Here is a 57,671-nt window from a genome sequence, read left to right as displayed (position 1 = left end):
GGCAGTCACCACATATTTGGGATTGAACACATAGCCGACGGAAGCCGTGACCAACCGGCTGCCAACCGGCTCAATGGTTCGATACGAGACACTGAGCCGAGTCCGGTCATCACGCTGATAGCTCGTGCCGACCGCAACGTATCTGGCTCCGAGATCATACGGGTCCACCCAAGAATCGAGGTACACGGAATTCCGATCACCAACGTTCCACACCACATTCGATTCCAAAAAGCCGACGTTCTTGCCGAAATTGTCCCGTTCCGGCGTCGGGAAAATCGAGCCGGTGAGATTGATTGTCAGCCAGTCAACCTCATGTTCCAAACCCGGATAGCCGCGTTTGGTCTGGAACCGTTGCCGCCAGCCCAATTGCAAGACCTGAATATCGTCGAGTGTGTCCGGCTTGGAGTCCACCAATCGCCGGATCGCGTACAGGCGGGGATCGTAAATCGGCGAACTGGCAAGAGCCGCCCCTTTGATATTCATTGTCGGATCAAAGTATGGGTGCCACGGAGTGATGTCCCGCCAGGAGGATTCCGTCGCGTCGTCGTTCAATCGATCCAGTTGCGGCAGAAGCGTATGGCTGGTCGACGAGGCGGCGTAATAGTAATTCGCGCTGAAGACGTTCTTATGATAGATTCCCTGCACGTTAAACAGTTCGCTCTCGATGTCTGAATAGAGGCGAGAGAGCGGCAAGCTCGAACGAACCCCCAAGCCGCCGTAGGCCCGGCCCTCGGGGCTTCTGTTGGCCGTGTCGCTTGTGTAGTAGGCAAAGTCCGCGACCCCATAGGGAACCACTTTGAGCGGTCCCGCGTAAAAGGGCATGGACAATTCCTGCATCCAGTCAAAACGCCCCGTGTTGACGGAGGGTTCGATGGGCGGCGAGTTGACATCGACGCCAAACGGGAATTCCCGGGTTGGCTGGCGGTATGGCGACGAACGGGCGTAGCCCACGCTGCCCCAAGTGTGGTATGTCAGGGTGTCGAACAGGGAAATCCCCAGCAACTGCCCTTCTAACTTCGGCAGCCATTGGGTTTCGCTAACCCAATTTCGGATGTTCGGTTCGGTCAGCATGGTGACCGCCGCATTGCCGTTTTGATACTTCAGCCACAAGAAGGTTTCTTGGTTCGGTCCCTGGTTATAGTCGAAGTTGTAATACTGCTCGTAAAAGTTTCGATCACTCAGATAGGCGATCTGGCTTTGCAATGTCAGATCGCCGAATTCTTGCTGGTGCCGCCACAAAAACCGGCCCCGGAGGTCGGGGGGCGAAAAGTCCATGCCCCGCTCGCCGCCAATGATGTCCGTCCCCTTGTCGTGAATGATGTACCCCTTCACCAACGTCTGGAACGGGGCATCCATTCCCAAAAACGTGTCGCCAGAAAGGAGGTATCTGGTCCCCAGGCCGGGGCCGCGACGACCGAGATAATCCGTCAACAAATCCCACTTTTCGCCCGGCAGCTTTTTTAATCCGATCAGATCAAGCATGTCCCACGTCAGGTATGTTTGGAAGCCAAAGATACGGTCCTGACGGAACACAACGCCCTTGAACGGCCCCAAGGGGTCTTCCAAGTCGGTTTTGACTTTGGGAGCGTAAAAAACCGGAATGGGGCCGATCTTAGTGGTGACATCGGTTGCCTCCAGAATCTCCGGGTCTTCCTCGATCAGTTCACCGGTGAGCCGGTCCCGAAAAGGCGTGCCAATAATCGTGGTTTTTAGCTCGCGGGGCATCTTGTAGATCGATGCCATCGGCGTGGTGACCCGAAGTTCGGGATCGGAGGGAAGCCGGCTAGCATGAATCTCGGCGAGGATGGCCTGAAACTCGGACGACCCGAGCTGATAAATTTCCCGGCCTTTCATGTGCGCTTTGTTTGCATATCCGTCTTTGATGTACTCAAGGTCCGCTTCGATGGCGATGGCCTTGTGCCGCTCCACATCGTAGTAAACTCGCTCGGCCCGCAACGTCTTTGATTGCGTGGCCGGTTTTCCGGTCGCCGTTCCGTCGTCATCGCCGCCGTATCGGATCACCACATTGCCGGACATGTAGAACTCAAGGCCGGCGGAGTCGCTGCCGTCCGTGGAACCCATCGCATCGACGGCGCTTTTGGAATCCCCGCCCTTCCTCCAGATCACAATTCGATCAGCCTCGACCTGCAAGGCGCGGATTTGGCCGGTCGTGAATTTGGCCAGCAACTTGATGCCGCCGGTGACGACAGTGACACGTTCCTTGTCGATCAGCGTCATCCGCACTTCGTAAGGTTGCGTCGAACGCGGGGCGATCCAGATCGTGCGGGTTTCCGAAAGGGGAACCGGAATCACCGTGGTTCCGGTGATGAGCGGAGGGTCCAGGGCCGCCGGCGGCGGCAGTGTGTTTTTGGGTTGCACCCCGCCCGGAGCCGGCATTGGCGGCGGTTCCGCATCGCGCTTGATCGCCTGGACCGGGAGAACCAGCGTCTTTGCCGCGGGATCTTCAGCCGGTTTGGCAGCTTGGACGGTTCGACCACGTGCGAGCGATGCTTCTTTGAAGAGCGCATCGGAGGCCATCGATTTTTGCGTGACTTGATAGCCATAACGGCCGATGGCCGGGGTCGTGAATTCGACCATCGCGGCTTCAATCACCACCGCCGGTTGTTTGTCAACCGATCCGCCCGAGTGATTGATTAACACAGATTGCCCGTCGGCGGCCTTGGCAAAGACAACGACTTTGATCGGCTCACGGCGGTTCTTGGCGATTGAATCCCACCAAACAATGGCTTCGTCAGCGCGAATGCTGTTGCCGTCGTGGTCGAGGACGACAGCCCCGCGAAGCAGGAACGCCGTTTCCATGCCATCTTGCCAAGTGAAAATATCCTTGGCCATCATGGAGAACGGGGTTTTGGCGGGGGCGGTCCACTGGAGGCGGGTGATTTCGGCCCCGACGGCCACGGTCGGCATCCCCGCCCCGAGGGTGAGGAATGCCAGCGCCAGCCAGAGGTACGTTGAACGACCGCCCACGGAAACTCCAAGTTGATGCCGCCACCCAAAGGGATCTGCGGTCAGAATCTTTGGGTTGCGTGGGGCGGGGAATAACGGCCGGAGGAAATTACGTCAAGCCGGAACGGAAGGGGATTTGACCGGAAAACTGGCGGTTTGGGAAAGCAAAGTCACCGGGTAAAGAGATTTGTCAGAGTCAAAAATCGCGAAGTGAAACTGAACACATTGGACACACTAAAAAGAAAAAAGGGGCGGGGGTAAAATTGAACACATTGGACACCCCAAAACAAACGGGTTTCAGCCCTTTTCATGTGCTTTTGGCGGGTTTACACCCTGTTCGGAGGTGTTCAAAGGCCGAGAGCGTCGAGATCGTCCATCAGTTTGTCCAAATCGTCCTTGGCGGCGGCCGGACTGGCGGGTTGGCGTTTAGCCAACCCGACGGCGGTTCCAACGGCTTGGCGTCCGTCGGCGACCAGTTCACGATCCCGTTCGGCAATGGCCTGCGACACGGCGTCTTTTTCCTCGCCGCCGAACAACCGGGAAAGGTCGATTTTCAGGCCGCTAATCTCTCCCACCGGCGCCCCGGCGATGGCGGGAGTCTTATACTCGGGGAACATGATCGCTTGTTCAGGACATACCCGGCTGCACGCCGGGCAACCCTTCTTACAGTTGTCCTGGCTTTCGACCAAAATGCGATCTAGCCTGTCCACCCCATAGACGCCGAAGAGGCAAAAATCGAGGCATTCGAGGCAGTTGGTGCAGCGGCTATAGTCGATCACCGGATACCAGCGCCGGTTGGGGGGCGCGAGCAATTGTTCCGGAGTGAAAGCCGGGAGTTCGGGAACCTTGGGGGTGAGGCCAAAGCCTAGTTGAACCAACGGGGCGGCCGCCGCCGGCCGGGAGCGTTGGGCTTCGTCTCGACGATCACGGCATTCGGCCGCGATTCGGCGAACCTCGGCGAGATACGGTTCGGCGTTGTGCTTCTCCCGGAGGTCGATGCAATAAATGTGACGATCCGGAATGGCGGCCCCGGAGCCGATGCCTTCCGGCGGTTCGGTTTCCGTGTCGTCCTCGTCGCTGGCCGGTTTGATGAGCGATTCGCCCATTTTTCCAGGCACGCCCATCCGGTCGAGCAGCCAGAAGGCGGCGCGGGGAAAATGCCAGGAGAAAACCAGCAAATCCCCGGTGACGCCCTGAAGGTACAATCGCCCGGTGTGATCGGGGCCGAGATCATACAGATTGGGAACGATCGAGACATCCAAACCGGGTTCCAAAATCAACGCGGCGGCAACGCTTTCTTCAAGCGATCGTTTCGCCGGATGTTTTCCGGGGGCTTGGGAAAGAACCACGGTGAGTCGTTGACGGCTCATGGATGCGGGATACCTGGTGGGATTTCAGCAATCGATAGTGTAACTGAAAAACAAGCGGGGAACACGGTTATTCGTGCATTTGCCCTTTGAGAATACGCTGGGTTTGTTCCCAATTCGTGTTCAGATATTCCACATATTCCGAGGCGGTCATCGTACCGAGAGTTTCCCCGGTCATCGTGAACAGCCAGCCGTTTTCGTAAGCCGACACGTTGATGATTGATGGGTCTTTCAAGGCTTCCGAATTCACGGAAGTGATCGTTCCGGCGATGGGGGAGAACAAATCGGAAACGGCCTTCGATGTCTCGATGTTGCCGATTTGCTGCTTGTAGGCGACGCTGGCCCCCTCGGAAACGCACCAGTCGAGAAAGTAAACATCCTGCATCAGCCGCAGGGCGTAGGTTGAGAAGCCGAACCGGCTGACGCCATCGGCCTCCGGTCGGCACCACATGTGATTCCGGCAATAACGAAGCTCCGTGGGGAGACGGGCTTCGTATTTGCCCATGTCGAAAATCAGCGGATCGGCCATGTGTGGAATGTTCAACGGGCCGGGCGGGGTTGTCAGATCAAGTGTACCGTTCGCTCTTGAACTGGGAATCGAAAAAGATCGGCAACTGGCGGTCAATTTGCAAAAGACCCGGCCGGGTGACTTCCACCGAGTCCGATGTCGTCTTCAACCAGCCATCTTCCTCAAGTTTCCGAAACTGCGGTTCAAACTCTTTCAGGATGTTCACGGCAAATTTGGATTGGAAATACCCAAGATCCAACCGGCCGGTCTTGATCTGAAGAATCATCTCGCGGATCAGCGACTCGCGGGGGGTGACAGGCAGCGCACGGCCCAATGGAAGCTCGTTGCGATCAAGCTTTTCCAAATACTGTTCCCATTGATCGACGTTTTGCAGGTGGACTCCATTCACCTGACCGAACGAAGCGACCCCGGTGCCGAACATGTCGGCGCCGTGCCAGAGGGCGTCTCGGTAGACGAATTTGGTCTTTTCCTTGCTCTTCACCACCGTGTAAGCGCTGGAAATCGAATAGCCCGCTTTCACGAACTCGCTGAACGCATAATCCACCCAAGCCCGTTTCGTCGGCCAGTCAGCGACGGCCATTGTCGGCTCGTCATTGCCGAGAATTTTCAATTCTTTGGAGAAAACAGTGTTGTATGGCAATTCCATCTGGTAGATGGTAACACTATCCGGACCCATGGCGATGGTCTTTTCGACACACACCTTCCAGTTATCCCAGTCCTCGCCGACCATTCCGGCGATGAGATCAATATTGATCTGCGGGAAGCCCAAATCCCTGGCCCAGCCAAAGGCCCGGTGAATTTCTTCCTCCAAGTGCGCCCGGCCGTTGTACTTGAGAATCTCCGGCTTGAAGTTTTCCACCCCGAGACTAAGGCGGGAGACGCCCATTTCCCGCAGGGTTTCCAATTTGTGCTGTTGGAGCGTGCCGGGTTCGCACTCGAAAGTGACTTCTTCGGCTTGGTCCCACGGCATGATAGCGCGGAGGCGGGTCATCAATTCCCGAAGTTGAGCCGCGCTCAAGTAGCTCGGCGTTCCCCCGCCGAAATAGACGTAATGGAGGTGACGCCCACCGATCACCGGCAATTTGGAAAGTAGTTCGACTTCCTTGGTGAGCGCGTCGGTGTAAACTTCGATTTCTCTTGCGTTCTTGTCGGTGTAGACCCGAAAGTAGCAGAACTTACACCGCTTCCGACAGAACGGAATGTGCAGGTAAAGCCCAAGCGGCGTGCCGGGGACCGGAGCGCGGTTGAGCGCTTCGTTGGCGGCGGGTAAGTTGGTGGGTTTCCAAAAGGAAAATGGCGGGTAGTTGGCGATGAAGTAGTTGCCGAGACCGGTCTTTTCCTGATCCACGGCGGGTGCGGCGGCCATTGAATCGTTTCCCCCACGTCAAAAAGCGACTTTCGTATCCACTACTATACAGACGTATGCCTTCCTTCTTACAGACGTCCTGCCAAACCGCACATTCGCGGTATAATGGCGTTTTAGCCCGAAGTTTTTTGGCCTGACGGGGAACCGGATGTCCGAGCATTACATTTTCCAGATCGAAAAACTGACCAAGATGTATGGCGTCAAGAAGGTGTTGGAGGACATCCGCCTCTCCTTCCTGCCGGGGGCAAAGATCGGCGTCATCGGTTCCAACGGGGCCGGCAAAAGCACCCTGTTGAAGATCATGGCCCTTCAGGACAAGGACTTCATGGGGTCGGTGCGGGCCGAGAACGGCATCAGCATCGGCTATGTGCCGCAAGAACCGAAACTCACCGCCGGGAAGACGGTGCTGGAAAACATTGAGGAAGCGGTCGCCCCGATCCGCAATCTCGTGAAGCGACAGGAAGAAATTGGCGAAAAGATGGCCGAGGCCACGCCCGAAGAATTCGACAAACTCACGGACGAAATGGACCGTGTGCAGGCGAAGATTGACGCCGTGAACGCTTACGAAGTGGATCGGTTGCTCGAAATGGCGATGTCCGCCATGAAACTTCCTCCTTCGGATTCGATGGTCGAAGTCCTCTCCGGGGGGGAACGTCGCCGGGTCGCCTTGTGCAAGACGCTCCTGCAAAAACCGGACTTATTGCTGCTTGACGAACCGACCAACCACTTGGACGCCGATTCGGTGTTCTGGCTCGAACAGCACTTGAAAGAATACGAGGGGACCGTCGTTTCAGTGACGCACGACCGTTACTTCCTCGACAATGTCGCCGAGTGGATTCTGGAGTTGGATCGCGGCCGTGGCTACCCGTTCAAGGGCAATTACACGGCGTGGATGGAACAAAAACGTGCCCGCCTGGCCATTGAGGAAAAAGCCGAGTCGGCTCGTCAAAAATCGCTGGCCCGCGAACTGGAATGGGTGAAAACCTCTCCCAAGGGGCGGCTCGCCAAGAACAAAGCCCGGTTGACGGCCTATGAGAAGCTAGCCTCCCAAGAATACGAGGAACGCGACGACGAAATCGTCATGCAGATTCCTCCCGGCAATCCGTTGGGGAATCTGGTGGTACGGGCCGAGGGAGTGTCCAAGGCATTCGGCAACAATGTGTTGTTCACGGACATGACCTTTGATCTTCCTCGCGGGGGAATCATCGGCGTCATCGGGCCGAACGGGGCCGGGAAAACGACCCTCTTCCGCATGATCGTCGGCCAGGAAACTCCGGATGCGGGAACCTTGCGTGTCGGCGAGACGGTGCAAGTCGCTTATGTGGACCAGAACCGCGATGCTTTGAACGACAAGCTTTCGGTCTTTGAGGAAATCACCGGCGGGACGGATCACTTGATGCTCGGCAAGCGAAAAGTGTCGAGCCGGGGCTACGTTTCGCGGTTCAACTTCAAGGGAACGGATCAGCAACGCCGGGTCGGTGAACTTTCCGGTGGGGAACGCAACCGCGTTCACTTGGCGAAACTCCTCCGCAGCGGCGGGAACCTCTTATTGCTTGACGAACCGACGAATGACCTCGACGTGGATACGCTGCGTGCCCTTGAGGAAGCCATGATTAACTTCGGGGGTTGCGCGGTGGTCATCAGTCACGATCGCTGGTTCCTTGACCGGATTGCGACCCACATTCTGGCTTTTGAGCCGGACAACAAGGTTTTCTGGCACGAGGGGAACTACCAATCCTACGAAGAGAATCGCCGGGCCAGACTCGGCTCGGCGGCTGAACAGTCGTCGAAGGCGAAATATCGGAAACTTCATAACTGAGCGGAAACCACGACGCGGCTGGCGGAGTAACATCTTCATGATGCGATTGGTGAATGTGACGAAAACCTACAAGCAAGGCTCCCGGACTGTCAACGCAGTTCGCGGGGTGGACTTGACGGTTCCGTCGGGGGAGTTTCTCGCCATCATGGGGCCGTCCGGTTCCGGCAAGTCAACGTTGTTGCATTTGCTCGGCGCCTTGGACACGCCGACCACCGGGGATGTGATTTTTCAGGAGCATCACCTCCAGAAGATGACCGACCGGCAACGCTCCCTCCTTCGCCGCACCAAGATCGGGTTTGTGTTTCAGTTTTTCAATCTGCTCCCCACGCTCAAGGGCGTTGAAAACGTCGCCCTGCCGTTGTTGCTGGCGGGAACACGCCGAAAGACGGCTCTTGAGAAAGCCCGCGTTTCCTTGGACCGCGTGGGCATGGGACACCGGGCCGATCATTTCCCCGAGGAGATGTCCGGGGGGGAAATGCAGCGAATTGCCATCGCCCGCGCCTTGGTGACCGAGCCGACGGCTATTCTGTGCGACGAACCGACCGGCAACCTCGATTCAAAGACCAGCCGGGAAATCCTGCAATTGCTCCGAAGTCTTCCGGAAGAGGGGAAATGTTCCCTCGTGATGGTCACGCACGACCGCAAAGCGGCCGAATATGGTGACCGCCTTGTGTTTATCCAAGATGGTGTGATCGCCCACGAAGAGGATCTTCGCGGCGTCGGCGACCACCTCATTGCCGCCAGTGCGTGATTTCCTTTCTCTTTGCCGCATTCGCCCGAGCGTTCGCTTATGTTCCCTCTGTTTCGCGCGTTAGTTCTTCGTTACCTCTGGCAACGCTGGGATCGTGGTTTGCTGGTCGCCCTGAGCATTTCGCTTGGCGTGGCCACTCTCGTCTCGGCCCAGATGTTGAACAAGTGCGTCGAACTGGCGGCGATGGATTCCACCGTCCCGGCCGATGTGGCCGATTTATACATCACCAACGGCGAGATCGGCGTTCCGTGGTCGCTCGTCGAAGAAGTGAAAAAAGCGAACATTCCCGGCATCAAACGCGCGGAGCCATTCATCATTGAGCGCGTGATGCTGCCGGAAATCAACGGCCGCTCCGGCATCCTCTTCGGAACTTCCCTGACAGACCGCACCCCATCGGACGAGGCGGCAGCCGACAAACTCAAAATCTCGTTTCAACTGGTTAACAATCCGCTTGCCCTGATCGGCAAACCGGTCGCCCTGTCACGCCGGCTTTACGAGGATCGCAAGAAACTGGGCAAGGCCGACACCGACCCGGTGGAAGTGCGGTACACGAACAATGTGTTGAAGTTCAACCTCATCGCCGTGATTGATATTCCCAAGGATTCGCCCATTGCTCCGTTTGCGGATTCGTTGGTGGCGATGGATGTGAAACAGGCCACCGTCTTGCTTCGCCATACCGACTTGCCGAGGGCCGAAGACAACGACCGGGTGAGCCGGATCGACTTCTTCTTGGAACCGGGGGCCGACGTTCACCGCATCATGGATACCTTGCAACAAATTGCGGGGATTCGATCCACCGTGCGGACTCCGGAGGAGAATCGCAAATCCACCGAGGAAGTCATCGGCGGGATGAAGATCGTCCTCAATATGTGTTCGCTCGGCTCATTGATTGTCGGCCTGTTTCTGGTGTACAACGCCCTTTCGGTGACGGTGGCCGAACGACGACACGACATCGGCGTGATGCGTTCCCTCGGGGCGACTCGCACCCAGATTGCCAGCCTGTTTGCCATTGAGGCGATGACCCTCGGCCTCATCGGGGCCATTCCGGGCATTCCCTTGGGGGTGACGTTGGCGAATTTTGCCATCGACCAGTTTGGCGAAGAGTTTGCCTCCATCTTCCTCAACGGGGACACCGCCCGCCCGATGCTGGATCGGCGAACCGCCATTTTCGCCATCGTGGCCGGGATGATTACCTCCCTCTTGGCGGCCCTTGTTCCCGCGATGCAAGCCGCCTCGGATGAACCGGCCGATGCCGTTCGGCGCGCCCCCTCGAATACCGGGGGAATCATGCGTTGGGTTCACCGTCTGGCTTGTGTTGTTCTCATCGTGGCCGGCTTGTTTATGGTTGCTTACCGCGAACATCTGGCGACTCATCAAGGATCGCTCTTTGGCATGACGTTCGTTCTCACGGGGTTGTTTCTCGCCATGCCGATTCTGGTGGCCTGGATGGCCCGATTGCTCATTCCATTGTGCCGGGTGTTGCTGGGAGTCGAATCCCGATTGGCTGCCGACAATCTGTTGCGGGCGCCGGGCCGCACCGGCGTGGTGATCGGAGCCTTGGCCGCCGGGGTGAGCCTGATGTTTCAGACGGCCGGGGTGGGCAAGAGCCATGAGGTGCCGATCCGTCAGTGGCTTCGGCAGGTGATCCAGGCCGATGCCTATGTTTTCTGGGGCAATCTCGCCTCGGCCAACAGTTCGATGACGCCGATGGACCCGAAAATTGCCGATGACATTCGCAAGATCGAAGGAGTGGACCGGGTCGTCGGCCTGCGGTTTTATCGCCCGGAATTTCGCGGCACATTCGTGATGGTGATTGGCATTGATGCCGCCGATTACCGCCGCGCGCTACGGTTGAGAATGCCGGAGGGCTTGCCCAAACTGGAAAAATTCGAGGAACTGCCAACCGGCAATTTTGTGGTCGTGTCCGAGAATTTTGCCGAGAAGTGGAAAGTGAAAGAGGGAGACACCATCGCCATCCCCGGCCCGCATGGCCCGATTGATTTCATCATCAAAGGTGTGGGCAAAGATTATACTTGGAGCCAGGGAACCATCTTTATTGACCGAACCGTTTTCTCGCGGGTGTTTGAAGATCGGCTGGTAGACGCCTATCACGTTTTCTTCAAACTCGACCAAGATCGTGAAGCCACTTACGAACGAGTGCGAACCTATACGGACGAACACCAACTATTGGTCCAAAACCAAGCCTCCGTTCAACTGTATCTCGTCGGCGTGGTTGACCGGCTTTTCCGGGTGGCTTATTTGCAACAAGTGGTGGTGGGCATCGTTGCCGCCCTTGGCGTAGTGACGGCCCTTCTCATCTCCGTGCTTCAGCGTCGGCGGGAACTCGGCCTGTTGCGCGCTGTCGGGGCAACGCAATTGCAAATCATCAAATCGGTGATCGCGGAAGCCATGCTCATGGGCTTGCTCGGCACCGCTCTCGGCTTTGCGATGGGCTTGCCGATGGAATGGTATCTCTTGAACGTGGTGTTGCTGGAAGAATCCGGCTTCCGCTTCGACATGCTCATCCCGTGGGAACAAGCCCTTGGCATCGGAGCCGTGGCGATTGTCACTTCAACTCTCGCCGGGTTGATCCCGGCGATTCACGCCGTGAGACTTAACATCACCGAGGCGATTGCTTACGAGTAAGCAATTTCGGCCTTTTCAGCTTGCGTCCTGCGGCAGTTTGTCTGGTAACGACTACCGTGGGATGCCAGCGATCCGGGTCCGAATTATTTATCAACTGGCATCACCGTTTCAGAAAAAGATCATCGGCCACGAACGATTCGACCAGTTTGGCGAGCTTGTGGCCATCGGATTTTGATTGCTCGACGAGGCGTTTCAATTCGGCACGGTCGCCGAATGTCACTCCGCGACGAAGGGCATATGTTGCGAGCTTTTCAGTGAAGGCGGCGGCGAATTTGTCGGTGTCCTCAAGCATCAGCCGTTTCAACGCAACGGCATCGGCGAACTTTCGGCCATCGGGCAGTTCGCCACTCGGGTCAAGCCGGGGATCGGCCCCGGTCCCGTCACGCACCGTCTCCACGTCCCGCCAACGCCCAATCGCATCATAATTATCGAAAGCCAGGCCAAGCGGGTCGATACGACGGTGACAGCCCGCGCAATTCGCGTCGGACCGGTGCGATTCAAGTTTCTCTCGCACCGTTGTTTTGCGCGTGGCCGCCGCCGGGGTGGCGAGCGCGGGGACATTCGCAGGGGGTGGAGGCGGCGGTTTGCCGACAATTGATTCCAGCATCCAGACACCCCGGTGAACAGGCCGATGCCGGGTTCCGTCGGAGGTCAGGCTGAGAATCGAGGCTTGCGTCATTAGGCCGCCCCGGTGATGTTCGGGGCTTAGGGATACCCGTCGCATGGATTCCCCGGTCACGCCCGTGATGCCATAATGCGTTGCCAGACGTTCGTTGAGCATCGTCCAGTCGGAATCAAGGAATTCCCGAAGGCTGGCGTCACGGGTCAAAATCTCTCGAAAAAACCCGGTCGTCTCGGCAACCATGCTCTTTTCCAAGTATTCGTCGTACTCGGGGTAAAGCGTTTTGTCGGGGGCGAACATGCCCACCTTTCGCAATTGCAACCACTGACGCGGGAACGACTCGGCAAAGGCCGCCGCCCTCGGGTCGGCCAGCATTCGCCGGACTTCGGCGCGGCGAATCTCAGGCTGGCGTAGCTTGCCTTCACGAGCCAGGTCGAACAGCCGTTGATCGGGCATCGAACTCCACAAGAAGTACGACAACCGCGAAGCCAATTGCCAGTCGGTGATGCGGGGCGACGGGGCCGCCACCTCCCCTTCTTCGAGGTAGAGGAAGCTCTTTGAATTAAGCACGGCCAGCAGCGAAGTCTTGACGGCCGCCTCGAAATCGTCGCCCACTTTCCGGGCCGTCTCGACGAGCTTGACGAGACGATCCAACTCCGCCGGTCGCACCGGTCGCCGCCAAGCCCGCTCGGCAAAGCGGGCGATGATCTGACGGGCGTAAGCCAAGTCCTTCACCGCCGACTCGCCGCCGAAGAAGATTTGCCGGTAGGCAGGCGTCGGCCAGGAATCGACAACCGGGCCATCCCACTCGATGGAATCCAGCAACAGGAACGGGACAATCGGCTTGCCATCATCGTCGGTGAACTTGATCTGCCACGGGACGCGGGTTTGCAATCCGGTGAAGGCGTTCGGCACCTCGCTCGACCGCGACCGGCGATCCTCCGGATTCGGCCCCGGCACGGCATTCATGATGCGAACATTGTGATTCCCGACGGGCAAATGAGTGCGAAATTCGAGCGTGACCGGCTTGTCTTCCGGTGCCTCCACGTCTCGCTCGAACAGCAACCGACTGATTCCACTGTCGTACAATCGCAATCGCGGGGCACGTCCCCCGGCCGGGCGCAAGCCGCTGAGTTTGATACGGACGAGGTAATCGCCGGGGGTTTTGACTTGGAGTGTGTGATCGTCCAGCGCCCCGTTGTTGGGGACGATGTCCGCGCGAACCTTGTCGGCGATGCCTCGGGCCTGATACTCTTTCTCGTATTTTTTCCAACTCCCGCCGCGAAGATCGAACGCATTCCACCGGACAGTTTCCCGCTTTGGTTGCGGGCCGGTCGGGAGCGCTTCGTTCAACGCCGCTTCTGACAATGCAAGGTATTTTTCGACGTGAGCCGGAGAGAGCGTGAGGACCGCGCCGATCCGTTGGAAGCCGTGCCAATCCGGATCTTCTGGGAGACCAGTCGGGTCGGTCACGTCCACGGTGACACCGAGCAGTTCACAAATCGTGTTCGCGTACTCTTCGCGTGTGAGCCGACGAAACGCCACCTTCTCCGCACCCTGCCCCGCCGCCTCGGCCTCGGCAAGTCGGCCGACGACCCATTCGGACAGCCGGGCGACATCCTCGGCTGGCGGCCGCGGCTTGGCCTTCGGAGGCATATCACCGCTGTTGACGCGGCCCATGATCTCCTCCCACCGACCGGCCAATTTGGGAGAGCCGAAATCCGGCGCCAGATTATCAACGCGGAAGTCGCCCTTGGCCGTGGCTTCGCCATGACAGCTCACACAGTGCTTGGCGAGAAATGGTTTGACGAGTGTGTCAAAATCCTTGTCGGCCGCCATCGCAGGCGAGGCGAACACAACAGCGGTCAAACCACAAATGGAGAGGAGGCGGTTCACCAAAAAATCCTTTGTGCGTTCTATCGTTTCGGCATCGTTTTGCGGGCTTGCCGTTCAATGACCATCTTGTGCGTGTCAGCGCCAATCCAGACATCCGTGCAACGAGACGGATGGCCGGGCCTTTCGCCGGTGACGTTGACCAGCAACAAATCGCCGACGGCGAGATCACCGGCCGTCACTTGCCGGTCACCTTTCCAAAACCGCGTTTCCGGATTGAACCGGAGTTCGGCGCGGCCAATGTCAGGCGGTTGTTCCGGATCACCTTGATCGTTTTTCACGCCGGGGGGCTGACGAGCAGCGTAGATTTTCCCTGAATCGAGCAGTGATTCGACCCGCCACAAAGCGCCATTGGCAATGAGATGAGTGGATTCGTCAGTGACGAGACAGGCTTGGGTGAAAGCTCCGGCGGCATCCTGATACATGCTGAACCGGCAACGAGTTCCCACCGGGATGGCTGACAAATCGCACTCAGCGTTGAGATACCGAGTTTTTCCCTCGGGGATCAGTGAGAACTCAACCATCGTATCGGAGCGGTCAGCCCGAAACTGTCCCGTTCGGCGGGCAACATCGACAGACACGAGTTCGCCAAACACCTGATGCTCGGCATATACTGGCGGCGCCACCCCGGCTTTGAGTCGATACCACGGAAAATTCTCGTTGCCATAATCAGTGCGGAACGGGAACTGGCCGGGATATTCCTTCGGCGGCAACTCCATGAGTTCGGTCGGCAACGAGCGGGCGCCGTAGTGAAAAAGTTGTTCGCCAAACGGCTGGTCTTTCAGCGGCCAGCCCCCGGCAAACACCCGCAAGACCCGTCTCCTGCGGAAGCCCTCAAGCATGAAGTTGACTGTCACCCGCAACCGGACCCCGCCGCGGCCGTAGCCATCTTCCGTGTCACGTTGAACCTCGATGATTTTGCCCCGCTCATGATCCACCGGCGGGTTCCATGTGCGGAGTTCGTCGTTTGTGACGACAACATGCGGATCACGGCCAATGGCAAAATCCTTCAGCCACATCTTTTCAAACTCGGCCCGGTCCCCGCCGAACAGCGTGATGGTAAGTGTCCGGCCCTCAGTCCGGTCAACCCACCCGGCCAGACCGCGTGCCTTGAGAAAAACGGCATGTGTCTGCCGTTGTTTTTCAGTGACAAGCTTGTGTGTATCAACCCCGGCCCACACATCGGTGCAATGGCCAGGATCGGTTTTGGTGACGCCCGTGCGGTTGACAAGCAATTCGTCGCCGATCACAAGGTCGGCGAGTTTGGCACGTTTGCCCCCCTTCCAGACCCGCGTTGTGTCGCTGACCATCAGCGTTGTCTTGCCAAGATCGCTGGCGGCATGACGAGTGGCAAATAACTTGCCTTCGCCGGGTTTCGCCTCATCCAGCCGGTAAGTGATACCATCGGCCGTATCGGCAGTGAATTGATCCTTCCAGACGGCAAGCCGGGTGAAATTGCCTTGCGAATCCGGGTGCAGGAAGAATCGGCCGAATGTGCCAAGCGGCACGTCTCGGAGGTCGGCATCGGTGTTTAAGTGACGAATCGCCCCGTAAGGCGGCAGGATGAAATCCTTTAACTCGCCGGTGTCAGCCGTGCGAAACTGGCCGGTGCGGTGGACAAAGTCCGCAGTCACCAATTCGCCATCAATCCGGTGAGCCGATCCGGCTGGAGGGAACTCGCCGGGCTTGGGTTGAAACCAAGGCCGATTGGGGTTGGCCGAATCAGTACGGAACGGATATCGTGGGTCTGCCTTTGGGACATCGTCTGCAAAGAGGCGAGCAAACGGCAAGGCGAACACGACGGCAACGAGGAAAAGCCGGGTCACGCCAAAACCTCCGAGACCGGCCCGACACTGTCAACAAACTTCTCCGTTCGCACGTCCATTTTTTGCAACATCGTCAGCATCACATTGCTGAGGCGGGCCTTGTCATCCTTCGGCCTGCCGCAAAGAGATTGCCACTCGCCGTAGGTGAGCGAGTAGTTGGTTCCCTTCGGGAAGTTGTAGTCGATGTGCCGCCCGTGCTTGAGTCCCAATCCCCGGCCGCCGGCCAGCAAAATCGGCAGGTTGCTGTTCGCATGGCTGTGGCCATAACTCATGCCGCTGCCGAACAGAACCATTGTGCGATCAAGCAATGGTTCGCCACCATCTTGAACCTCGCGGAGCCGGTCAAGGAAACCGGCGAACATCCGCATGAGGAAGGCATCGCTTTTGGCGAGGCGGTCGAGAATCACCGGATCGCCGTTGTGGTGTGACAAGTTGTGCCGGGCCTGCGTGATGCCAATCTCCGGGATGGCGAGGCCGTTCCCCTCGCTCCCGTTCATGTAAGTCACCACGCGAGTCATGTCCGTTCGCAAAGCGAGAACGATCAAGTCGAACATCGTTCGCCAATATTCGCCCGCCTGGGCCTTGGACACGTCACGTTGGAACGGAGCGGCCAAGGATTTGTCCACCACCGGCTTCGGGACGTTCAGCCAGGCGTCAAGCCGGGCCGCTCGTTGTTCCACCTCACGGATCGAATGCAGATATTCATCCAGTTTGTTACGGTCGTCGGCGCCCAAGTCGCGACGAAGCGATTTGGCGTCATCGTGAACGGCGTCGAGGACGCTCCGTCGCTTGGCGAGGCGGGCACGCTGGGCTTCGGCCCCCCCCTTCTCCACCCCGAACAAACGGTCAAAGACATGCCGAGGATTATCCTCGGCCGGAAGCGGGATGCCATCTCGGGAGAAGGCCAGCGTCGTTGAATTGCCGGGCTGTCCGGTTCCGGAACTAATTGAGAGTTCAAGCGATGGAAACCGGGTGTGTGGCCCGGTGACTTCAGCCATCAGTTGGTCGCACGAGACGCTGTTCTCGTATTTGCGGGCGCCTTGGGCGTCGATCTTGGCCCCGGTAAGCCAAGTGTCGGCACAAACGTGGGCTTGCCCAAGCCCGTTCGGGTGGTGAAGCCCGCTGAACACGGTGAAGTCGTCACGGTGTTTCTCCAGCGGTTTCAGCGATGCCGACAGGGCATACTCGCGGCCGGGCTTGGTGACCTGCCAAGCCATGCCGTTAACGCCATTCGGGATGTAGACAAACACGCTGCGGCGCGGCCGGTCGGAGGCGGTCGGCGCGGCCCGCAGAGGGCTCATGGCATCCAACAGCGGCAACGCCACGGCGGCCCCGGCTCCGCGAAGGAAGTGGCGGCGGTCGAGGAGCCAGCGTTGGGAGAGAATATTGCTCATCGAATGGATCACCGGTGGGGGAGGTCTTTCACGAACCAATGGGGCGGGTTGAGAATCTGAACAAGTGAAAAACTCGGAGGGATCAGGCGTGTTGGCTGCGGAAAAACAGACGATTCACAACCGTTGTCATTGTATGGTGGCTCCCGAACATCCCCAAGATCGTCTGTCCTGATTTCGTTGCCACACTCAAAATGAAAACAGCCGAAGCGACAGTTCAAACAGATCGTGTCGTGTTGTTGTGCTTTTGGCTGGCGAAAAGAGCCAGAATCCGTCTTATTCCGATGTCCGGCGGACCAACGCGGCTTTGGCCTCGGCCGTTAGCAAGGCCCCTCGGAAACCGGTCGCCCAATGGGCAAGCAACGCATCGGCGGCCGGGGTGGCGGCCACTTCGGCCACTTCGACAGCGCGGATCGCCCGCAAGTCGGCGGGTGTTTTCTGATGCTCGGCCTCGACCAGCCGTTCCAGTCGGACAAGATGTTCCTGACTCTTGGGTCGGCGCATTTCTTCGCGGGCGATGGCTTGGGCGGCCGGCCCGTGAGTCGCCAGTTCACGGCTGGCGGCTTCCCGGCGGCGGTATTGGTCATGATCCAAGTCCGCAAACAACGCCTTCATCCGGGCGATGTCCGGGCCAATATCCGGGGAAATTTTTTCCTTTAACAATGGCAACGATCTGGCCGGGAACGCGGCCAGGAGTCGCACGGCCGCGAATGCCTCGTCACACTTGTTCCCGGCCATTGCCTCCCAAGCCCGGAGAACGGCGGCCTCGTCTGGCGGGCGAGTGTCGCCGGGCAATGCGTGCAGATTCCAAAGAAACACAGGAGCGCCGGGGACGCTTGTCGCAAGCGTCTTGCTATCCGGCGAGAACGCGACCGAATTCACTTCGTCCATCGCCAATGTCTGCCGCACTCCCGCCCCATGCAAATCCCATATGGCAAGCGTGTTTTTCTGTTGGCAAGCCATCAGGCGGCCATCGGGCGAGAAATGGCAGGCCCCTCCCTCTTTTTGAATTTTCGATTGGATGATCGGCTTGCCTGTCAATGTGGAAAAAACGAGCAAATAATTGGGCGGTTCGCCGCGCCGATCACCCGAATCCCTCCCACGGTCCTCGCCGACAACTGCCACGAATGCCCCGCCGGGGCCGATGGCGATCTGGCGAGACGAGTCGTTCCGCTCAAATTTTCTTAGTCGAACGCCCGCCGCCACATCCCACACTTCCAGTATTCCCGCATCAGAGTCATTTTCCGACAGCATGAAAGCAAGGAATTGATTCCACGACGCCACCAAACCACCCCACGCCCGTTGCCCCGCCCCCCTGCGGAGCACCCGATGCTCGCCGGTGGCGAAGTCGTGACGCACCAATTGATCTCCCTCGACATAAGCGGCGATACCCACTCCGTGGTCGGCGGCGAAGATTTTCTTCGCCTCACGGTCTTCGACAGCCTCTTTGACGATTGGCGTCATCGCCGCCCGAGCGCCATCGGCCCGGAACCGATGGTGGTTCTTGTCATCCCGGTAAATGAAGTGTTTTCCATCCCTGCCAATGGCCATTGGGACCATGCCAATGGTTGAAGCCGGCCGGATGAGTTTTGACTCACCAGTCTTCAAATCCCAATCCACCCAACCGCCCCATGTGTTCAACCGGCCAATGAGGCGGTTCGGGCCGCGGAATTCCAAATCAGTCGGCAAGTCCGGCGGGTCCGTATTAACCGGCAAGTCGGCGCCGGTGACGGCATCCATGATCGCCAGCGTGTCCCCGGAGTCGCAGACCAGAGTCTTGCCGTCGGCAATCGCCCCGAATTCAGACCCTCGCGGCACGGGGATTGACCGGGTGATTTTGCCGCTGGCAACCTCGAACGTATCGATCTTATGGTCGGCCAGCTTGAGAATTGTCCTTCCGTCGGCTGTCACATGCACGATGGTGCCGCGAAACGGAACCGCTATTCGTTTCTTGCGCGTCTTCAAATCCCAAACCGCGATCTGACAGGTGTCATCATCCCCATGAACAGCGAGCAGCCAATCCCCGGCGGGTGACAGATGAACGGCCATCACCGGCTCAGAAGCAGACGGAGCATCGACGGCTTTCTTTTCGGCATGATCCGCGAATGTGGCTACCTCCCGGCCATCAGTTGCGTGCAGCACTTTCACCGTGTCACCCACGGCCACCGTCACCCAGTCCGTTTTTGGGACGAAGCCCAACCCGCAGAGCCGGGCATTGGATATCTCGACCGTCCAGATTTTCTTCGCGTCGCGAAGTTCAAACAACGTGACCGCCCCGGTTCGGGCCACCAGCGCCCGTTTTCCATCGGCTGAAAAGATCACCTCATCATAATTGTCGATCCGGTCCGGCCGGCCTCGGGCGACAAGCTCACCGCCCGGCAGGGCAAATTCACTAAACGAGATCTTTTCCCCTTTGCCGCTACCCCGCCCCAAGATGACCAGCGTGCCGACATCAGTCAGCCGCCCCCCGGACGGGTCGATTTCATCCGGGAATTTGAACCGGCTCAGGACGCGCGCCTTGGCGGCGTCCCATACCCAGATCTCATCCCGTGTTGCCGTGACGGCGAACGATGTGCCGGCGTGAACACGATACCCGCTGATGCTGCTCCGCATCCTCGCCCGACCCTGACCCAACCGCCGGAACGCTCCAGGAGGAATCGGCAGCACCTCCGGTGTCTTCAAAGGAACCAAACTACCGAGAGGTCGTCCCGACCAAGGCAATGCCGTCAAATCAGTTGCCACCAGCGCGGCCCCGGCGGCCAAAACATCACGGCGGGATATGGGTGCGGGCATGAGCGACTCGCTGCGAGACAGGTGAAATGATTACAACACAGCAAGAATCTCCCGTCAATCAACATAATGGTTCTGGCTTCTCAGGCGTTGTTGATGCGCGGCAGTATTGATGATTGCGCTCCTTCGCTCCGAAGCGAGTGACCGAGACAGACACCACCGCGAAAATAATCACGCCCACACCATCATCGGATGGTGATCTCTCGCAATTTCTCCAAGATCGCCTCGCGGCCAAGTTTTCGGAGCGTTTCGATATTGCGTTCGGGAATCGCTTCCAACGCCTCCTGATCATCGGCAATCTCTGTGATGCTCTCTTCCCGGAGGAGGTGTAGCATCGGATATGGGGATCGGTTGGTATGGTTTTCCACGTCGTCCGGCTTGGTGCCGCCAAATTGGTATTGAGGGTGGAAACTCGCCAGTTGCAAGACGCCCTCATGGCCGAGTGTTTCGAGCAAATGCTCGGCTGGATCCAGGAAATCGTTGTAATCCAGGAAATCATGAAACACGGCCGGGTGGATCAGCACGGTGGTCTCGACCTCCGTTCTCGGAACGGTGGCGAGGTTGTTCATCTCGGTCGCCAGATCCGTCAACAGGCTTTGTTCATCGGTGGCCTCGCTGACGACATACCGAATCGTATTGTCGTTGAAAACACGCCGGGCGAACGGGCACAAGTTCAAACCGATCACGATGGATTGAATCCAACGACGGGTTTCTTCAATGACAGTTGCTTGATCCATACCCCTTGCTTCTCCTTCTCATCTCTGAAAGCGTGATTCTACGAACGGATCGCTGGCCGCCGTTACCGAAGTGTTGCGCCGGTCGCCGAACAAGGAGGTTATACTTTCGGCATTCTGATCCTCTTCCGCATCGATTGCGAGGTGTCCCTTGAAACCCACCCGGCTGGCCGTTCTGATCTTGTTGCTCGCATGTGGCGCCGGCCATGCCGAACCAGCCGCGCCGCTGGGCGCCCTCGCCAAAATGCCGGTCAAGGAAGTGACCGTTTTCAAGGACGGTCATGCGTATGTCGTCCATCAGGGAACCATGCCCGTCGATTCCTCGGGAAATGTGTTGTTGGATCTGCTGCCAACACCCGTGCTGGGAACATTCTGGCCGTATAGCCTCGACAAGAAAGCGACCTTGCAATCCGTCACGGCCGGTCGTCGCCGGGTCAAGGTTGAACGAACGGCGATGACACTGCGGGAATTGATCGAGGCCAACGCCGGGGCCGAGGTGATCGTCACGGAAGGGACCAAACCCTCCTACCAGGCCACCATCGTGCGATTTTTGACACGTTCGGCTGAGGAACTGGATGCCACCCTGCCGCCGACTGGGGTGGAGCATGTCCCCATGAAGGGAAACATTCTGCTCCTGAAAACCATCGAAGGCACTCGGGCTGTCCCGGTGGAGCAACTCACCGATGTGAAATTCGTCGGCAAGTACGACACCAAAGTGAGCGACGAGGAATTTCGCAATCTACTGACGATGAAGCTGGATTGGGGCGGGCAACCACCGGCGAACACGGCCGAGGTCGGCATGGCCTATGTGCAAAAGGGCATCCGCTGGATTCCCGGTTATCGCATCGAACTGGATGCCAAGGGCAAGGCGGTCGTCAAATTGCAGGCCACCTTGTTGAACGAGTTGACTGATCTGAAAGACGCCACCATCAACCTCGTCGTCGGTGTTCCGTCGTTCTATTTCAAAGACACCACCGACCCGATCGCCCTCAGTCAGGCGGTGGCTCAACTCTCCACTTATTTCCAGACGGATGCCTCGACGCAATTTGCCCTGAGCAATTCGATGATGACGCAAGTGGCCCGTGGCGGCGAAGTGCGCAAAAGCCGCACCCCGCCCGGCGGAGGCGGGGCGGCTCCGGTCGATCTCGGACCGGAAATCGAAGCCAAAGGCAACCAGAGCGAAGATCTGTTTGTGTTCACCGTGAAAAACGTCACGCTCGCCAAGGGGCAACGAATGGTGCTGCCGGTCTCGCAGCACAACCTTGAATACAAGGACATTTACACCCTTGATGTCCCATACGCTCCCCCGCTCGAACTGCGCCGACAAGTGAACAATCCGCAAACGGCCGAACTTCTCAAACTGATGAATGCCCCGAAGGTGTTGCACAAAATTCGCCTGATGAACGGCGGGCAACAACCGCTCACGACCGCTCCGGCCTTGATCCTCCGCGACGGCAAGGTGCTTTCGCAGGGCATGATGACCTATGTCTCGAAGAATGGCAGCGTGGACCTGACGCTGACCACGGCCGTGGATGTGCGGGTGAAAAAGAACGACAAAGAAAGCAAGCGGACTCCGAACGCCGCCACGTTCAACGGGGACGCCTTCTGGAGAATCGACATTGCCAGTTCCATCGAACTGACCAACCAAAGCGGCAAGCCAATCGAGGTGGAAGTCACCCGTTACGTCCTCGGCAATGTGGACAAGGCCGGCGAGGGGGCCAAGGCCGAGATGGTCAACCTGTTGGAAGACGATGACGGAACACATCACATCGGTCGGCCGGACTGGTGGAGCTACTACCCGTGGCCGGTCTGGTGGGGACATTTCAACGGTGTCGGCCGCGTGACTTGGACGGCAAAACTGACTCCGGGGCAAAGTGCCGAGCAAGCCTACTCGTGGCATTACTACTGGAGATAAGGCGTCTTGACCGACCAATCACGTTTTCGGCGAGCCGAACTTTTAAGGAAGTTCGGCTCTGCTCTACTCTTGATGAAAAACTCGCCTTGTCAAAACCCGGCGGTTGCGTTCCAATGTGAGCGCGGACGAATTACGTCCGGCGGCGGCAAGGATTCCCCGCGACCCGGCGACAGGACATGGCCTCACGATCTACATCACGTCAATCATCTTACGGCCTCCCCGTGCGCGTCGAAGTACGGCACGGCCCCGCCCGTCCGATCACGTATGATGTCACCGGGGAAGAGTTTCTGATCGGTTCTGTGCCCGGTTGTGATCTCCGCCTGCCCGGCACTAACATCCCGCCGAATGTCTGTCTGATCCGGCGATCTCCCGGTGAAGTCTGGCTCCGCAAGCTGGCACCCTCTCTGCCGATCCTTGTCAACGGTTCGCCGATGCCGCCAAGCGGCCAGACATCCCTCAAGCACGGGGATGTCGTGTCGGTCGGGGCGGTTGATCTCGGTATCTCGATTGATTACGGCACGCAAAGTCAAACCCCGGCCGTGATCGAATTCCCGTTCGCCGAGCCGGAATCCGTGGCGGTTCCCAAAGACGACCGGGTGGAGCAAAAACGCCTGCTGGAAGAACAAGCCAAAGAACTTGAAGAGCGAAGTCAGGAACTCGAAGCCGACCGGGTGCTTTGGTACGAACGGCGTCAGGAAATTGAGCGGGAACTTCAAACAGCCCGCGAAGAAATCGCCCGCGAGCGTAACAAGCCGGAACCCGTCCGCGAACCGGAAATCGTGGTCCGCGACCGGCTCGAAAAAGAACTCAACGATCAATACCGCAACCGCCGGGAGGAACTCGAGCGGCTTCAACTGGCCCTTCGGGAAACCGCCCTGCAATTGCGGGAGCGCAAACAACAATTCGAGGAAGAACAAAAGAATATCGATCCGCGATTGAAGGCGCTGGTCGAAAAGGAAGCCGAGGTCGCGCGTCAACGCTTGTTGCTCGACACACAGCATGGCGAATTACAACGCCAGCGCGACGCCTTCGAGGCCGACCGCCGGTTGATTGAGATGCGGTTCAAACAACGGGAAGAAGACCTCGCCCGGCGGGAAGTGGACATTGCCGGCCGGGAGCTTCAAACCCGTCAATTGCATGATCTCGGTGAACAGGCCAAGAGCCAGTACACAAGCGACCTGATCCGGTTGGACCGCCTGTCGGCCGCGCTGGAGGCGAAAGAACAATCGCAAACACAACGAGCGGCTGAGCTAGATCGCCGGCACGCGGCTTTGGAGAAAGACATCACCGATTTCGAGGAGCAACTAGAACTCTTCGACGAGCGGGAAGAACGTGTCAAGAACGAAGAAGAGCGAGTCGCCCGGTTACGGGAAGAACAAGACCAGCGAGAAGCAAAACTCAACGAACGGGTGGCGACTTTCGAGAATCAATCGATCACCCTGGCCGCCCTGCGAACCCGGTTGGAATACCTCAAAGACGACCTGTTGCGGCAGGAAATGCGGGTGGCTGACGACCGGGCGAAGATCGAGCAAGAATCGCGTGAAGCTCAAGAGCGATTGCGACAGGCCGAAACGGTCCGCGAAGTGGTCGAGCAGGAACGCGACGGCCATGCCGAGAGTTTCCGGCTGTATCAAGAACGCTCTTCGCTGATGCAACAGGCTGTCGATCGGTTGCGCGGAATGCAGGAACATTTGGGTTCCGAGGACAAGCGACTGAGCGAACTTCAGGTGCGGTTGCAAGCGCAAGCCACCGAGCAAGCCGAACAGGTGAGCGAAGTTCACGCCCGCGCGGAGCAATTACTGGAGGCTCAACAGCGGGTGGAATTCGACCGCGTGGCCTTGCGAGAACGGGAAGCGGCGTTGAAACAGGCTGAGGATTCTCGCGATGCCTTGCAGGAACAACTTCGTCTGCGAGCCGAGGAACTGGCCACGCGACAACGGGAACTGGACGACCGTACCCGCCTGATCGAAGAACAAGCCCAGCAGATTGCGGACCAACTCCGGGAACTGGAAACTCTGCGGCAAGACACAACCAACGTGCGTCGGTTGACGGACGAGGAAGCCCTCGACATCGCCCGCCGGGACGAACAACTTCGCCAGGCTGAGATCACCATCCGCGCCCAACGGGAACAATTGGCGATCCAACAGCGGGAATTTGAACAGCACCGCGAACGGTCGCAGGCCGACATTGACCGGGCGGCCGCCGAGATCATCGAACTGAAAGCCGCGTTGTCTGCCCGCACGGACGACTTGCTTCGGCAGATGCCCGATCTTGAGGCCCGCGCCCAATCGGCGATGGATCGCACCGCCCAAGCCCGCGATGCGATGCGGAGCCAACTGGCCGAATTGCATGCCTACGCGCAGCGCAGCCAAGGCGATTTGGACACTGTCCGAACAGCGTTGCAGCAAGAAGTGACCAGACTTCGCGAACAGGAGCAAACGCTTCAAAAAGCCCGTGCTGAACACCGGCTGACAACGGCTACCTTCCGACAACAATTGGTTGAATGGCAGGGCCGCTTCGCCAACATTCGGCAGTCATTGCATCACGGCGAAACCCGGCTGGACCGCCGCGAAAAGGAAGTCGAAGCCACCGAACAGCAACTGGCGAAACAGGCCGAGACGCTGGCGTTGGTCGAAAGAGAAGTGACCGAAAAGCGTGTCGAGGTGGACAAACATCTCGGCGACATGCGGGATTGGTACAAGCAGAAATTCCGCGAAGTGGCCGAGACACGATGGAGCAAATATCGCTCGGAAAATCCGGGCGTCGGCGAATCCGGCATCCTGAAAATGCCGACGCGGGAACAGGAAACGGTCCCCGTCGCTCCTGCGGCCGCGGGCGTGAGTTCCCCCATCCTGACCATGCCGCCGGACCTTGACCCGGCCGACCGCAAATTGGGTGAGTTGCTCCGCACGCTGGACATCATCGACCGTGAATCGTTGCAAGTCCTTTGGGAAGACGCCAAGCGGCAGCGTCGCACACTGCGGCATGTGCTGCTCTCAGGCGGTTATCTCACGCTGTATCAATTGGCCCTGATCGAATCGGGCAACCTGAACGCCCTGATGCTCGGCCGATTCCGGGTGATTGACCGGCTTCTTTCGACCCAACGAGAGGCGGTCTACCGAGTATTCGATCCGCAACAGAATTTCGGGGGAAGCTCTCCCGGCCTTGGCGAATCGGGAACATGCCTGTTGCGACATCTCGGCGAATCGGAAATGCTGGATGCCGTCCGGCCGGACGAATACCGCCAACGCTTCGGCACGGCCCGCGACCTGGCTCATCCCAATGTGGCGGCCACGCTGGAAGTTCTGGAACTGAACAATCGCCCGGCCGTTCTGCAAGAATGGGTGATCGGCCTGCCGGGAAGCGAGTGGTCGTCGGCGGTTTCCTCGCCGGGCGTCTGGCATCGCTTGATGATTCAGATTGTGCAAGGATTGTACGCGGCCCATGAAGTCGGCCTGACGCACGGCCGAATCACGGAAGAATCATTCTCGCTGTCCCGCTCTGGCATCGTCAAAGTCATCGGCATCGGCGAACCGCCGTGGGTTCATTCCCCGAGCGCCACCGAGGGAACCATCGAAGGCGACCTCCGGGCCTTGGGGGTCGTGGCGGCCAACTGGGCACGAGCCGCCACCCGCCGCAAAGGAGCGAAGGTCAAACCGTTCCCGAACGAGTTGCAGGACATCCTGCGCGGACTTGGCTCCCCGTTGGAACAAAGCGACATCCCGACCGCGATGTATCTGAGCGCGGCCGTCCTGCTGGAAGACCTCGACCGCGCCGCCGCAACCGTCCCGGCAGACACCCAAGCGTGGGATAAATTGCTGGCGTTCGTTGACGAGAACGCCGCAGATGCGGGACAATTGCGACGAACGGCCTGATTGATTTGAATTCAACAAAGGCATTTCAGGCAAAGCGTGAAATGCCTTTAAACTCGTTATTTAGCCCCCACCGGGAAGAACTGTAGTTTGTTTGCCGCCGGGGGGATCGTCACCAACACTTTGGCCTCGGGGATCAACCAGAGACGATGATCGGTCGTCATCTGATTGATTTCACGTTGGAAGGGGTCTTTCTTTCCATCGAAACCCGGGATGTTGTCGAAGGTGGCAACAGGGTCTTGCTTGCCCTCCTCCCGGACAATCACCTTCGTGAATTGTTCGTCATTGCCTTTCTTGACACTTTCCAGTCGCATGTACCAATTGCCACTCACGGCCGGGACGAGTACCCCCGCATCCGTTGGATTCTGGAGGTTGCCAAAATATTTCCCTTTGCCGGTGAAGACACTTTCACCGTCGCCACCGGGGACAACCGGGCCGACAGATTGATCCAGATAGGTTCCTCGCAAGGTGTTCCCGGAGAGTTGCACTGTTTGCAATCCGGTCGGGTTGAGCTTGTCGAACCATGCCCCGAGAAGCTGGCCATTCGGCGAGACTCGCAAATGAGCGGCGGTTCCAAACCCCACACGGAATTCCCCGTCGGCCTTTTCAATCTCGACTTCCTTCAAGCTCGGCAGATCGATGAACATCAAGGCCATCTTGCTGGCGTTTTGCTGGGCTTGCGGGCCGCCAAGGATTACCGGGCCGGCTGTGCGGGAACCCATCGCGGCCGTGATGATCTTCTGTCTGGCGTCAATCTTCGCGGACATTTCCAATTCCATCGAATTCAGGGAGTAGCGATCGATGGTCTTGGTTGACGGCGTGACAATCACAAAGTGATCCATCCCGCCAGCGATTAGCACATCCGTGGTTTTCACCGCCAGTGATTTGACGAGCTTCCCCGTGCTGACATCCACAACGAGAATTTTCAACGCTTCGGCACAATTCACCAATAGAAAACGGCCTCCTCCGGCGGTACACACATCCTTGACGACGCCGTTCGTCAGAATTTCGGAGTTGCCCGCCAGCGGCTTGTATTCTTCGATAGGCCGGGCTTTCTCCACTGCATTCACCAAAACCGCTCCCATCGCATAGGGGGAAACCTTCTTCGGTTCCGGTTTCGGCTCGGGCTTTGGTTCCGGCTTCGGCTCGGGTTCTGTCTTCGGTTCGGGCTTGGGCTCCGGTTTTGGCTCGGGCTTCGGCTCCGGTTTGGGTTCGGGCTTTGGTTCCGGTTTTGGCTCGGGCTTCGGTTCCGGTTTGATTGGATCGATGCTCTTCGTCGTTGGCTTGCTTTCCGGTTCTTTGCGATCAGGATTCACCGAGTTATCGGCCACGACGGGCACATCATCATCCACCACGAAGAAATAGATCAGGCCCGCGCCGGTGCCGACAACGAACATCAGAATGGCCGCCAAGCCGAGCAGTACCGGGGTTTTGGATTTCGCGGGTGGCTCCGGTGATTCCTCTGCATCCTCATCTTCATCCCGGCGACGGGAACCACGTCGAGGGCGTTCTTCCTCAAGCGGTTCTTCCTCTTCATCGTCCACGTATTCAAAGTTGTCCGATGATGCAGACCTCGTCTCGGGCAGTTGGGGCCGGTCGTCTTCCTCGGAGGAGGATTCTTCTTCGCGCCGAGACTTTGCTTTCGGCGGGGTCGGAGCGGATTCGTCCTCTTCGAAAACATCCCGTTTTTTCACCGGCTTTGCCGGAGCGACCGGCGGTTCGTCCTCATCCGGGAGAATCTCGAACCCGGCATCCGCCTGGGCCGGAGAAGGCGTTGGTTTGGTGGCGGCTGTCGGATGGACAAATCCGGCGGGCAACGGCGGGGGACCGCCGGCCTTCTTCACGGGTGTCGGGAAGATCGTCGCACACTGGCTGCATTCGACCGTTTTAAAGGCAAACGTGTCGGCGAGTTGATGGACGTTCCCGCACGAAGGACACACCGCGTTGATCGCCATGAGAATACCCGAACCTGGTCTTTGGGAGTAATTCCATGCTACACGGTCAAACCATCAGTGGTTAGGGCAAAGCCTCCCTCCTTTGACCATCCCGGCATACGATAGATGGACATTCACCGTCAATCTTCACTGATCGGAATCTTCTGATGCGACCCCACCAACGGGCCACCAATCAACTTCGCCCCCTGACCTTTGAACTCGGCTTCACGAAACAAGCGGCAGGGAGTGTGCTGGTTCGTTCCGGCGTGACGACGGTGCTTTGCACTTGCAGCCTGGAGATGGCTGTCCCCCCCTTTCTGGTTGGCAAGGGAACAGGCTGGCTCACCGCCGAGTATGGCATGTTGCCGGGTTCCACGCTTGGCCGAAAGCCTCGCGACAAGGCCGGGAAGGTGGACGGACGGTCGGTGGAAATCCAACGGTTGATCGGCCGAAGCCTGCGGGCTGTAGTGGATCTCTCCAAACTCGGTGAGCGGACGCTCTGGCTGGATTGTGATGTGATCGAAGCCGACGGCGGCACCCGCACGGCCGCCATCAACGGGGCGTTTGTCGCCCTGGCAATGGCTCTTCACAAATATCGGGATGTTGTTGGCCCGGCGAATCAGATTGTGCGGGACAGCGTGGCGGCCATCAGCGTCGGCTTGCTGGAAAACGAAGAACGGCTGGATCTTGAATATGTGGAAGACCGGGATGCCGAGGTAGACATGAACCTCGTCATGACCGGCTCCGGAAAATTCATTGAGGTTCAGGGAGCCGGGGAGGAAGCCACCTTCACCAGCGAACAACTCTTTCGCCTGATCGATCTTGGCAAAGAGGGGATTGCCAACGTGACAAGGTTGCAAGAAATTGCACTTGGGGCAAGTTGGCCATTGTGAAACGGCCCATCCCTCGCTTAGAATGTGGAAAACGATCCACACTTGTTCTTCACATGTTTGATTGGCCGGGCGAATCCTCACGATCGTTGTCCCACTCAAACATTCGGGGGGCAAGTCTCTCCAACGGGTTGCAATCCCGCTTTGTGTTCGTCATTCTGAATCAACGAACCATTCGTTCTCCAAGGAGCGCCACATGTCACGCCGACGTGTCCTCGCCTTGGCCGCATCGCTGCTGATTGGCAATGCGACCTTCGCGGACCCGGTCAACAAGACCATTCCGGATCCCCCGCCGATTGTTTACAAAATCAGTCCCGAAACTATCGAGGAACTGAAATCCTTTCAAACCCAAACCAAGGCCGTCATCGAAAAGGTTATCCCTTGCACGGTCTGCCTGCGGGTCGGATCGGCATCGGGCAGCGGCGTGATTGTCAGCAAGGATGGCTTGGTGCTGACCGCCGGACACGTTTCGGGCGCTCCCGGTCAAACCATTAGCATCGTGTTGCATGATGGTCGAATTGTCAAAGGTAAGACTTTGGGTGTGAACCGGGCGATTGACAGCGGAATGGCCCAAATCACCGATCCGGGCCCTTGGCCCTATGTGGAGATGGGGGATTTCAAAGATCTGAAAACCAACCAGTGGAGCATCGCCATCGGCCATCCGGGCGGGTTCAAACAAGGCCGCACGCCGGTGGTTCGGGTTGGCAAACTCAGCATCGTCAATGATCGTGTTCTTCAAACGGACAACGCCCTCGTGGGTGGCGATTCCGGCGGGCCGTTGTTCGACATGAAAGGCCGCGTGATCGGCATTCACAGCCGCATCGGGAACTTCATCGTCAACAACATGCACGTCCCGATTGGAACGTTCCGCGACACATGGGATCAACTGGTGAAGGGGGACACCATCGGCGAATCCGACGTGTACCTCGGCGTCAGCGCCGATCCGGACGCGAAGGACTGCAAACTGGCCTCCGTGACCCCGAACGCCCCGGCCGCCAAAGCCGGCCTCTTGGGTGGCGATGTCATCTTGAAGTTTTCCGGCAAAGACGTGAAAACCTACGAGGAAATGAAGAAATTCCTTTATCTGGAAAAGCCAGGCAATGAAGTGACCCTGCTCGTCAAACGCGGCGACGAGAACAAAGAAATCAAGGTCAAACTCGGCAAACGAGAATAGGTGTTCGCGGCATAACGATCCATCATCAACCATTTTCCCTCGCAAACGAACATGTTGAAACGCATTCTGTTTTCGGCGGCCCTTGCGATCCTGATCACCGGAGTCAGTTCCGCGCAACGCGGCAGGGACAGAGACAAGGACACGCTTCCCCAAAAGACGACCCCGCAATTGCTCGCGGCGTTTAAACCCGCCGTGGAAAAACCCTCGAAAAGCACCGTCAGCGTGCAGGTGGACGGCAAACAGGTGTCCCTTGGCGCCATTGTGACGGCCGATGGCTCCATCATCACCAAGGCCAGCGAGATCGTTGACGGGAAACTGACCGTCAAGACTCGCGAAGGCAAGGAGTTCATGGCCAAGGTCACCGGCACGAACAGCGTGTACGATGTCGCCATTCTGAAGGTGGAAGCAGACAACCTGCCAACGGTTGACTGGTCCCCCAGCAAAAACGCCCCGGTGGGCAACTGGATTGCCGCTTCCAACACCAGCACGGAACCCGTCGGCGTCGGCGTGGTTGGTGTCGCCGCCCGCACGCTGCCCCCGCCGTATGGTCCGGGCCGGGTCATCAAGGAAAATTCCGGATTCCTCGGCATCATCCTTGATCCGGACAGCGCCAGCGCATCCATCGCCGAAGTCTCAAAAGACAGTGCCGCCGAAAAGGCAGGATTGAAAACCAAAGACATCATTCTGACCATCGACAATCAGGACATTGTGAATGGCGAATCGTTGATTAACACCCTGCTTGGCTACAAGGCCGGGGATGTCATCAAAGTAAAGCTGGAACGTGAAAGCAAGAAGATGGAATTCTCGGTCACGTTGGGCAAACGCCCCGCCGCCCTGATTCCGAAGGGTGACGCCCGCGGCGACATGCAGAACCGGATGGGCAGCATTCTCAGCAACCGGCGAACCGGCTTCCCGACCGTTCTTCAACACGACATTGTGCTGAAGCCCAACGAATGCGGCGGCCCGCTGGTCGATCTCGATGGCCGGGTGATTGGTCTGAACATCGCCCGCGCCGGTCGCACTGAGACTTACGCCATCCCCTCCGAAGTAATCCTGCAATTACTGCCGGAGTTGCTTGCGTCCAAAGTGACATACACCGCCGCCGAGGAAGTGACCGAAGCCCGTGAAGCCCTGCGCCGGGCCGAGGCGGCAAAAGCCGCGGCCGACAAGTTGCTGGTGGATGCCAAATCCAAGCTAGAAAAGTCCCTGACACTTGAGAAATGGTGGAAGGATCATCCGCTGGAAAAAGGACCGGCTCCCCGGTTGGTCGAAAAGAAGTAACGTTCATCCGAATAGGGTTCCCGTCACCCCTGCGGATTCTCGCAGGGGTTTTTCATTTTCCATATCCCGTCTTGTTTTCCCGGTTTTCATGGCCTTGGCCAAATCTCCGGCAGATGCTAATCGTCCCTCGAAACTTCCATCAGCGCGGCCTAGAATTTCAGTACTGAAAGGATGCACACCTATGGCCACGCTGTTCCCGAAGCATGTCTTCGAGGGCTTCGGCCCCACCCCGTCGATTCCCGCCGGATTTGCCGCCCTTTTGGGGCGTGTCCGATCCCGCGACGCCAAGAAATTGCGGCAGGGAGTTCGGGAACATGGTCCGAAACTACCGGGTGTGTACGGGATGCTAGGGCGTCACGGTGATCTCATTTATGTGGGCAAGGCCAAGTCACTCCGGCATCGTTTGATGAGCTATTTCCGGGAAAGCCGTGATCCGAAAGCCGGCCGGATTCTCGACCACACCCACACATTGATTTGGGAAACCGTGCCCGACGAATTCGGGGCGCTGGTTCGCGAGTTGGAATTGATCCGCCAGCACCGGCCCCGGTTCAATGTGCTGGGGCAGCCGGGTCATCGACGATACACCTATGTGTGCCTCGGCCGGTCACCGGCTCCGTATGCCTATGTGGCCCGCCAGCCCACCGGCCGGGAACTGGCGATCTACGGGCCGCTCACCAGTTCCCACTTGGCTTGGGAGGCGTGTCGCCGCCTGAATGATTGGTATCGGCTTCGGGATTGTTCCCAATCGCAAAAGATGCACTTCGCCGAACAGGGGGAACTCTTCCCGCAGGAACGAACGCCCGGATGTTTGCGATTTGATATCGGCACCTGTTCCGCCCCGTGTGCGGGTGGCTGCCGACGGGACCAATACGCGGGGCAGATTCGTGAGGCCAAGGCTTTTCTGGACGGGCGGGACAAGAAACCGCTTGTCGAATTGACCCGCCAGATGACGGAAGCCGCAGTGGCCATGCAATTTGAACGAGCCGCCTCACTGCGGGATCGTTTGCGGGATTTGCAATGGCTCAGCGATCGTCTCACCTGGCTTCGATCAGCCCGAAGCGACAACACTTTCGTTTATCCCATCAATCAAGCAACCGGTCCGGCCGTCTGGTATTTGATTCATCGCGGCCGCGTGGCCGCCACCTGCCACGCGCCGACACGAAAACCAGAGCGGCGAAGCGTCTCGCAATTATTGACCAAAGTGTTTGAAACGGACATCACCCCGTACGTCCCCGCGCAGCAAGTCGATCACATTTTGCTGGTGTCCGCCTGGCTGAGAAAGCATCCGGAAGAACAAGCGGGGATTATCAGTGTCGCGGCGGCGAAAAAGCTATGTGAATGATCAACCTCATTGGTTGGCGTCTGATCTCAAGGACCTCACCACTCAAGTCGCGATCATCGAATCACGTTTCCGCTCATCGATCCTTAAGCTAACATAACGTTACCATGCTCATTCCAGATCCCTCGCTCGTCGTGTTAATTGGTCCTTCGGGCAGCGGCAAATCAACCTTCGCCCGCAAACACTTCAAGCCAACCGAAATTCTCTCTTCCGACGCTTTTCGAGCCATGATCTCCGACGACGAGAGCGATCAACACGCGACTCCCGGCGCGTTCGAGTTGCTCCATTTGACGGCCGCGAAACGCCTGCAATACAGCCGCCTGACGGTGATTGACGCCACCAACGTGAAGACAGAGGCCCGGCGGCAGTGCTTGGATGTTGCCCGCAAATACCATCTCCCGGCCATTGCGATTGTGTTCCAACTGGACGAGGCGACCTGTGTGGCTCAAAACCAGCAACGCCCGGACCGGCAGGTTCCGGATCAGGCGATCAAACGCCACATCGCCACGCTCGACCAGATGGTCCGTCAGATTCAACATGAGGGCTTTCGGGAAATCCGTGTGTTCCGCACGGCCGCCGAGGCGGAAACGATCACGATCAAGCGACAACGACATGATTCGTGGAAGCGACACCTCAACGGCCCGTTTGACCTCATCGGGGACGTGCATGGTTGCCTCCCGGAACTCCTCGAATTACTGACAAAGCTCGGCTACGGACTTGAACAAATCCCTGAAGCCGATGGCGGCAAGGTGTGGGAGATCACGCCCCCGGATCAGCGGCAGTTATTGTTCGTCGGCGATTTGGTGGACCGGGGACCGGACACGCCGGGGGTGTTGAGATTGGTCCGGCACGCCATCCGGCAAGGAAAGGCTTTGAGCGTGCGTGGCAATCACGACGACAAATTACAGCGAAAACTCTCCGGAAGAGATGTCAACATTTCCAGCGGTCTCGCCGACTCGCTGGAGCAGATTTCACGGGAGCCAATCGGATTCGCCGAGGAAATGCGGGGGTTTCTCGATTCGCTGCCGCTGCATTTGGTGTTCGACGGCGGGCGGTTGGTGGTGTCCCACGCCGGACTCAAGAGCGAATTGCACGGCCGGGATTCAGACCGCGTCCGGGCCTTCTGCCTCTTCGGCGACACCACCGGAGAATATGACCAATACGGATTGCCAATCCGCCTCAACTGGGCGGCCGATTATCACGGCTCGGCCACCGTCGTTTACGGACACGTCCCCACCTACCAGCCGCAATGGGTGAACAAGACTCTTTGCATCGACACCGGATGTGTGTTCGGCGGCTGGCTCACCGCCGTTCGCTACCCGGAAATGGAAATGGTCTCGGTGCGCTCCCACGGCAAATTCGCCGATCCAAAGAAGCCATTCATGCCGACCGAAGAATCGCTCCCGCCGACGTGATTCAACTCGTCAGGGGAATCTGCCCGGCATTCAGGGCTTCCAGCAGGGGAAACTCAATCGGGGCCTTGCTGAGTTCGTTTCGCAGCCAGCCGTCAAAAAGTTCCTTGCGGATGCCATTGCGAATGCCGTCATCCATTTCGGCGGGCAGGAACTCTTCAACTCGCACGACCAGATACCCTTGCCCGGCTTGGATCGGTCCAAGTAATTGGCCGATTTCCGCCTGAAAGATGATGTTGGCCAGTTGTTCGTTCAAATCTACCCGGCGAATCACGCCGCCATCGCCGCCTGAATTTTTCGTGGCCAAATCAAGTGACCGCACTCGTGCCTGTTCGTCAAAATTGGAACGTCCCGAGCCAATGGCGTCCATCGTGTCACGGGCTTCGCCTTCCGAACCGACCAGCACACGCCGGAACCGAACGCGGGCAAACCGTTGAAGATTGGCGTTGAACGCCTGCTCCACTTTGGAATCCACAACGCTGCGGCGAAGTTTTTCAACCAACAAGTCGCGTTCCAAACCGGCGGCAAAGTCCGCTTCGCTGATGGCTTCCCGAAGGAACCATTCACGGGTTTGCTCGGCGCTGGCCATGCCGTTCCGCATGCGGAACTGATCAGCGGCCTGTTGCAGTTCCAACTCCGAAACCGTGATACCGGATCGACGCGCCCGCGAGACGAGATACGTCTCCACGAAGGCGTCAAGCAGCATCGGCCGCAAACGGCGGGATCGCTTCATGGCATGAAGGAAATCACCCAACGAAAGCGTTTCCGAACCGTGTTGCACGGCCGGGCGAATCATATCCGGCATGAGAGCCTCGCCAAAATAGAGAGAATGTTAGGAACCAAAAGATTGCTGAAGAATATCCGGGGCCAGCCTGCCAAACACCTGCACACGGCCCGTTCTGACATTGCGAAATTCGATCATCGCCGGAGAAAACAACATGGGGTCGATCTTGTAAAAATCCCCGTTGTTCCGCTGAAAAATCTCCGCAAACGGGGAACCGTAGTCGGGAGACCCGCCAGAGGGGCATTTCGGCCCGATCTCGGCGATTTGAGCGTCATCCGAGTTGACCCACAGCACCACCCGACCACCGTAAAGAATCGCGTCATTCGTCCAGCCAATGGCCCGAATCGTGTCCGCAGCCACCGGAGCCAGCGGGGCGACACCGTAGCCAGACAAGATAGTGGTCAGATCGAACTTGAGTTCGTGAAGTTTGTGCAAAGCTGTTTCGAGGCAGCGGGCCACCACTTGAAGCGTGCCCGCCATGCTTTCACACGGGGCATAGGCCAGAATGAGTTTCTCGACCCCCGGCAGGCGTTCTTTGAGATAAGCAATCACCCCATCGGTGGGGGCTTTGCGAGTCTCCAACGCCCCGATGGCGACGGTTGAAGATTCGCGGCCGTTCGGGAGGTGTTCAAAAATGGCTTCTTTGCCGTAGATCGCCCGCATCGGGCCGGAACCCATCGCAAAGTATTTTTCAACTTTTACCTGCCAGCCCGCATATTGAGAGGCGAGACAGGCCCGCACGGGGTCATCGGAAAACACCTGCACGGCCGGGCCGTCGTCTCCCGGAACAAGTGTTACCGTGCCACGATCCGCCAGACACAAGCGGGCGAGCAGAAGGCCCGCAGACAAACTACCGGGTGTTCCGGATCCGCAGTCGATCAGGGTCGCGGAACCGATGTCACTCACGGCGCAACGAAGATCGCCCGCCCGTCGGATGAGTTCGTCGGCACAAACTTGTGCGGAGAGATTCAGGGACATCGGATCGGGGCTTCCGGGGCATTCGTTTTGATTCATGATAGAAACGGAATTCGCCCCGCGTAGACCGGTCAGACGGTTCGACCTTTGAAGAGTTGCTTTCCAAGCACCGGATCGCGGTCGGTGAATTCACCCGTCGCGGCATCTCCTGACAGGCAACGGACATACATTTCCATCTTCGCGTCCAAATCGTCCGCATGGTGAAGAATCAACACTTCCGGAATCAGAGGCAGTCGGGGAGAACCCCATTCTGGCAATGTAAGATAGGTCAACAGCATGTGTTCCAGCAGTTTCAACAGCATCGGATCAAGATCGGGGTGATTGCGGGCCGCTTCTCGCAGCATGTCACGGCCAAGGATCAAATGGCCGTAAAATCGTCCGTCAGTCGTCTGGTTCACCGGATCAGTGGGAAGTTCGGGAAGCGCCAGTTCTCCGATCCGGCCAAGTTCATGCAGGGCAGCCCCGGCCACCACCAGTTCGACATTAATGGGCGGTTTCGAGTCCGGGTAATTCTCGTGATAATCATGGGCCAGTCGCAGGGCTTTGCGGGTGACCGAAAGCGTGTGTTCCAGCCAGCCCCCTTGGAACGGATAATAAGTTCGCTGAGTGGCCGGGAGTTTTTTGATCGCCTGAGAGTGGGTTTCCAACAATCCGACCGTCAAATCCGCGAGGGCGGGGGTGGCCACATGGCGGCGAACCAGCTCAATCAGTTCGCGGAACATTTCCTCCGAGTCGAAACGGGATTTCTTGACATATTCCCCGATGTCAAAACCTTCCTGTTCGTCTCGTTTCTCGACCGGGCGAATCTTGTCGATCTCGATTTGCGGCCCGTATTTTTCGTGTTCAAAATAGGCGCCGTGGATTTTGTAAAACCCTCCGGCGATCCATTCTTCTTCACAATCTTTGATGAAATCGCTATCGGCCCAAACCATCATCGTCGCCGTTCGGCGGGCATCGCGGAAACGGCAGATGAAGTACGCCTTGCCATCGCGCGTCGAGTTTTTGGTCTTCTCGGCCAGCAAGGCAAAGAATGTCGCCTTCTCGCCGGACTTGAGATCACTTAATTGGCTGATGACAGATCTCGGAGTTTTGGCGGATGACACGGTCGATTCTCCTCACTCCCGGTTGGCTGACATTCGTTTGCAGATAAGGGCCGCCGAATAGCCTGCCTTGAATCCGGCATCAATGTTGACCACCGTGACACTGGCCGAACAGGCGTTCAGCATCGTCAGCAACGGGGCCAGCCCTTGAAACGCGGCCCCGTAGCCGATGCTTGTGGGAACCGCGATCACCGGACAATCGGCCAAACCGCCGACAACACTTGGCAACGCCCCGTCCATCCCCGCGACCACGATAATCACATCCGCGTTGTTGATGTTGTCACGTTGTTTTAACAATCGATGCAACCCGGCAACACCGACATCGGCAATCAATTCCACCGCACAACCCAACACGCGGGCCGTGACCGCCGCCTCGCGGGCCACCGGCAAATCGGCGGTTCCGGCCGTCAGCACCAGCACCTTGCCGGTGGCGGGTACGCTTGGTTCAGCCACGGGCAGCCAAAACGTTCTCGCCAACCGGTCTTGTTCGGCCGTCGGAAAACACCCTTGCAAGTGATTCGCCTGGGCATCACTGACGCGCGTGCCAAAACAATCCTGCCCGGCGCCGATCAATCGACGGGCGACCCCCTCCACCCACTCGGGGGTTTTCCCTTCGCAGAAAATCACCTCCGGGAAACCACATCGCCGTTTGCGATCAAGGTCCACGCGGGCGTAACCGAGATTGCCGTCCTCCTCAACGGCAAGCCGGCCCACGGCATCATCCACGGTCAACCGGCCGTGACGCACCTGCTCCAACACATCTCGTAACTGATCCGGGCTCATGGGTCAAAACCACGTCTTTCTTCTGTTTTTCGTATTCCAATGAACCACAAAAGACAGCGGCCATCGGACGGGATTCGCCCTATCTCATTCGGAACGAACCATTGTGAAGATTATTCATGGATCAGTTCCAGCGTCGGCGAAAAGAACTCATGCAGGCCGTCAAAGCTGCGAAAGTTGACGCCCTGCTTGTCTCCAAAGCAGTCAACGTGAGCTATCTGACCGGCTTCACCGGGGATGCCAGCTTTTTGCTAGTGACCCCCAAACGCTGCATCATCCTGAGCGACGAGCGATTCCGCATTCAGTTGAAGGACGAATGCCCGACGGTGGAAGCCGAGATTCGCGGAGCCGACCGGAACACGTTCCAATTGACGGGGGCAATCGTCGGCAAACTAGGTCTGCGGGACATGTTCGTCGAGGCAACAGGTTTGACGTTGAATGAATTCGAGACGTTGAAGGATCTTTGCAAATCGGCCAACCTCGCCCCGAAAAACGGGATGGTCGAGGAATTACGGGCGATCAAGGACACGGACGAAGTGGACCGGATTCGCCACGCCATCCGAATCGCCGAGCAAAGTTTCCTCGCGGCGAAGGCCCTGCTGCGGCCCGCCGACACGGAGAAGGGCATTGCCGATTTGATCGACCAGTTCATCAAACGACTCGGCGGCACGGGACACGCTTTCTCGCCGATTGTCGGCGTGGGAGAGCGATCCGCCCTGCCCCACTGCCCGGTGACGGACAAACCGCTTTCAGATTCGTGGTTCATGCTGGTGGATTGGGGCGCCGAAATCCGTCAGTATCATTCCGACCTGACACGGGTGATTCCCACGCCGGACGCCCGGCGACGCAAAGCCGTTGAAAGCAAGCTTCAAAAGACATACACCATTGTTGCGGAAGCACAGGCTCGCGCGGTCGAAAAGCTTCGTCCGGGGATTCACGTCCGCGAGGCGGACAACGCGGCCAGGGGCCACATTCGGGACTCGGGTTTCGGCGATTACTTTAATCACGGGCTCGGTCATGGTTTGGGTCTTGAAGTCCACGAGGCCCCGTCCATCCGGTGGAACTCCGAGGATGTGCTGAAGGCCGGGATGGTGGTCACCGTCGAACCGGGAATTTACCTGCCGGACATCGGCGGGGTCCGGGTCGAAGATGACTTCCTCATCACGGAGGACGGCCCGGTTCGACTGACAACGCTTCCCCGCGAGTGGGACGCTTATTTCAACTGACGAGCAAAAACTATTCGGGCCAAAGACTGGCCCGATTGGCGGAGGACGACGAGTGGCCGACGAACACAAGGGGACGCCGAGTCCGTTTCACGTGGACACGGTCCGCGAGATCATCTCGTTGATGGACAAATTCGGGTTGAGTGAAATCGACCTCAACGATGGCGACCAACGGATTCGTCTTCGCAAAGGCCCGCGAATTGTTCCCGGCGCCAGCCTGCCGGCGCAACCGGCCATGATGGCGGCTCCCTTGGCCGTCGCGCCGGCAGTGCCAGCCGCGGCCGCCGAACCGGCCAAAGCCGACAAGAAATACATTGAAATTAAGAGCGAACTGGTCGGCACCTTTTATGCCAAGCCAGCCCCGGACAAGGACGATTTCGTTAAGGTCGGCAGCAAAGTCTCGCCGGACACGGTCGTTTGCAAAGTCGAAGCGATGAAGATCTTCAACGACATCACGGCCAAAATCTCCGGAAAAGTCGTCGAAGTATGCGTTCAAAACTCGCAGTTTGTCGAGTTTGATCAGGTGCTATTCCGGGTCGATCCGAACGGATGATCGCCCCGCGCCCGTTCGTATTCCAATTTTCCCTCTAGTCTGACGCGAATCCATCATGTTTCAACGGGTTCTGGTTGCCAATCGTGGTGAGATCGCCCTGCGGGTGATCCGCGCCTGCCGGGATATGAACATCGGCGTGGTGTGCGTTTATTCCACGGCCGACAAAGGCGCTCCCTGGCTCTCTCTCGCCGATCAAGCGGTGTGCATCGGCACCGGCCCGGCGGCGGATAGTTACCTGAAGATCCCCCGCATCATCGCCGCCGCCGAGAAGACCGGAGCCGACGCGATTCACCCCGGCTACGGATTTCTTTCTGAAAATTCGTCTTTCGCCGAGCAATGCCGGGAAAGCCGGATCGAGTTTATCGGGCCGCCCCACGAGGCCATGCGGAAACTCGGCAACAAGAACGAAGCAAAGATCATCGCCCGAGCCGCGAAGGTTCCTCTGGTGCCGGGTTCTGAAGGGTTGATTACTTCCGAAGAGGAAGCTCTCAAGGTGGCCCGGCAATACGGTTACCCGGTGCTCATCAAAGCAGCGGCCGGCGGCGGCGGGCGCGGGATGCGGGTAGCCCGTGACGACGCGAGCCTTCTCACCGGATACGTTTCGGCGAAGCAAGAAGCCGAGGCGGCCTTCAAAGATGGCAGCGTGTTTATCGAGAAATATCTCGAACAACCCCGCCACATCGAAGTTCAATTGTTGGGCGACCAGCACGGAAACGTGATTCACCTGTACGAACGGGATTGTTCACTCCAACGCCGCCATCAAAAGCTCGTGGAGGAATCACCGGCCCCGAATCTTCCACCCAAAGTCCGGGATGAGATTTGCAAATCGGCCGTCCGGCTTGCCAAAACGGCCGGATATTACAGCGCCGGAACGTGCGAATTCTTGCTCGACAAGCAGAACAACTTCTACTTCATTGAAGTGAATTCCCGCATTCAGGTGGAACACCCGGTCACCGAATTGGTGACCGGCGTGGACTTGGTCCGCGAGCAAATCCGCATCGCCGCCGGTGAAAAGCTGAAGTATCGTCAGTCGGACATCGTGCAAAAGGGAAGCGCCATCGAGGTCCGCATCAACGCGGAAGACCCGGAAGCCAACTTCCAACCCTCCCCCGGCCGGATCACGCAATGGTACTCCCCCGGCGGTCCCGGCGTCCGTGTGGATACTCACGCCCGCACGGGTTATGTTGTGCCACCAAATTACGATTCATTGGTGGCAAAGTTGTTGGTGCATCAGCCCACGCGGGAAGAATCCATCCGTGTGATGCGTCGGGCGTTGAATGAGTTTGTGGTGGAAGGGATCAAAACCACGATCCCGATTCACAAGCGAATCTTTAACACCGCCGCTTTCGTTGATGGTGTCGTCGATACCACGTTCATTGAGCGGGTCTTTTACAGCCCCGGAAATGAATCGCCGAAGTAAGAAGCAAGAAGAGTTCACGCAAAGATCGCCAAGGGCCGCTGAATAAAGGCAATGATCCTCTGATTTCAGAGTCATCCAACTTTATTCAGCGGCCCTTGGCGATCTTTGCGTGAACTCTTCGCTTTTAAAGTCACTCTTCCAAATACGTGTATCCGTCCATTCCCTCTTCGTAAAACCGCAGGAATTGCCGGGCTTCGCGGGAGTTGATTCTTCCCGAGCGAACGGCTTTGTCCACGTCTTTACGCATCCGTTCGACCAGTTTTTCAGACGAGAACTGCACGAAGCTCAGCACTTCGCTCACACGGTCGCCGGGAATGAAGTCGTCGATCCGGTAACCGCCGTCATCGCTTAGGTTGATATGAACAGCGTTCGTGTCGCCGAACAGGTTGTGGAGGTCACCGAGGATTTCTTGGTACGCCCCGACGAGGAATCCCGCCAGATAATACGGTTCGCCAATGATGTGAGGATGCAACTCAAGCGTGCCGCGAACATCTCGTCGGTCGATGAACTGATCAATCTTGCCGTCCGAATCGCAAGTAATGTCGCCCAGGACGGCCCGGCGGGTGGGGGCTTCGCCAAGCCGGTGGATCGGCATCATCGGAAACAGTTGCTTGATCGCCCAAGAGTCTGGCATCGACTGAAACACGGAGAAATTGCAGAAATACGTGTCCGAGAGCATCGTTTCGAGGTTGGTCAACTCTTCGGGAACGTAGTCCAGTTCCTTGAACAACCGCTGAATCTTTCGACCCACCGCCCAGAACAATCGCTCGGCCAGCGCGCGTTGCTCGATGGCCATATAGCCGAGATTGAACAGGTTGAGCGTTTCTTCAATCGCCTGCGTTGAGTCGTGATAGCTTTCCAAGAAGTTCCGCTTGTTCATCTCTTTGTGGATCGTGAACAAGTCGCGGATCGGTTGCGGCGAATCTTCGGGGATTTCATCCGGGGCCACACACTTGTCGAAATTGGACGTGCCCAGCACATCGAACACCAGCACGCTGTGATAGGCCACGACGGCCCGGCCGGATTCACTGATGATGGTCGGATGGGGAACGCCGGTTTCGTCGCAGACGGCCTTCACTCGGAAGATCACGTCGTTGGCGTATTCCTGTAGCGTGTAGTTAACGCTCGATTCAAAATCGGTCTGCGAGCCATCATAATCGATACCCAAGCCGCCGCCGACATCCAAGAACCGCAGACCGGCCCCGGCTTTGTATAGCTCGGTGTAAACGCGGGCCGCCTCGGTGAGAGCGTCCTTCACCTTGCGGATATTGGTGATCTGGCTGCCCAAGTGGAAGTGCGTGAGTTGGAGGCAATCCTCCATCCCGCGGGCTTTAAGATAGTCAAGGACTTCCAGCACTTCCGTCAGCGTCAGGCCGAACTTGGAACGATAGCCCGCGCTGGATCGCCAGCGCCCTGAACCCCGGGAGGCGAGTTTCACCCGCACGCCAATCACCGGCCGGACATCCAGTTCCTCGGCGTGCTTCACAATGAGTTCGAGTTCGCTTAATTTCTCGACGACAGGGATGATGTTTTTGCCAATCTTCTTGGCCAGCATCACCATTTTGATGAATTCATCGTCCTTGAAACCATTGCAGATGATCGGCGTCTCGCCGCCGTCGGTGATGGCCAGCACGGCCAGCAGTTCCGGCTTGCTGCCCGCCTCCAGCCCGAAGTTGAATGGGCGGCCAAAGTCCAGAAATTCCTCGACCACGTGGCGTTGCTGGTTCACCTTGATCGGATATACGCAACTGTAAGACCCTTGGTATTCCGCGTCCGTGATGGCCTGTTTGAAGGCCCCGGCGATCTCGGAGACGCGGTGTCGCAGGATATCCGCGAACCGCAGGAGGATGGGGACGTTGAAATCCTGCTCCTTGAGTTCGTCAATCAACAACTTCAGGTCGATGGACTCGTCCTGTTTCTTGTTCGGGTGAACGGTGACGTGTCCCTGTTTGTTGATCCCGAAATATCCCTTTCCCCAATGCTTGACTCCGTAAGTCTCAAGCGAATCGGCGATTTTCCATTGACGGGACGATTCCGAGTCGGTTGGGGAGCGGTCCACAGTTTTACCCATCAAAGGAATCCTCGGGCCATGCAATGGTGACGGTTCGTCGAGTCCGAACGAACAAGCGGGGTACGGAGAATTGCCCTATCATATTTTCGCACTTCCCCCCGTTCAATCCAACCTGCCCGAACCGTTCGGAAATTCTTGGAATTCTCGAAATATCCACTCATCGGTTCTTCACATCGAATAACCAATCGTGTTTTCCGTCATGTGATTTAGCTGGCGTGATTTTACTTCCCGTCATACGATGCGCTACTCCATCGCCTTCCGAACATGGCCAACCACATGCGAACACTTTTTTCACTGCTTCTTTTGCTTATCGCCGGTTCCCTCCCGGCGGCCGAACCGGTGAAAGCCAAGAAAATCGTCCTCATTGCCGGGCCGATGGACGGAAGCCACCCGGCGGGGACACATGAATACGAAAAAACCGTCCGGCTGTTCAAGCATTGCCTCGACTCGGCTGCCAATGTCAAAAACATCCGCACCGAGGCCCACTTGCGAGGATGGCCGGACCGCCCCGCGACTCTCGACGATGCCGACACGATTGTGTTTGTGAGCAGCGGATCAGACCGGAACGCAAAGGATCATCCACTCCTCGTCGGGGACCGGATGGCCACGCTGAAGAAGCACATGGATCGTGGTTGCGGGTTGGTTCTCGTTCACTGGTCCACGTTTCTGCCGAACGATTCGGCCGGGGATTCCATTCTTGATTGGGTCGGCGGCCATTTCGATTACCAGAGCGGACCCGCGAAGAACGGCTGGTATTCGAAGATTCAAACCGTGATGGCCAAGGCCACGCCGGGCGAACATCCCACCACGCGGGGCATCAAGCCCTTCGAGATCCTCGACGAGTTTTATTACAACATCAAGTTTCGGCCCAAAGAACCGAAGGCAACGCCGATCCTGAATGTCGAAATCGGCAAAGAAGGTTTACAGACCGTTGGATGGGCCTTGGAACGGGCCAACGGCGGCCGGGGGGTTGGTTTCACCGGCGGGCATTTCTTCGACAACTGGCGCAATGATTCGTATCGGAAACTCCTGCTCAATTCGATCCTCTGGACGGCCCATGCCGAGGTGCCGGAAGATGGTGTCCGAAGTGAATTCATCGGCGACCGGGAAATCAATCTGGTGACCGTCGGCAGTCCCGCCCAGGCGTTGATTCTCACCGGGCACGACGGACCGTTCCATAACTGGCGGGAAACGAGCCAGATGTTGAAAACGATCATCGAACGGGACGGACGGTTTCGCTGCCGGATCATTGATGACGTGGAGTTTCTGGCCCGCGAAGACTTGAGCGGATACGAGTTGATCGTCCAAAACTATGTGAACTGGCAACGGCCCGGATTAAGCGATGCGGCGAAAAAGAACCTGCTGAAGTATCTCGAATCGGGTCATGGGCTGGCGGTGATCCACTTTGCCAACGGAGCTTTTCACTCATCGTTGCCCGATGCCAAGGAATCGGACTGGCCCGAATATCGCAAGATCGTCCGACGGGTTTGGGATCACACCAAAGGCAAAAGCGGTCACGATTCCTACGGCAAATTCCCGGTGAAGATCGTCGGCAAGCATCCGATCACCGAGGGAATGACCGATTTCGAGACAACCGACGAACTCTATTACCGACAACAAGGGGACGAGCCGGTCGAAGTGCTGGCCACCGCCAAATCTCGCGACACCGGGAAAGACGAACCGCTGGCGTGGGTCTACCAGTACGGCAAAGCCCGCGTGTTCCAGACGGTGCTGGGCCATTCGGCCGAATCCCTTCGCGGCGAAGGCCCGGCCCTCCTGATCCGTCGGGCTTGCGCGTGGGCGGCCAATCGGGAAATCCCTGTGATAAAGACCCCGACCCCGGTGGTTCGCCAATTGCAATTTGGCGAGGGGAAATTCGACAAGGCTCTTGATGCCCGAGCCATCCCCGCCAGCATCGAGGGGGACGACCGTTACCGCAAGCCTCCCTTCTCGGTGGAATGTTGGGCCAAACTTTTCTCCAAAACCAACTTTAATGTGCTTGCATCTTCCGATCCGAAATCATCGGCGCGTCATTGGGAGATTTACACGTTTTCGGGCACGGGGGTGTTGAGTGTTTTCATGCCGGGAATGCAAGCTTCCGCGATTCAATCATCCGTGAACATTTGCGACGGCGCATGGCATCATGTGGCGATGACTTTCGACGGCACGACGGTGCGTCTTTGGGCTGATGGCAAGATGGTGACCGAGCAGAAAGTGACGGCAAACAAATCACTCGCCAATGTCGATGGCCCCCTCCTGATCGGCGGAGCCTACGCCCCGGATCATCGGGTGGGTTCCGATGGCTTGGTTGATGATGTTCGGATTTCCAAGATCATCCGGGAATTTAAGGCTGTCCCGGCGGCCGCTCTCGAACGGGATGAGCATACGATCAGCCTTTGGAAACTGGACGGCAACGAAGGCATCAGCGCGGACACCAACTGGACGCCACCGGCCAGCGTCGCTGGCGAAGCCTGGGAACGAGAGACGGACAAGGACTGGGTGGACGGTCGCTTTCAAAAGACCGACACCGGCCCCTTCCAAAATGCGACCATCGATTACACCGGCCCCGTTGGCAAAGGCCGGGTGTACAAGGCAACGGCCATCAAACTCGGCGACAAACAAGAAACCTCGTACTTGTTCGACCGGAACCAACTTCGCTTCGCGGCCACATGGTCCGGCGGGTTCTTGAATCACAGTTCCCGGCGGTTCGGTCTGCTGAACACACCCACCCCGGCGGGAACGGTGACCTTCGGCACCTCCTCCACGCTGGCCGGTTGGGCGGATGACAAAGGCAACTTTGCCACTGTTCATCCAACAACGGCGCCAATTCCCAAAGAATGGGCCAAATTCAAAGGACTATCCCTTGATGGCCAGCACACCTCACTGCATTACACCGTCGGCAAAACGACGGTGACCGAAACCCCGTGGGCGGAGACGATCACCAAAGGAACGGCAGTCATCCGGACATTGTTGCTCGAACCACATCAAGAGGCGTTGAAATGTCTGGTCGCCGAGTTTCCCGGCGGGAAATTGATCAATATTCCGAGCGGCATTGCGGTGGTCAGTCTGGATGGCACACAAGCCAGGATGATTACCTTGCACGGGGAAGCAACCCTGGAGATCGATGCGAAGGGAATCGTCTCGGCCGCCCTGCCGCCGACCGCCAAAAGACAGGGTGTCGAAGTGGTTTACTGGACCGGATCGGCCGAACAACAGGGGGATTTTCTTCGGGCGGTCAAATCCCGACCGGCCGTCAAAACAGAAGTGGAAACCAAGGAGAAGACTCTCCCGCCGCCCCGTCGCTGGACCAAGGAAATCACCACCCAGCTTGAATTCGGCAAAGACGCTGATGCCCCGCTGGTGATTGACACCTTCGCCCTCCCCTACCAGAATCCGTACAACTCGTTGTTTTTTGTGACCGGCGTGGATTTCCTGCCGGACGGTTCCGTGGCCATCTGCACCGCCCACGGCGATGTCTGGATCGCCAGCGGCGACTTCAGCAAACCCGGCCCGATTCATTGGACACGCTACGCCACCGGGCTTTACCAACCCCTTGGCTTAAAGGTGGTCGAAGGAACAATTCATGTGTTGGAACGCGGCCAGTTGACAGCCCTGACGGGGATGGGCGAAGCCAGTTTTTATCGCTGCGTCAACAACGACTGGCACACCGGTGGGGGAGAACACTCTTACGACACCTGTCTGGAGACCGATCCGGACGGCAACTTTTACTTTTTCAAGACAGGCGACGATCACACTCCGACCGGCGGTTGTCTGCTGAAAGTGAGCAAGGATGGTTCGATGATGGAGATCTTCAGCACCGGGTTCCGGCACCCCATCGGGTTGGGAATGTCGCCGACCGGCGTGGTCTCCGGGGCGGATCAAGAAGGGAATTGGATGCCTGTCACCCGTCTTGATCTATACAAGAAAGGCGGTTTCTACGGGGACATGCGGACGCATCATCGGGTGGAACCGCCGAAGACATACGACCCGCCGTTGTTGTGGCTTCCCAAAATCGCGGACAACTCGGCCGGGGGACAGGCTTGGATTCCCGATGAAAAATGGGGATCGCTCGGCGGGTCGATGTTGCACCTCTCTTATGGTCGCTGCAAGGGCTACGCCATCCTGCGGGACGGCACGAAGTTTCAGGCAGCCGCCGCCGACCTTGGGTTGAAGTTTTTGTCCGGTTCGGCTCGGGCGCGTTTCAATCTCAAGGATAACGGATTGTATGTCGTCGGACTCGACGGCTGGCAGACGGCGGCCGAAAAGGATGGTTGCCTGCAACGAGTGCGGGCCACCGGGAAACCGTTCAACATGCCGGTGGGATTCGCCACTTCGGAGAACAAGATCGAATTGAAGTTCGACCGGGAGATCGACCCGGCCTCTTTGATCGGCGACAAGGGTTTTGTGGTGGAACGCTGGAACTACCGCTGGAGCGCCACGTATGGCTCCAAAGACTGGTCGCTTGTCGATCCGAACAAAGAAGGCCACGATCTTGTGGGAATCAAGGGCAAGACGCTCTCGGAAGATCGCCGCACGGTGACCATCACCCTGAGCGATCTGGCGCCCTGTATGCAATTGCGGATCGTCTACAAGCTCACCGGCCCTGGTGGGAAACCCATTGAGGGCACGGTGTACTCAACGATTCAGGAAAAACCATGATGATTGGTTTTACCAAGAAATTGGAAGATGTTGCGGCTCCGGCCCGGCGACGGAGATCCCACCGGGGATGATCGGGCAGAACCGCTCGACGGCTTCCATTAATTGAGAGATGCGGACAGGTTTGTTCAGATACGCATCAACGCCGAGGAACTCAGCGTAAGATCGTTGTTGATCGCTTTCATTGCCCGTCAACATGATAATGGGAATTGGCAGGTTGTGTTGGTGTTTGACCCGCTCAATGACAAGGAATCCCGACACTTTCGGCATCATCATGTCGACGATGATCAAATTGGGACGCTCGCCGACGGCTTTGCCGATTCCCATCTCCCCGTTGCAAGCCTCAATCACCCGATAACCCTGATCCTTGAGAATCATTTGCAATGATTCTCGGATGTTGGGATCGTCGTCGATCACGAGGACGGTCGGAGAGTTCGTCATGCGAGAAACGCGTTCTTGCGAGCCGTTCAAAAAAGAATGTCCGTAATCCGTCCGCATATGTGCCTTCCTTGGCAGTTTTTGATGCGTGAACCATAGATGAAGTTTTGCCCGCATGCAAATGGCCGCAACGAAAACGACTCTCTTCCTCTCCTGGCACAATATTGCGACCGCACAGTACCCGCAGAAATCCAATTCAGGATCTCTTGCGTTTTTGCGGAATGAATCGCGGGGGATCGTACCATCCATGCACTGTTTTGTGAGATATGCTTTGTTTGGTTTGTGATGCGGTTGAAACGGGTTCGCGGGGTGGCGGGATGAACGGAATTTGTGCGACATGCCGACGGCCGACCATGCGGGGGGTGGAATGCCCCCGGTGTGCGTCATCGTCTTCCGGCGGGGCGGCATCTCGGGCGTTTCCCGCTTCTTGGCGTGATTTCGACCCGGAAACACCTCGTTTTTTTCGCCGAATGCTCTTTGGTTTGGTTTGTGTCTTTGGGTGCTTCGCCGGCTTGGATCACCTGGCGACGGCCGTTCTGCTTTGGATTCCCGAGCAACAAGCCCCGACCGAGCAGATGCTCATTGGCATTCTGCTCGCTTCCTGCCTGCTTGGGGGGTTGGTCGCCGGGACCGCCAACCGGAAAGCGGAACTCACCGGTCTGACAGTGGGGGTTCTCGCGGCGTTCGGCCATCTCTGGCAGCTTAACCGGACTGGGGAAACCCTTCCGGGAGAATGGGTTTTCGGGTTCCCTCTGATGGCCGGTTTGGTCGGAGTGATGGCCGGTTTCGCCGGACGCCTGATTTACCCCCCGGTGCCGATTGTCCCGCTAATCGGTTCTTCTGGAATCCGCAGCCTCGCCATCGAACCGACCATCGAGACACCGGTGGTCATCTGGCGGGTTCTGCTCGGCGCGGCCCTGATCGTTGCGGGAACATACTGGGCCGGATCGTTACAACACCATTTGTCCCGGATCATCGGATCCAAGTTTGGCTCGTTTGGCGGCAGTTCAATGGTGGTTTGGCAGATGGCCACGTTGGCGGCCGTGCTCGGTGGAACGCTGGCCGGGGCAAACACCGCTGCCGGGTTGAAACAAGGAATGCTGGCGGGATTACCGGCCGGATTGGCGATTGCCGCCATGCACTGGAAATATGGCGGGGAACGCCCGATGGGAGTGGAATTCTGGCAGGATCAACTCTCGCTCAACCAACAAGCCCCGGCTCTTTTGGGGGTTCTGGTCGGGTCGGTAACGTTGATAAGCACCCTCGGCGGATGGCTTGGTTCACGGTTGCTTCAGCCGAAGAAGTGATCAAATCGCCCGCTCAACATTTGCGGACGACCCCAACCAAAATGCCCACCAAACTGAAATTTTGCTCCTCGGGATCGATCACGATCGGGGGCAACATGCTATTGGATGGCTCCAACACGATCTGATTCTTACGGCGGTAAAACTTCTTCAATGTGGTGCTTCCATCAATCATGGCCACCACGCGGTCACCGTTCTCGGCCGTCTCTTGGCGGCGAATAATCACGATGTCCCCTTCGTCGATGTGATCCTCGATCATCGACTGCCCCTTGATCCGCAGGGCAAAGTGATCCTTGCCGGCGAAAAGTTCGCCCAAGTCCACCTGTTCGTTTTGGGGAACCGCTTCTATCGCCGGTCCGGCGGCCACCAGCCCGAGCATGGGAAACACAGCCGGCGTGGTCCGCATTCCGGGAATTGTGATCGCCCGCGCGGCTGATTTGTGGTTCAACACCCCTTTGTTTCGCTCAATGAATCCCTTCTTTTCAAGGGCTTTCAGATGGCACATCACGCCATTGGGGGATACGATGTCAAATGCCTCGCCAATCTCCCGGATGGATGGTGGATAGCCGCGTTCCACAATTTTATCGCGGATAAAAAAGAGAATTTCGTTTTGACGGGGAGTGATCGTACTCGTGTCGGACATGGGAGAATCCAAACCATTGCACGACTATTACACGTGCGAAGAGTGATCAGACCATATTTACATACCTATAAATTAGTATATGTGACATCCGTACAGATGGAAAGGCACTTCCGGACATAAGTTCTTGAATCAATTCGGTCTGTTCCCGTAAAGTGGAACCATGAACAGCGATTCTTTGCCGCATTTTCGGAATCTTCTGAAGCACTTGCTCGACGGACGAGATTTGTCCCCCGATCAGGTGAACTCATTCCTCACGGATTTGGTGAGCCAGCCGTTCGACGAGATTTCTGCCGGAGCGGTGTTGACTGCGTGGCGCATGCGCGGCGAGAAGGCTGGCGAAATCGCCGAAGCGGTGCGGACCATGCGGCGGTTTCAACGGTCGCTTCCCTCGCCGGCCGGACCGGTTTTGGACACTTGCGGCACCGGCGGCGACGAAAGCGGCACATTCAACATCAGCACGGCCGTTTCCTTGGTGGTCGCCGGGTGCGGGGTCCGGGTCGTCAAGCACGGAAACCGGGCGGTGTCGAGCCGGTCGGGAAGTGCCGATGTGTTGCAGGAACTTGGCGTGCCAATCATGGCCGGGCCTGAATGGGTCGAGACGACGTATGCGAAAACAGGATATGCGTTCTGTTTCGCCCCGTCGTTTCACCCGGCATTGGCCAAGGTGGGTCCGCTTCGCCGGAAACTAGGTGTGCGAACCATCTTCAACCTGCTTGGGCCGTTGTTGAATCCGGCGGGTGCCGGGCATCATCTCCTTGGGGTTGGTATTCCGGGGTTGCTGGATACGCTCGCCGGGACTTTGTTGAATCTGGAATGCGAACAAGCCATCTTGGTGAGCGGTCGAAACCGTCTCGACGAGGTCAGCCTGAGCGGGCCAACAGATGTGCGGATTGTTTCCTCAAAAGGGATTGTTTCGACGGTCTGGACACCAGATGATTTTGATTTGGAGCCGGTGGAACTTTCGGAAATTCAGGCCGCGGATGCGGTGGCGAGCGCCGGAATCATTCGGCGTGTCCTTGAGGGGGAAGCCGGTCCCGCCCTACGAATGGTGCTGGCGAACGCGGCAGCCGGCCTGCTGGCGGCCGGGGCCGTCGGTTCCCTGACCGAAGGAGTGGGACGGGCAAGGGAAGCGATCCGGTCCGGCCGGGCCAATGCGGTCCTGCGAGAACTTCAAACGTCGGCGGCCGATCTGGTCTCGGCCTGAACAAGGAGCCATTTCATGCCCCAGAAATGCATCATTATCGGCGATCCGGGAATCGACACGGCTTTTGCCATGTCGCTAGCTCTGCACGATTCGACGCTCGACCTGCTTGGTCTGGTCGCCACTCCGGGCAATGTCACGGCGGAACAGGCGACCAAGAATGTGCATTTGCTCATCAATGCCGTCGACCCGCCCAAATGGCCGCGATTGGGGGCGGCCCTGTCCATCGATTATGAAATGGACGGAACCCGCCTCCACGGAACGGACGGGCTTGGCAATGTCGGCTTTCCCCCCGTCTCGCTGCATCAACCCACGCCAGGCGACAAGCTCATCGTGGAATTGGTCCGGCAGCACCCGCATGAGGTGATTATCCTCGTGCTGGGACCGGCGACCATGTTGCAACGCGCGTTCGACCGCGACCCGGAATTGCCTTCCCTGATTGACCGGGTCATTATGATGGCCGGGACGTGGAAAGAACCAGGCAATTACTCGGCAACGGCCGAGTTTCATGCCGCCTGTGACCCCTCTTCCCTCCGGGGTGTTCTTCGATCGGCCGCCAACATCACGTTAATCCCGCTTGATGTTTCCCGCAAATTGTTCTTTTCCCCCAGCGACTTGTTGGAACTCCCCTCCCCGGAATCGGCGACCTGTCGATTCCTGCGAAAAATCGTCCCCTACGGTATCCGGGCGAGTTGTAACCTTTACGGTTCGGAGGGCTTCCACCTGAAGGACGTGCTGGGATTGGTCGCCCTGGCCCGACGGGAACTGCTCACCTCGGAACGGCATTTCGTTGATGTGGAACTCCGGGGCGATCTCACCCGCGGGATGACCGTCTTCGACACCCGGTCAACCCCCGCTGGAAAGCCCAACGCCAATGTGGCAACCAGTGTTGACGTGGTTGGCGTCCGGGATTACATCACCAAGATTTTGAAAACCGCCGGTTGACGCAAAAACACACCAACCTTCCCGGAGAATTCGTTCATGATCCGACTGTGGACCCTGCTCTTCGGGATGACTTGCGGCACATTCTCGCTGGCTCAAGAAAAATCGAAACCAATCGACCCGCCGCCGGCCGACGAACTGGCCAAGGTGATCCGCACGTTTGTCTTGAGCGCCCTGCCGACGCCGCTGGCCGAACAAAACAACGACTGGGGCAAACAAAAAAACGTGACCGTCGGGATCAAATGGGAGAAATCCGGCATTCTTCTGAAGCCCAAACCAATGCAGGGGCTGAGGAACGACGGCACTTGGCGTCGCCTGCGTGTCGATGCAGACAACCCGGAACAATCGCTGAATGTGATCGTGCGAAATGTGCAAAAACCGGCTCCGGGGGTGATGACCTTCGAGCTGGTGGTCACGCTCAACGTCCGCATCAAGTTTGAGCAACAAGTCTGGATGGCCGGGGAACGTGTCTACAGCGGGGAAACACGGGCTCGCTGCCGGCCAATCTTGGCGATGCAATGCGAATCGATGACCAAGGCTGTTAAGACAGACAGTTTTTTTCCGGATATTACCATGCGGATGCGGATCTTGAAGGCGGATCTTACCTACGACCAACTTGTGGTGGAACACACGGCCGGGGTGGGTGGCGATTTGGCAAAGACCCTCGGAAAAACGGCCATCGACCTGCTGAACCAATGGAAGCCATCACTGCAAAAGAACATGCTGGAGAAGGCAAATCAGGCCATCGTCAAGGCGGGGGATACAAAAGAAATCAAGCTGGGCTTGGGGAATCTCTTCGGCGGCAAATGACAACCGCCTTGTGTTTTACTCTCTGTCGGGAACACTAATGCCGAGAATGATTCGATGCCATTGCGGGGGTTCTCCCGAATGCAAATTATGTTCGGGAAATGGAAAGTATCCCTACACCCCCGGCAATTTGGGGTACATGCCCTTTGTTTGTCCCACCTGCGAGGGCAAGGCGAATTTGAAGGATGATGAAGGAAAGACTTATCCGTGCCTGACGTGCAAGGGAATCGGAAACGTGGACCCAGCCAATCCACCCGTGGCGGGAATGTGGGATGTGCTGTCCAAAGTATTGTTCGGCGCGTGATCCGCTGTCACTTCTGCTTGGCCGGTTCCTGCGGATAAACATCCGGCAGCGGGTTCGCCTGCACCATCGGCAGGTCCGCTTCCGAATCGTCGCCAATCTCCCCCGGTCGTTCGGACTGATCGATCAATTTCTTCAAATCCCGGCCGTCAAGTTGTTGCGTGTATTCATTGGGGCTCAGCGGCTCATCGTCGTGCGCGACTTGCACGGTGTATCGAAGGCTGGCAATAAATAACTGATCGTTCGGAAGCAGCGCGGCCCGCCGGACTCGCTGGCCGTTGACCCGCGTTCCGTTGGTGCTGCCCAAATCGCGAATGAGCAACAGCCCGTCGTTCTTGACAATCACGCAATGCTGCTTCGAGATGCTCTTGTGGTCCAAGAGGACATCACAATCTTCGCGACGGCCCACGACAATCAGATCCTTCTCGATTTCGACGGGCGATCCGCCGTCCATTGGGACCAGTCGGACCCGCATATACACGCCCCCTGATGGATGGGAAGGGAGAGACGAGCAACTTCTCTGGTAATGTAGATTTAGCGTCCCGGTTCCATGAATGCCAGACAATTTCTCATGGAACACCCGGCTTTCCCCTGCCGACGGGACGCTCTTTCGTCATGGGTCATAGAATGCCGGAGCATTAAACCGATCCTTCCTCTGTGGTGTGTCCATGAAAGTGGCTCAGGCTCAACTCGTCGAACCGTTCAAGGTGGAAATCCGGGATGTGGAACTCCCCTCCCCGGCCGCCAACCAGATTTTGGTGGAATGCCACGCCAGCGCCATCAGCGCCGGGACGGAACTCGCCGTGTACACCGGAACCCACCAGTGGCTCCAAGACCCCAAGATGACGGATTGGAAATTCCCCTTCCGGCCCGGATACAGCGCGGCCGGGGTGATTGTCGCCGTCGGATCGGACATCAGGGGCTGGAAGGCCGGGGATCGAATCAGTTATCCGGGCAACCATGCCTCCCACGAACTCATGACCATCGGACACGAACGGGGCCGCTGGTGGAAACTGCCGGAAAACCTCGGGTACGAGAAGGCGGCCCTTGCCTGCATCTCCCGCTACGGTTTGGGCGGCGTGTTGCGGGCCGGCCTGACGCTCGGCCGTTCGGTCGCCGTGCAAGGTCAGGGAATCATCGGCCAATTCGCCCTGCGATGCGCGCTGGCCGCCGGTTGTAATCCCGTCATCGGCATCGACTCGGTTCCCATGCGGCGGGAAGCCTCCCTCGCGGCCGGTGCCTCGGCGGTGATTGATCCGTCGGCGACCGATGCGAAGGCCAAACTAGCCGACATCCTCGGCGCGCGTGGAGCCGAAATCGTCATCGACGCGACCGGCGTTCCGGATGCGGTGCCCGTGGCAATGTCGCTGGCCTGCGACGGCGGACAAGTGATTGTCGTCGGCAGTCCCCGTGGCAAAGCCAAGGATGTGAACTTCTACGACGACCTGCACCGTCGATACATCGAAGTGAGCGGCGCCCACGGCAACATGCTGTTCGAGCCGGCCCACACTCGGATGGCCGGGGCATGGGATATCAACAAGGCCCAGACTTGGCTGCTCGCCGCCCTCGCCTCCGGCCGGCTCAGCACGGAAAAGCTGGTGACCCACACGATCACACCGGATGGCATCGGAGCCGCCTACGAAGGATTGCTGAAGAACAAGGACACTTACCTCGGCGTCGTGGTGAAATGGAAGTGACGCCGCGATGAATGATTCGGCGATGATGTATCTGCTGTTGATTGGCTCGGCCTTTTTCGCCGGGGCTGTGAACGCAATGGCGGGAGGCGGCACACTGCTGACCTTCCCCGCCTTGCTGGCTGTTCCCGGCCTCACCTCGGTGCAGGCCAATGCGACCAGCACGGTTTCTCTGTTGCCCGGTTCGGTGGCCTCGGTGTTTGGCTATCGGGACGAGATCCGCAAAACGTGGCCGTTGGTCTCCCGCCTGATCCTTCCCAGCATTGTCGGAAGCCTCATCGGCACGCTGCTTGTCACCGAATTGCCGTCCAAAGTGTTCGATCAGTTGGTGCCGTGGTTGATTCTGACGGCGGCGGTCCTCTTCCTCGTCCAACCCGTCTTGAAGAAATTGATCCGGACAACGCACCACGAAAAACCCTCCGCCCGAATGGTGGCCGTCATCATGGGTGGCCAGTTCCTCATCGCGGTGTACGGCGGTTATTTCGGGGCGGGCATCGGTATTTTGATGCTCTCCGTTTTGCCGTTCATGGGGACGGACTCCATCCACGACACAAATGCGGCCAAAACCCTGCTCGCTTCGGTCATTAATCTAGTGTCCGTGGTCGTGTTCATCTGCCAAAAAGAAGTGGTTTGGACTTATGCGGCCGTCATGATCGGGGCGGCCATCGTCGGCGGATACGCCGGGGCCAGGGTATCACGGCGCATCCCGGCCAAATATGTCCGCTGGTTGGTGATCGCCATTGGCTTCAGCCTCGGGGCGTATTACCTTTGGAAACAATATGCCGCGCCGGGCGTTCAAGAATAAACTTCCGTTGATGCGTTTTTGCGAAAGGCCATTCCATGTCGAACCGCGTTGAAACCGACTCGATGGGCAAGATTGATGTCCCCTCGGACCGCTATTATGGGGCGCAGACCGCCCGCTCGTTGATTCACTTTGCCATCGGACAGGACAAGATGCCCCGGTCAATCATCCGGGCGTTTGGAATCCTCAAAAAATCGGCCGCCCAAGTGAATTTGCAACTCGGGTTGTTCAAGAAAAAAGACATCGAACCGGCTGCAAAGGTGGAATTCATCAGCAAGGCGGCAGATGAGGTGATCGCGGGTAAACTCGACGACCATTTTCCCTTGCGGATCTGGCAGACCGGCAGCGGCACGCAAACGAACATGAACGTCAACGAGGTGATCGCCAACCGGGCCATCGAACTCGCGAACGGGGTGATGGGGTCTAAAACCCCGGTGCATCCGAACGACGATGTCAACATGTCCCAGTCGTCCAACGACACGTTCCCGACAGCCATGCACATTGCCGCCGTCGAGGAGATCACCCATCGGTTGATCCCGAGCGTGAAGCAATTGCGGGATTCGCTGGTCGTCAAACAAAAGGAATTTGAAACGATCGTCAAAATCGGCCGGACCCATTTGATGGACGCCGTTCCGCTGACGCTTGGGCAGGAATTCTCCGGGTATGTCGCCCAACTCGATCAGGCGATTCAACGCATCGAAGCCAGCCTCCCCGGAGTGCTGGAACTGGCCTTGGGCGGGACGGCCGTCGGCACGGGCTTGAACAGCCACCCGGAATTCGCGGATAAAGTGGCGAAACGGATCGCCGAGGAAACGAAACTTCCCTTCGTTTCCGCCCCGAACAAGTTCGCCGCCCTGAGCGCGCACGAACCGTTGGTGGCCGCCAGCGGGGCCGTGAAGACGCTGGCCGTCGGCCTGATGAAGATTGCCAACGATGTCCGCTGGATGGCCTCCGGCCCGAAATGCGGCCTGGCCGAACTGACGATCCCCGAAAATGAACCGGGTTCCTCAATCATGCCGGGGAAAGTGAACCCCACGCAATCGGAAGCGATGACGATGGTGTGCGTGCAGGTGATGGGCAACGACGCAACCATCAGTTTCGCCGCCTCGCAGGGGAATTTTGAACTGAACGTGTTCAAGCCGGTCATCATTCACAATCTACTGCACTCGGTGGAATTGCTGACGGATGCCTGCCGGTCGTTCCGGGAGCATTGCGTGCAAGACAATGCCACCCGCGGAGGCATCAAGCCGAACAGAGTTCAGATCGATAAATATCTGTCAAGCTCGCCGATGCTTGTGACCGCACTGAACCCCCACATCGGATACGACAAGGCGGCCTCTATCGCCAAAAAGGCCCTGAAAGACGGATCAACACTGAAGGAAGCCGGTGTGTCGTTGGGCTATCTGACTGCCGAACAATTCGACGTGTGGGTAAATCCAGTGGACATGACAAAGCCGGG

40 protein-coding genes (1 of these 40 running past the window's edge) are annotated in these 57,671 nt (G+C 58.0%); 22 read left to right on the top strand and 18 right to left on the bottom strand.

The window, feature by feature from the left end; genetic code table 11:
* The 4 genes from BGIM_RS0130895 to BGIM_RS0130880 all read right to left on the bottom strand — a co-directional run.
* Positions 1–2,988, bottom strand: the 5' portion of a protein-coding gene (locus BGIM_RS0130895) for an LPS-assembly protein LptD (protein WP_020473546.1). It extends 231 nt beyond the left edge of the window; the window shows 2,988 of its 3,219 coding nt (coding positions 1–2,988); the start codon lies at positions 2,986–2,988; the stop codon falls past the left edge of the window.
* Positions 2,989–3,314: 326 nt separating this feature from the next.
* Positions 3,315–4,337 (bottom strand): 4Fe-4S dicluster domain-containing protein, encoded by a 1,023-nt coding sequence (locus BGIM_RS0130890; RefSeq protein ID WP_020473545.1) that lies wholly within the window; start codon positions 4,335–4,337, stop codon positions 3,315–3,317.
* 67 nt (positions 4,338–4,404) lie between these two features.
* Positions 4,405–4,863: a glycine cleavage system protein H gene (locus BGIM_RS0130885; protein WP_020473544.1), complete on the bottom strand. Its 459-nt coding sequence runs from the start codon at positions 4,861–4,863 to the stop codon at positions 4,405–4,407.
* 37 nt (positions 4,864–4,900) lie between these two features.
* On the bottom strand, positions 4,901–6,229 hold the full coding sequence (locus tag BGIM_RS0130880) for a coproporphyrinogen-III oxidase family protein (protein WP_020473543.1): 1,329 nt from the start codon (positions 6,227–6,229) through the stop codon (positions 4,901–4,903).
* 148 nt (positions 6,230–6,377) lie between these two features.
* Between BGIM_RS0130880 and ettA the strand changes: the two genes are divergently transcribed.
* The 3 genes from ettA to BGIM_RS0130865 are packed head-to-tail and all read left to right on the top strand — an operon-like array spanning position 6,378 to position 11,445.
* Positions 6,378–8,048: an energy-dependent translational throttle protein EttA gene (ettA, locus tag BGIM_RS0130875; RefSeq protein ID WP_020473542.1), complete on the top strand. Its 1,671-nt coding sequence runs from the start codon at positions 6,378–6,380 to the stop codon at positions 8,046–8,048.
* 37 nt (positions 8,049–8,085) lie between these two features.
* The gene (locus BGIM_RS0130870; RefSeq protein WP_020473541.1) at positions 8,086–8,799 is read left to right on the top strand and encodes an ABC transporter ATP-binding protein; all 714 of its coding nucleotides are present in this window, start codon (positions 8,086–8,088) and stop codon (positions 8,797–8,799) included.
* Positions 8,800–8,838: 39 nt separating this feature from the next.
* A complete protein-coding gene (locus BGIM_RS0130865; RefSeq protein ID WP_020473540.1) occupies positions 8,839–11,445 on the top strand; it encodes an ABC transporter permease in 2,607 nt (868 codons plus the stop codon).
* Positions 11,446–11,545: 100 nt separating this feature from the next.
* Here BGIM_RS0130865 and BGIM_RS0130860 read toward each other — a convergent pair whose 3' ends face one another.
* From BGIM_RS0130860 to BGIM_RS0130840, 5 genes are all read right to left on the bottom strand, one after another.
* Positions 11,546–13,963 carry a DUF1592 domain-containing protein gene (locus BGIM_RS0130860; protein ID WP_202947332.1) on the bottom strand — a complete coding sequence of 806 codons (2,418 nt, stop codon included), beginning with the start codon at positions 13,961–13,963 and terminating at the stop codon, positions 11,546–11,548.
* Between the two features lie 20 nt (positions 13,964–13,983).
* Positions 13,984–15,786 (bottom strand): hypothetical protein, encoded by a 1,803-nt coding sequence (locus BGIM_RS0130855; RefSeq protein WP_020473538.1) that lies wholly within the window; start codon positions 15,784–15,786, stop codon positions 13,984–13,986.
* Positions 15,783–17,180: a DUF1552 domain-containing protein gene (locus BGIM_RS0130850; RefSeq protein ID WP_020473537.1), complete on the bottom strand. Its 1,398-nt coding sequence runs from the start codon at positions 17,178–17,180 to the stop codon at positions 15,783–15,785. Before BGIM_RS0130850 ends, BGIM_RS0130855 begins: the two co-directional genes overlap by 4 nt.
* 273 nt (positions 17,181–17,453) lie before the next feature.
* Positions 17,454–19,970: a WD40 repeat domain-containing protein gene (locus tag BGIM_RS0130845; RefSeq protein ID WP_157369551.1), complete on the bottom strand. Its 2,517-nt coding sequence runs from the start codon at positions 19,968–19,970 to the stop codon at positions 17,454–17,456.
* A gap of 182 nt (positions 19,971–20,152) precedes the next feature.
* Positions 20,153–20,704 (bottom strand): DUF1415 domain-containing protein, encoded by a 552-nt coding sequence (locus tag BGIM_RS0130840; protein WP_020473535.1) that lies wholly within the window; start codon positions 20,702–20,704, stop codon positions 20,153–20,155.
* Positions 20,705–20,852: 148 nt separating this feature from the next.
* Here BGIM_RS0130840 and BGIM_RS0130835 point away from each other — a divergent pair, with 148 nt between their 5' ends.
* Both BGIM_RS0130835 and BGIM_RS0130830 read left to right on the top strand, forming a co-directional pair.
* The gene (locus tag BGIM_RS0130835; protein WP_020473534.1) at positions 20,853–22,616 is read left to right on the top strand and encodes a hypothetical protein; all 1,764 of its coding nucleotides are present in this window, start codon (positions 20,853–20,855) and stop codon (positions 22,614–22,616) included.
* A gap of 176 nt (positions 22,617–22,792) precedes the next feature.
* A complete protein-coding gene (locus BGIM_RS0130830; RefSeq protein WP_157369550.1) occupies positions 22,793–26,491 on the top strand; it encodes an FHA domain-containing protein in 3,699 nt (1,232 codons plus the stop codon).
* A gap of 56 nt (positions 26,492–26,547) precedes the next feature.
* On the opposite strand, the gene BGIM_RS66065 is transcribed toward BGIM_RS0130830, so the two are convergent.
* The gene (locus BGIM_RS66065) at positions 26,548–28,443 is read right to left on the bottom strand and encodes a hypothetical protein (protein WP_020473532.1); all 1,896 of its coding nucleotides are present in this window, start codon (positions 28,441–28,443) and stop codon (positions 26,548–26,550) included.
* A 146-nt stretch (positions 28,444–28,589) separates the two neighbouring features.
* On the opposite strand from BGIM_RS66065, the gene rph reads away from it, so the two are divergent.
* From rph to BGIM_RS53205, 5 genes are all read left to right on the top strand, one after another.
* Positions 28,590–29,315, top strand: coding sequence for a ribonuclease PH (gene rph / locus BGIM_RS0130820; protein ID WP_020473531.1), 726 nt, complete (start codon positions 28,590–28,592; stop codon positions 29,313–29,315).
* Positions 29,316–29,508: 193 nt separating this feature from the next.
* Positions 29,509–30,486: a S1C family serine protease gene (locus BGIM_RS53215; protein ID WP_020473529.1), complete on the top strand. Its 978-nt coding sequence runs from the start codon at positions 29,509–29,511 to the stop codon at positions 30,484–30,486.
* Between the two features lie 51 nt (positions 30,487–30,537).
* A complete protein-coding gene (locus BGIM_RS0130805) occupies positions 30,538–31,767 on the top strand; it encodes a S1C family serine protease (RefSeq protein WP_020473528.1) in 1,230 nt (409 codons plus the stop codon).
* A gap of 181 nt (positions 31,768–31,948) precedes the next feature.
* Entirely contained in the window at positions 31,949–33,109 is a 1,161-nt protein-coding gene (locus BGIM_RS53210) for a UvrB/UvrC motif-containing protein (RefSeq protein WP_020473527.1), read from the top strand.
* A 104-nt stretch (positions 33,110–33,213) separates the two neighbouring features.
* A complete protein-coding gene (locus tag BGIM_RS53205) occupies positions 33,214–34,521 on the top strand; it encodes an AAA family ATPase (RefSeq protein ID WP_020473526.1) in 1,308 nt (435 codons plus the stop codon).
* A 1-nt stretch (position 34,522) separates the two neighbouring features.
* On the opposite strand, the gene BGIM_RS0130790 is transcribed toward BGIM_RS53205, so the two are convergent.
* From BGIM_RS0130790 to larB, 4 genes are all read right to left on the bottom strand, one after another.
* Positions 34,523–35,323, bottom strand: a complete 801-nt coding sequence (locus tag BGIM_RS0130790) for a peptidylprolyl isomerase (protein ID WP_020473525.1) — start codon at positions 35,321–35,323, stop codon at positions 34,523–34,525.
* Positions 35,324–35,350: 27 nt separating this feature from the next.
* A complete protein-coding gene (gene mch / locus BGIM_RS0130785; RefSeq protein WP_020473524.1) occupies positions 35,351–36,280 on the bottom strand; it encodes a methenyltetrahydromethanopterin cyclohydrolase in 930 nt (309 codons plus the stop codon).
* Positions 36,281–36,348: 68 nt separating this feature from the next.
* Positions 36,349–37,380 carry an HD domain-containing protein gene (locus BGIM_RS53200; RefSeq protein ID WP_020473523.1) on the bottom strand — a complete coding sequence of 344 codons (1,032 nt, stop codon included), beginning with the start codon at positions 37,378–37,380 and terminating at the stop codon, positions 36,349–36,351.
* Between the two features lie 12 nt (positions 37,381–37,392).
* On the bottom strand, positions 37,393–38,160 hold the full coding sequence (gene larB / locus BGIM_RS0130775; RefSeq protein WP_020473522.1) for a nickel pincer cofactor biosynthesis protein LarB: 768 nt from the start codon (positions 38,158–38,160) through the stop codon (positions 37,393–37,395).
* Positions 38,161–38,276: 116 nt separating this feature from the next.
* Here larB and BGIM_RS0130770 point away from each other — a divergent pair, with 116 nt between their 5' ends.
* From BGIM_RS0130770 to accC, 3 genes are read left to right on the top strand one after another with little or no spacing between them, the layout of a single operon-like run.
* On the top strand, positions 38,277–39,383 hold the full coding sequence (locus BGIM_RS0130770) for a M24 family metallopeptidase (RefSeq protein ID WP_020473521.1): 1,107 nt from the start codon (positions 38,277–38,279) through the stop codon (positions 39,381–39,383).
* Positions 39,384–39,435: 52 nt separating this feature from the next.
* Positions 39,436–39,933 carry an acetyl-CoA carboxylase biotin carboxyl carrier protein gene (gene accB / locus BGIM_RS0130765; protein ID WP_020473520.1) on the top strand — a complete coding sequence of 166 codons (498 nt, stop codon included), beginning with the start codon at positions 39,436–39,438 and terminating at the stop codon, positions 39,931–39,933.
* A gap of 55 nt (positions 39,934–39,988) precedes the next feature.
* Positions 39,989–41,353 carry an acetyl-CoA carboxylase biotin carboxylase subunit gene (gene accC / locus BGIM_RS0130760; protein WP_020473519.1) on the top strand — a complete coding sequence of 455 codons (1,365 nt, stop codon included), beginning with the start codon at positions 39,989–39,991 and terminating at the stop codon, positions 41,351–41,353.
* A 130-nt stretch (positions 41,354–41,483) separates the two neighbouring features.
* Here the strand turns inward: accC and speA are convergent, their stop codons facing one another.
* Complete coding sequence (speA, locus tag BGIM_RS0130755; protein ID WP_020473518.1) at positions 41,484–43,424, bottom strand: biosynthetic arginine decarboxylase; 1,941 nt, start codon at positions 43,422–43,424, stop codon at positions 41,484–41,486.
* 276 nt (positions 43,425–43,700) lie between these two features.
* Here speA and BGIM_RS58555 point away from each other — a divergent pair, with 276 nt between their 5' ends.
* Positions 43,701–48,083, top strand: a complete 4,383-nt coding sequence (locus tag BGIM_RS58555; RefSeq protein WP_162136303.1) for a ThuA domain-containing protein — start codon at positions 43,701–43,703, stop codon at positions 48,081–48,083.
* A gap of 9 nt (positions 48,084–48,092) precedes the next feature.
* Here the strand turns inward: BGIM_RS58555 and BGIM_RS63515 are convergent, their stop codons facing one another.
* Complete coding sequence (locus BGIM_RS63515; RefSeq protein ID WP_157369549.1) at positions 48,093–48,521, bottom strand: response regulator transcription factor; 429 nt, start codon at positions 48,519–48,521, stop codon at positions 48,093–48,095.
* Between the two features lie 509 nt (positions 48,522–49,030).
* On the opposite strand from BGIM_RS63515, the gene BGIM_RS0130740 reads away from it, so the two are divergent.
* Positions 49,031–49,825, top strand: coding sequence for a hypothetical protein (locus BGIM_RS0130740; RefSeq protein ID WP_157369548.1), 795 nt, complete (start codon positions 49,031–49,033; stop codon positions 49,823–49,825).
* Positions 49,826–49,838: 13 nt separating this feature from the next.
* On the opposite strand, the gene lexA is transcribed toward BGIM_RS0130740, so the two are convergent.
* Positions 49,839–50,465: a transcriptional repressor LexA gene (gene lexA, locus BGIM_RS0130735; RefSeq protein WP_020473514.1), complete on the bottom strand. Its 627-nt coding sequence runs from the start codon at positions 50,463–50,465 to the stop codon at positions 49,839–49,841.
* A gap of 160 nt (positions 50,466–50,625) precedes the next feature.
* On the opposite strand from lexA, the gene trpD reads away from it, so the two are divergent.
* From trpD to BGIM_RS63510, 4 genes are all read left to right on the top strand, one after another.
* On the top strand, positions 50,626–51,669 hold the full coding sequence (gene trpD, locus BGIM_RS0130730; protein WP_020473513.1) for an anthranilate phosphoribosyltransferase: 1,044 nt from the start codon (positions 50,626–50,628) through the stop codon (positions 51,667–51,669).
* 15 nt (positions 51,670–51,684) lie between these two features.
* On the top strand, positions 51,685–52,611 hold the full coding sequence (locus tag BGIM_RS0130725; RefSeq protein WP_020473512.1) for a nucleoside hydrolase: 927 nt from the start codon (positions 51,685–51,687) through the stop codon (positions 52,609–52,611).
* A 36-nt stretch (positions 52,612–52,647) separates the two neighbouring features.
* Positions 52,648–53,418, top strand: coding sequence for a hypothetical protein (locus BGIM_RS0130720; protein ID WP_020473511.1), 771 nt, complete (start codon positions 52,648–52,650; stop codon positions 53,416–53,418).
* 136 nt (positions 53,419–53,554) lie between these two features.
* Positions 53,555–53,719 carry a hypothetical protein gene (locus tag BGIM_RS63510; protein ID WP_020473510.1) on the top strand — a complete coding sequence of 55 codons (165 nt, stop codon included), beginning with the start codon at positions 53,555–53,557 and terminating at the stop codon, positions 53,717–53,719.
* A 7-nt stretch (positions 53,720–53,726) separates the two neighbouring features.
* Here the strand turns inward: BGIM_RS63510 and BGIM_RS53185 are convergent, their stop codons facing one another.
* Entirely contained in the window at positions 53,727–54,191 is a 465-nt protein-coding gene (locus tag BGIM_RS53185; RefSeq protein ID WP_020473509.1) for an FHA domain-containing protein, read from the bottom strand.
* Between the two features lie 193 nt (positions 54,192–54,384).
* Here BGIM_RS53185 and BGIM_RS0130705 point away from each other — a divergent pair, with 193 nt between their 5' ends.
* From BGIM_RS0130705 to fumC, 3 genes are all read left to right on the top strand, one after another.
* The gene (locus tag BGIM_RS0130705) at positions 54,385–55,413 is read left to right on the top strand and encodes a zinc-dependent alcohol dehydrogenase (protein WP_020473508.1); all 1,029 of its coding nucleotides are present in this window, start codon (positions 54,385–54,387) and stop codon (positions 55,411–55,413) included.
* A gap of 7 nt (positions 55,414–55,420) precedes the next feature.
* On the top strand, positions 55,421–56,215 hold the full coding sequence (locus tag BGIM_RS0130700; protein ID WP_020473507.1) for a sulfite exporter TauE/SafE family protein: 795 nt from the start codon (positions 55,421–55,423) through the stop codon (positions 56,213–56,215).
* 35 nt (positions 56,216–56,250) lie between these two features.
* Positions 56,251–57,671 (top strand): class II fumarate hydratase (gene fumC, locus BGIM_RS53180; RefSeq protein WP_020473506.1); only part of this gene is annotated, 1,421 nt, incomplete at its 3' end.

Origin of the sequence: Zavarzinella formosa DSM 19928, assembly GCF_000255705.1 — a bacterium.
Lineage (GTDB): Bacteria > Planctomycetota > Planctomycetia > Gemmatales > Gemmataceae > Zavarzinella > Zavarzinella formosa.
This window is presented reverse-complemented; position numbering and strand designations above follow the sequence as displayed.

Bases quoted from the DNA above. Each gene is read 5' to 3' on its own strand.
- BGIM_RS0130890 (WP_020473545.1), bottom strand. From the start codon at position 4,337: ATGAGCCGTCAACGACTCACCGTGGTTCTTTCCCAAGCCCCCGGAAAA.
- BGIM_RS0130885 (WP_020473544.1), bottom strand. From the start codon at position 4,863: ATGGCCGATCCGCTGATTTTCGACATGGGCAAATACGAAGCCCGTCTC.
- BGIM_RS0130880 (WP_020473543.1), bottom strand. From the start codon at position 6,229: ATGGCCGCCGCACCCGCCGTGGATCAGGAAAAGACCGGTCTCGGCAAC.
- ettA (WP_020473542.1), top strand. From the start codon at position 6,378: ATGTCCGAGCATTACATTTTCCAGATCGAAAAACTGACCAAGATGTAT.
- BGIM_RS0130870 (WP_020473541.1), top strand. From the start codon at position 8,086: ATGATGCGATTGGTGAATGTGACGAAAACCTACAAGCAAGGCTCCCGG.
- BGIM_RS0130865 (WP_020473540.1), top strand. From the start codon at position 8,839: ATGTTCCCTCTGTTTCGCGCGTTAGTTCTTCGTTACCTCTGGCAACGC.
- BGIM_RS0130850 (WP_020473537.1), bottom strand. From the start codon at position 17,180: ATGAGCAATATTCTCTCCCAACGCTGGCTCCTCGACCGCCGCCACTTC.
- BGIM_RS0130845 (WP_157369551.1), bottom strand. From the start codon at position 19,970: ATGCCCGCACCCATATCCCGCCGTGATGTTTTGGCCGCCGGGGCCGCG.
- BGIM_RS0130840 (WP_020473535.1), bottom strand. From the start codon at position 20,704: ATGGATCAAGCAACTGTCATTGAAGAAACCCGTCGTTGGATTCAATCC.
- BGIM_RS0130830 (WP_157369550.1), top strand. From the start codon at position 22,793: ATGGCCTCACGATCTACATCACGTCAATCATCTTACGGCCTCCCCGTG.
- BGIM_RS66065 (WP_020473532.1), bottom strand. From the start codon at position 28,443: ATGGCGATCAACGCGGTGTGTCCTTCGTGCGGGAACGTCCATCAACTC.
- rph (WP_020473531.1), top strand. From the start codon at position 28,590: ATGCGACCCCACCAACGGGCCACCAATCAACTTCGCCCCCTGACCTTT.
- BGIM_RS53215 (WP_020473529.1), top strand. From the start codon at position 29,509: ATGTCACGCCGACGTGTCCTCGCCTTGGCCGCATCGCTGCTGATTGGC.
- BGIM_RS0130805 (WP_020473528.1), top strand. From the start codon at position 30,538: ATGTTGAAACGCATTCTGTTTTCGGCGGCCCTTGCGATCCTGATCACC.
- BGIM_RS53210 (WP_020473527.1), top strand. From the start codon at position 31,949: ATGGCCACGCTGTTCCCGAAGCATGTCTTCGAGGGCTTCGGCCCCACC.
- BGIM_RS53205 (WP_020473526.1), top strand. From the start codon at position 33,214: ATGCTCATTCCAGATCCCTCGCTCGTCGTGTTAATTGGTCCTTCGGGC.
- BGIM_RS0130790 (WP_020473525.1), bottom strand. From the start codon at position 35,323: ATGCCGGATATGATTCGCCCGGCCGTGCAACACGGTTCGGAAACGCTT.
- mch (WP_020473524.1), bottom strand. From the start codon at position 36,280: ATGTCCCTGAATCTCTCCGCACAAGTTTGTGCCGACGAACTCATCCGA.
- larB (WP_020473522.1), bottom strand. From the start codon at position 38,160: ATGAGCCCGGATCAGTTACGAGATGTGTTGGAGCAGGTGCGTCACGGC.
- BGIM_RS0130770 (WP_020473521.1), top strand. From the start codon at position 38,277: ATGGATCAGTTCCAGCGTCGGCGAAAAGAACTCATGCAGGCCGTCAAA.
- accC (WP_020473519.1), top strand. From the start codon at position 39,989: ATGTTTCAACGGGTTCTGGTTGCCAATCGTGGTGAGATCGCCCTGCGG.
- speA (WP_020473518.1), bottom strand. From the start codon at position 43,424: ATGGGTAAAACTGTGGACCGCTCCCCAACCGACTCGGAATCGTCCCGT.
- BGIM_RS58555 (WP_162136303.1), top strand. From the start codon at position 43,701: ATGCGAACACTTTTTTCACTGCTTCTTTTGCTTATCGCCGGTTCCCTC.
- BGIM_RS63515 (WP_157369549.1), bottom strand. From the start codon at position 48,521: ATGACGAACTCTCCGACCGTCCTCGTGATCGACGACGATCCCAACATC.
- lexA (WP_020473514.1), bottom strand. From the start codon at position 50,465: ATGTCCGACACGAGTACGATCACTCCCCGTCAAAACGAAATTCTCTTT.
- trpD (WP_020473513.1), top strand. From the start codon at position 50,626: ATGAACAGCGATTCTTTGCCGCATTTTCGGAATCTTCTGAAGCACTTG.
- BGIM_RS0130725 (WP_020473512.1), top strand. From the start codon at position 51,685: ATGCCCCAGAAATGCATCATTATCGGCGATCCGGGAATCGACACGGCT.
- BGIM_RS0130720 (WP_020473511.1), top strand. From the start codon at position 52,648: ATGATCCGACTGTGGACCCTGCTCTTCGGGATGACTTGCGGCACATTC.
- BGIM_RS63510 (WP_020473510.1), top strand. From the start codon at position 53,555: ATGCCCTTTGTTTGTCCCACCTGCGAGGGCAAGGCGAATTTGAAGGAT.
- BGIM_RS53185 (WP_020473509.1), bottom strand. From the start codon at position 54,191: ATGCGGGTCCGACTGGTCCCAATGGACGGCGGATCGCCCGTCGAAATC.
- BGIM_RS0130705 (WP_020473508.1), top strand. From the start codon at position 54,385: ATGAAAGTGGCTCAGGCTCAACTCGTCGAACCGTTCAAGGTGGAAATC.
- BGIM_RS0130700 (WP_020473507.1), top strand. From the start codon at position 55,421: ATGAATGATTCGGCGATGATGTATCTGCTGTTGATTGGCTCGGCCTTT.